The 57,671-nt window shown below is 39.4% G+C and carries 53 protein-coding genes, 1 rRNA gene and 2 pseudogenes (2 of these 56 running past the window's edge); 27 read left to right on the top strand and 29 right to left on the bottom strand.

All coding sequences use genetic code 11. The features are described from left to right. The 4 genes from xerD to thrC form a co-directional block, all read left to right on the top strand. Positions 1 to 174, top strand: the final stretch of a protein-coding gene (gene xerD / locus ACB088_RS14995) for a site-specific tyrosine recombinase XerD (protein ID WP_004640667.1). It extends 747 nt beyond the left edge of the window; the window shows 174 of its 921 coding nt (coding positions 748-921); the start codon falls outside the window, past its left edge; its stop codon occupies positions 172 to 174. 146 nt (positions 175 to 320) lie between these two features. Then, a complete protein-coding gene (locus tag ACB088_RS15000; RefSeq protein ID WP_375037336.1) occupies positions 321 to 1,133 on the top strand; it encodes a DsbC family protein in 813 nt (270 codons plus the stop codon). Between the two features lie 243 nt (positions 1,134 to 1,376). Continuing rightward, positions 1,377 to 2,678, top strand: a complete 1,302-nt coding sequence (locus ACB088_RS15005) for a homoserine dehydrogenase (protein WP_004640662.1) — start codon at positions 1,377 to 1,379, stop codon at positions 2,676 to 2,678. Positions 2,679 to 2,732: 54 nt separating this feature from the next. Beyond that, positions 2,733 to 3,872, top strand: coding sequence for a threonine synthase (gene thrC, locus ACB088_RS15010; RefSeq protein ID WP_375037337.1), 1,140 nt, complete (start codon positions 2,733 to 2,735; stop codon positions 3,870 to 3,872). A 106-nt stretch (positions 3,873 to 3,978) separates the two neighbouring features. Here thrC and pbpG read toward each other — a convergent pair whose 3' ends face one another. Beyond that, the gene (gene pbpG / locus ACB088_RS15015) at positions 3,979 to 5,025 is read right to left on the bottom strand and encodes a D-alanyl-D-alanine endopeptidase PBP7/8 (protein ID WP_003654437.1); all 1,047 of its coding nucleotides are present in this window, start codon (positions 5,023 to 5,025) and stop codon (positions 3,979 to 3,981) included. 212 nt (positions 5,026 to 5,237) lie between these two features. On the opposite strand from pbpG, the gene ACB088_RS15020 reads away from it, so the two are divergent. From ACB088_RS15020 to ACB088_RS15030, 3 genes are read left to right on the top strand one after another with little or no spacing between them, the layout of a single operon-like run. Further along, positions 5,238 to 5,873: a response regulator gene (locus ACB088_RS15020; protein WP_003654436.1), complete on the top strand. Its 636-nt coding sequence runs from the start codon at positions 5,238 to 5,240 to the stop codon at positions 5,871 to 5,873. A 9-nt stretch (positions 5,874 to 5,882) separates the two neighbouring features. Continuing rightward, positions 5,883 to 7,451 (top strand): ATP-binding protein, encoded by a 1,569-nt coding sequence (locus ACB088_RS15025; RefSeq protein WP_375037338.1) that lies wholly within the window; start codon positions 5,883 to 5,885, stop codon positions 7,449 to 7,451. Between the two features lie 23 nt (positions 7,452 to 7,474). After that, positions 7,475 to 8,893: a sigma-54-dependent transcriptional regulator gene (locus ACB088_RS15030; protein ID WP_375037339.1), complete on the top strand. Its 1,419-nt coding sequence runs from the start codon at positions 7,475 to 7,477 to the stop codon at positions 8,891 to 8,893. Between the two features lie 4 nt (positions 8,894 to 8,897). Here the strand turns inward: ACB088_RS15030 and ACB088_RS15035 are convergent, their stop codons facing one another. The 4 genes from ACB088_RS15035 to lptF form a co-directional block, all read right to left on the bottom strand. Continuing rightward, positions 8,898 to 10,082 carry a S41 family peptidase gene (locus tag ACB088_RS15035; protein WP_004640654.1) on the bottom strand — a complete coding sequence of 395 codons (1,185 nt, stop codon included), beginning with the start codon at positions 10,080 to 10,082 and terminating at the stop codon, positions 8,898 to 8,900. Positions 10,083 to 10,097: 15 nt separating this feature from the next. Beyond that, complete coding sequence (gene gpmI, locus ACB088_RS15040) at positions 10,098 to 11,645, bottom strand: 2,3-bisphosphoglycerate-independent phosphoglycerate mutase (RefSeq protein ID WP_375037340.1); 1,548 nt, start codon at positions 11,643 to 11,645, stop codon at positions 10,098 to 10,100. A 126-nt stretch (positions 11,646 to 11,771) separates the two neighbouring features. After that, positions 11,772 to 12,842: an LPS export ABC transporter permease LptG gene (lptG, locus tag ACB088_RS15045; RefSeq protein ID WP_092709631.1), complete on the bottom strand. Its 1,071-nt coding sequence runs from the start codon at positions 12,840 to 12,842 to the stop codon at positions 11,772 to 11,774. Next, positions 12,842 to 13,942, bottom strand: a complete 1,101-nt coding sequence (gene lptF / locus ACB088_RS15050) for an LPS export ABC transporter permease LptF (RefSeq protein WP_092709634.1) — start codon at positions 13,940 to 13,942, stop codon at positions 12,842 to 12,844. The genes lptG and lptF overlap by 1 nt, the downstream gene beginning before the upstream one ends. Positions 13,943 to 14,085: 143 nt before the next feature. Between lptF and ACB088_RS15055 the strand changes: the two genes are divergently transcribed. The 4 genes from ACB088_RS15055 (at position 14,086) to ACB088_RS15070 (ending at position 16,960) form a co-directional block, all read left to right on the top strand. After that, a complete protein-coding gene (locus ACB088_RS15055; RefSeq protein ID WP_375037341.1) occupies positions 14,086 to 15,534 on the top strand; it encodes a leucyl aminopeptidase in 1,449 nt (482 codons plus the stop codon). Beyond that, positions 15,527 to 15,934: a DNA polymerase III subunit chi gene (locus ACB088_RS15060; protein WP_133748034.1), complete on the top strand. Its 408-nt coding sequence runs from the start codon at positions 15,527 to 15,529 to the stop codon at positions 15,932 to 15,934. Before ACB088_RS15055 ends, ACB088_RS15060 begins: the two co-directional genes overlap by 8 nt. Before the next feature lie 37 nt (positions 15,935 to 15,971). Further along, the gene (locus ACB088_RS15065) at positions 15,972 to 16,610 is read left to right on the top strand and encodes a hypothetical protein (protein WP_017387765.1); all 639 of its coding nucleotides are present in this window, start codon (positions 15,972 to 15,974) and stop codon (positions 16,608 to 16,610) included. Positions 16,611 to 16,741: 131 nt separating this feature from the next. Further along, a complete protein-coding gene (locus ACB088_RS15070) occupies positions 16,742 to 16,960 on the top strand; it encodes a hypothetical protein (RefSeq protein ID WP_003654423.1) in 219 nt (72 codons plus the stop codon). A 60-nt stretch (positions 16,961 to 17,020) separates the two neighbouring features. Here the strand turns inward: ACB088_RS15070 and ACB088_RS15075 are convergent, their stop codons facing one another. From ACB088_RS15075 to glnK, 6 genes are all read right to left on the bottom strand, one after another. After that, complete coding sequence (locus tag ACB088_RS15075; protein ID WP_005037345.1) at positions 17,021 to 17,680, bottom strand: riboflavin synthase; 660 nt, start codon at positions 17,678 to 17,680, stop codon at positions 17,021 to 17,023. Positions 17,681 to 17,723: 43 nt separating this feature from the next. After that, the gene (locus tag ACB088_RS15080; protein WP_003654420.1) at positions 17,724 to 19,016 is read right to left on the bottom strand and encodes a DNA adenine methylase; all 1,293 of its coding nucleotides are present in this window, start codon (positions 19,014 to 19,016) and stop codon (positions 17,724 to 17,726) included. After that, positions 19,013 to 20,098: a bifunctional diaminohydroxyphosphoribosylaminopyrimidine deaminase/5-amino-6-(5-phosphoribosylamino)uracil reductase RibD gene (gene ribD / locus ACB088_RS15085; protein WP_375037342.1), complete on the bottom strand. Its 1,086-nt coding sequence runs from the start codon at positions 20,096 to 20,098 to the stop codon at positions 19,013 to 19,015. The genes ACB088_RS15080 and ribD overlap by 4 nt, the downstream gene beginning before the upstream one ends. A gap of 15 nt (positions 20,099 to 20,113) precedes the next feature. Further along, positions 20,114 to 20,572 (bottom strand): transcriptional regulator NrdR, encoded by a 459-nt coding sequence (nrdR, locus tag ACB088_RS15090; protein ID WP_003654416.1) that lies wholly within the window; start codon positions 20,570 to 20,572, stop codon positions 20,114 to 20,116. Positions 20,573 to 20,732: 160 nt separating this feature from the next. Continuing rightward, positions 20,733 to 22,127: an ammonium transporter gene (locus tag ACB088_RS15095; protein WP_092709649.1), complete on the bottom strand. Its 1,395-nt coding sequence runs from the start codon at positions 22,125 to 22,127 to the stop codon at positions 20,733 to 20,735. A 56-nt stretch (positions 22,128 to 22,183) separates the two neighbouring features. After that, positions 22,184 to 22,522, bottom strand: coding sequence for a P-II family nitrogen regulator (glnK, locus tag ACB088_RS15100; protein ID WP_000780326.1), 339 nt, complete (start codon positions 22,520 to 22,522; stop codon positions 22,184 to 22,186). A 278-nt stretch (positions 22,523 to 22,800) separates the two neighbouring features. Here glnK and ACB088_RS15105 point away from each other — a divergent pair, with 278 nt between their 5' ends. The 3 genes from ACB088_RS15105 (at position 22,801) to ACB088_RS15115 (ending at position 25,230) form a co-directional block, all read left to right on the top strand. After that, positions 22,801 to 23,028, top strand: coding sequence for an accessory factor UbiK family protein (locus tag ACB088_RS15105; RefSeq protein WP_003654412.1), 228 nt, complete (start codon positions 22,801 to 22,803; stop codon positions 23,026 to 23,028). A 65-nt stretch (positions 23,029 to 23,093) separates the two neighbouring features. Beyond that, positions 23,094 to 24,578 (top strand): YifB family Mg chelatase-like AAA ATPase, encoded by a 1,485-nt coding sequence (locus tag ACB088_RS15110; RefSeq protein ID WP_375037343.1) that lies wholly within the window; start codon positions 23,094 to 23,096, stop codon positions 24,576 to 24,578. A gap of 106 nt (positions 24,579 to 24,684) precedes the next feature. After that, positions 24,685 to 25,230, top strand: a complete 546-nt coding sequence (locus ACB088_RS15115) for an NADPH-dependent FMN reductase (protein WP_209734556.1) — start codon at positions 24,685 to 24,687, stop codon at positions 25,228 to 25,230. 129 nt (positions 25,231 to 25,359) lie between these two features. Here the strand turns inward: ACB088_RS15115 and ACB088_RS15120 are convergent, their stop codons facing one another. Beyond that, entirely contained in the window at positions 25,360 to 26,793 is a 1,434-nt protein-coding gene (locus ACB088_RS15120) for a PLP-dependent aminotransferase family protein (RefSeq protein WP_375037344.1), read from the bottom strand. A 111-nt stretch (positions 26,794 to 26,904) separates the two neighbouring features. Between ACB088_RS15120 and ACB088_RS15125 the strand changes: the two genes are divergently transcribed. Together ACB088_RS15125 and ACB088_RS15130 are read left to right on the top strand one after the other, a co-directional pair. Continuing rightward, positions 26,905 to 27,681 carry an aldolase gene (locus ACB088_RS15125; protein WP_270903179.1) on the top strand — a complete coding sequence of 259 codons (777 nt, stop codon included), beginning with the start codon at positions 26,905 to 26,907 and terminating at the stop codon, positions 27,679 to 27,681. A gap of 15 nt (positions 27,682 to 27,696) precedes the next feature. After that, on the top strand, positions 27,697 to 28,575 hold the full coding sequence (locus ACB088_RS15130; RefSeq protein WP_375037345.1) for a dihydrodipicolinate synthase family protein: 879 nt from the start codon (positions 27,697 to 27,699) through the stop codon (positions 28,573 to 28,575). A gap of 42 nt (positions 28,576 to 28,617) precedes the next feature. Here ACB088_RS15130 and ACB088_RS15135 read toward each other — a convergent pair whose 3' ends face one another. After that, the gene (locus ACB088_RS15135) at positions 28,618 to 29,430 is read right to left on the bottom strand and encodes a TorF family putative porin (protein ID WP_045437199.1); all 813 of its coding nucleotides are present in this window, start codon (positions 29,428 to 29,430) and stop codon (positions 28,618 to 28,620) included. A gap of 962 nt (positions 29,431 to 30,392) precedes the next feature. Between ACB088_RS15135 and ACB088_RS15140 the strand changes: the two genes are divergently transcribed. After that, positions 30,393 to 31,673 carry an OprD family outer membrane porin gene (locus ACB088_RS15140; protein WP_375037346.1) on the top strand — a complete coding sequence of 427 codons (1,281 nt, stop codon included), beginning with the start codon at positions 30,393 to 30,395 and terminating at the stop codon, positions 31,671 to 31,673. 106 nt (positions 31,674 to 31,779) lie between these two features. On the opposite strand, the gene ppa is transcribed toward ACB088_RS15140, so the two are convergent. After that, the gene (gene ppa / locus ACB088_RS15145) at positions 31,780 to 32,304 is read right to left on the bottom strand and encodes an inorganic diphosphatase (RefSeq protein WP_003654399.1); all 525 of its coding nucleotides are present in this window, start codon (positions 32,302 to 32,304) and stop codon (positions 31,780 to 31,782) included. Between the two features lie 127 nt (positions 32,305 to 32,431). Then, the gene (locus ACB088_RS15150) at positions 32,432 to 32,830 is read right to left on the bottom strand and encodes an MAPEG family protein (protein WP_003654397.1); all 399 of its coding nucleotides are present in this window, start codon (positions 32,828 to 32,830) and stop codon (positions 32,432 to 32,434) included. Between the two features lie 106 nt (positions 32,831 to 32,936). Between ACB088_RS15150 and ACB088_RS15155 the strand changes: the two genes are divergently transcribed. Further along, positions 32,937 to 33,326, top strand: coding sequence for a hypothetical protein (locus ACB088_RS15155; RefSeq protein WP_005037366.1), 390 nt, complete (start codon positions 32,937 to 32,939; stop codon positions 33,324 to 33,326). A gap of 39 nt (positions 33,327 to 33,365) precedes the next feature. On the opposite strand, the gene ACB088_RS15160 is transcribed toward ACB088_RS15155, so the two are convergent. The 6 genes from ACB088_RS15160 to ACB088_RS15185 form a co-directional block, all read right to left on the bottom strand. Next, positions 33,366 to 35,045, bottom strand: a complete 1,680-nt coding sequence (locus ACB088_RS15160) for a long-chain-fatty-acid--CoA ligase (RefSeq protein WP_375037347.1) — start codon at positions 35,043 to 35,045, stop codon at positions 33,366 to 33,368. 298 nt (positions 35,046 to 35,343) lie between these two features. Further along, positions 35,344 to 37,563 (bottom strand): DNA topoisomerase IV subunit A, encoded by a 2,220-nt coding sequence (gene parC / locus ACB088_RS15165; protein ID WP_375037348.1) that lies wholly within the window; start codon positions 37,561 to 37,563, stop codon positions 35,344 to 35,346. A 152-nt stretch (positions 37,564 to 37,715) separates the two neighbouring features. Continuing rightward, on the bottom strand, positions 37,716 to 39,035 hold the full coding sequence (locus tag ACB088_RS15170) for an MFS transporter (RefSeq protein ID WP_005037373.1): 1,320 nt from the start codon (positions 39,033 to 39,035) through the stop codon (positions 37,716 to 37,718). Positions 39,036 to 39,115: 80 nt separating this feature from the next. Continuing rightward, positions 39,116 to 39,760 (bottom strand): trimeric intracellular cation channel family protein, encoded by a 645-nt coding sequence (locus tag ACB088_RS15175; RefSeq protein ID WP_005045261.1) that lies wholly within the window; start codon positions 39,758 to 39,760, stop codon positions 39,116 to 39,118. Between the two features lie 45 nt (positions 39,761 to 39,805). Beyond that, positions 39,806 to 40,273 (bottom strand): YchJ family protein, encoded by a 468-nt coding sequence (locus ACB088_RS15180; RefSeq protein ID WP_375037349.1) that lies wholly within the window; start codon positions 40,271 to 40,273, stop codon positions 39,806 to 39,808. 72 nt (positions 40,274 to 40,345) lie between these two features. Beyond that, positions 40,346 to 41,938 (bottom strand): TerC family protein, encoded by a 1,593-nt coding sequence (locus ACB088_RS15185; protein ID WP_092709684.1) that lies wholly within the window; start codon positions 41,936 to 41,938, stop codon positions 40,346 to 40,348. A gap of 326 nt (positions 41,939 to 42,264) precedes the next feature. Between ACB088_RS15185 and ACB088_RS15190 the strand changes: the two genes are divergently transcribed. The 4 genes from ACB088_RS15190 to dinB all read left to right on the top strand — a co-directional run bounded on the left by ACB088_RS15190 (position 42,265) and on the right by dinB (position 46,346). Next, on the top strand, positions 42,265 to 42,888 hold the full coding sequence (locus tag ACB088_RS15190; RefSeq protein WP_005037381.1) for a TIGR00730 family Rossman fold protein: 624 nt from the start codon (positions 42,265 to 42,267) through the stop codon (positions 42,886 to 42,888). Between the two features lie 170 nt (positions 42,889 to 43,058). Next, positions 43,059 to 44,450: a multidrug transporter subunit MdtD gene (mdtD, locus tag ACB088_RS15195; RefSeq protein WP_375037350.1), complete on the top strand. Its 1,392-nt coding sequence runs from the start codon at positions 43,059 to 43,061 to the stop codon at positions 44,448 to 44,450. Between the two features lie 77 nt (positions 44,451 to 44,527). Next, positions 44,528 to 45,289, top strand: coding sequence for a GH25 family lysozyme (locus ACB088_RS15200; RefSeq protein ID WP_375037351.1), 762 nt, complete (start codon positions 44,528 to 44,530; stop codon positions 45,287 to 45,289). Between the two features lies 1 nt (position 45,290). Then, positions 45,291 to 46,346, top strand: a complete 1,056-nt coding sequence (dinB, locus tag ACB088_RS15205) for a DNA polymerase IV (protein ID WP_375037352.1) — start codon at positions 45,291 to 45,293, stop codon at positions 46,344 to 46,346. Positions 46,347 to 46,575: 229 nt separating this feature from the next. On the opposite strand, the gene ACB088_RS15210 is transcribed toward dinB, so the two are convergent. Then, positions 46,576 to 47,394, bottom strand: a complete 819-nt coding sequence (locus ACB088_RS15210; RefSeq protein ID WP_307013530.1) for a hypothetical protein — start codon at positions 47,392 to 47,394, stop codon at positions 46,576 to 46,578. Positions 47,395 to 47,543: 149 nt separating this feature from the next. Between ACB088_RS15210 and ACB088_RS15215 the strand changes: the two genes are divergently transcribed. Next, entirely contained in the window at positions 47,544 to 47,897 is a 354-nt protein-coding gene (locus ACB088_RS15215) for a RidA family protein (protein WP_004640595.1), read from the top strand. A gap of 206 nt (positions 47,898 to 48,103) precedes the next feature. On the opposite strand, the gene ACB088_RS15220 is transcribed toward ACB088_RS15215, so the two are convergent. The 4 genes from ACB088_RS15220 to ACB088_RS15235 all read right to left on the bottom strand — a co-directional run bounded on the left by ACB088_RS15220 (position 48,104) and on the right by ACB088_RS15235 (position 53,327). Then, complete coding sequence (locus tag ACB088_RS15220; protein ID WP_092709699.1) at positions 48,104 to 48,604, bottom strand: DUF2726 domain-containing protein; 501 nt, start codon at positions 48,602 to 48,604, stop codon at positions 48,104 to 48,106. 314 nt (positions 48,605 to 48,918) lie between these two features. Continuing rightward, positions 48,919 to 51,300 carry a YgiQ family radical SAM protein gene (locus tag ACB088_RS15225; RefSeq protein ID WP_375037353.1) on the bottom strand — a complete coding sequence of 794 codons (2,382 nt, stop codon included), beginning with the start codon at positions 51,298 to 51,300 and terminating at the stop codon, positions 48,919 to 48,921. Positions 51,301 to 51,514: 214 nt separating this feature from the next. Beyond that, complete coding sequence (locus ACB088_RS15230; protein WP_375037354.1) at positions 51,515 to 52,774, bottom strand: esterase-like activity of phytase family protein; 1,260 nt, start codon at positions 52,772 to 52,774, stop codon at positions 51,515 to 51,517. A gap of 148 nt (positions 52,775 to 52,922) precedes the next feature. Beyond that, the gene (locus ACB088_RS15235; protein WP_375037355.1) at positions 52,923 to 53,327 is read right to left on the bottom strand and encodes a helix-turn-helix domain-containing protein; all 405 of its coding nucleotides are present in this window, start codon (positions 53,325 to 53,327) and stop codon (positions 52,923 to 52,925) included. Between the two features lie 81 nt (positions 53,328 to 53,408). On the opposite strand from ACB088_RS15235, the gene ACB088_RS15240 reads away from it, so the two are divergent. The 4 genes and pseudogenes from ACB088_RS15240 to ACB088_RS15255 all read left to right on the top strand — a co-directional run bounded on the left by ACB088_RS15240 (position 53,409) and on the right by ACB088_RS15255 (position 55,603). Continuing rightward, a complete protein-coding gene (locus tag ACB088_RS15240; RefSeq protein ID WP_375037356.1) occupies positions 53,409 to 53,894 on the top strand; it encodes a DUF2938 domain-containing protein in 486 nt (161 codons plus the stop codon). 16 nt (positions 53,895 to 53,910) lie between these two features. Beyond that, positions 53,911 to 54,477, top strand: a complete 567-nt coding sequence (locus tag ACB088_RS15245; protein ID WP_375037357.1) for a flavodoxin family protein — start codon at positions 53,911 to 53,913, stop codon at positions 54,475 to 54,477. A gap of 4 nt (positions 54,478 to 54,481) precedes the next feature. Next, positions 54,482 to 54,715: pseudogene (locus ACB088_RS15250) on the top strand (DUF2798 domain-containing protein). 279 nt (positions 54,716 to 54,994) lie between these two features. Then, positions 54,995 to 55,603 (top strand): lytic transglycosylase domain-containing protein, encoded by a 609-nt coding sequence (locus tag ACB088_RS15255; RefSeq protein WP_375037358.1) that lies wholly within the window; start codon positions 54,995 to 54,997, stop codon positions 55,601 to 55,603. 53 nt (positions 55,604 to 55,656) lie between these two features. On the opposite strand, the gene cysK is transcribed toward ACB088_RS15255, so the two are convergent. The 3 genes and pseudogenes from cysK to rrf form a co-directional block, all read right to left on the bottom strand. After that, on the bottom strand, positions 55,657 to 56,655 hold the full coding sequence (cysK, locus tag ACB088_RS15260) for a cysteine synthase A (protein WP_375037359.1): 999 nt from the start codon (positions 56,653 to 56,655) through the stop codon (positions 55,657 to 55,659). Positions 56,656 to 56,958: 303 nt separating this feature from the next. After that, positions 56,959 to 57,503: pseudogene (locus tag ACB088_RS15265) on the bottom strand (GNAT family N-acetyltransferase). Positions 57,504 to 57,647: 144 nt separating this feature from the next. After that, positions 57,648 to 57,671: ribosomal RNA gene (rrf, locus tag ACB088_RS15270) — 5S ribosomal RNA — on the bottom strand; it runs 91 nt beyond the window's last position.

Below are 57,671 nucleotides of genomic sequence, written 5' to 3' on the forward strand. Positions count from 1 at the left end.
TCACCTCACACCTTACGCCATGCATTCGCAACGCATCTGCTCAATCACGGCGCAGACTTACGCGTTGTGCAAATGTTACTGGGTCATAGCGATTTATCTACGACTCAAATCTATACACATGTTGCGCAAGTCAGAATGCAACAACTACATGAAAAACATCACCCTAGAGGATGATAAAGCTTTCAAGCTCCACGCAAGTATTTCAGATCAATCGTTTGATTTCGTTCACAAAGGTTAAGAAAGTTTTAACAATACACGTTAGATTTTTTGGTATGCTTAGCAGCTTCTGACTATAAATACTGATGAAATAAGGGTTATCTATGTCTTTTACCCGCTCTCAAATTTTTCTTGCCTGTACTCTGGCATCTAGCCTTTTGTTCAGTGCTTGTTCTAAAGAAAACAAACCACAAAAAGAAGATGCGCTCACAGCGACTGCACCTGCTACAGGGGAAGCTTCAACCATTATCGAGCGTAATGCTAAGCAGCGTTTAATCGAGACTTTGCAAAAACAATTTAAAAATGCAAATATCAGCGCCAAAATTTTAGATATCAAGCCGACTGAAGTTCCTAATTTATATTGGGTAAATCTAGAAGGGATGACATCAGTTTATACAACAAGTGATGGTAAATATTTAATTCAAGGTGATGTTATCCGCTTAGGAGGCAAAGAGCTTCATAATATTGGTGACTCACTTCAAGCATCAGAAAATAAAAAGCATCTTGCCGCTTTAAAAAATGAAGATCTTATTGTCTACCCAGCAAAAGGCAAGGCTAAGCACGTGATCTATGTGTTTACCGATGCAAGCTGTCCTTATTGCCATAAGCTACATGAGCACATACCCGAAATTAATGAAAAGGGTATTGAGATACGCTATATCGCTTGGCCACGCGGCGAACAATTTATGCCAACCATGGAAGCTGTATGGTGTAACGCAGATCGTAAAGCTGCCTTTAATCAAGCAGTACAAGGTATTAACATTCCACCTGCTCAATGTAAAAACCCTGTTCGAGAGCAATATCAACTTGGCTTGAATATGGGTGTAAATGGTACACCTGCTATTTACAATGCTGATGGCGAGTACTTGGGTGGATATCTAACACCAGATGAATTAATTAAACGTCTGGATAAATAACATCCTTTGATGTGATGAATGATTAATCATCTGTCTCTTAAGAAAAGCGCTGCACTTATTGCAGCGCTTTGTTTTTTCACTAATTAATACTTTATCCACCTATGTTTAAAGACTGATCTACTCTTCTTTTCCAAACATCGCACTCTAATTCATTGAACAGGCACTAAAAGCGCTAGAGTCTGGCGTTTTTTTTAGCTATGATCTAGCTTCAACTAAATGATTAAATGATGAATGGAGTGTGACGTGAAACCAGTTCGCCTGGCAATACTCGGTCTAGGAACCGTAGGTGGAGGAGCCCTTAAACTACTACAAGAAAATGCCGCTGAAATTAAACGTCGCACCGGTCGCGAAATTCAAATTACCCACGTTGGAACACGCCGCCCTCGTCCAGATCTCGAATTAGAAGGGATTAAACAAAGCGCAGATTTACTTGATATCGTTCGTCAACCAGATGTTGATATGGTTGTTGAAGTGATGGGTGGTATACACCCTGCTTACGAAGTCATCATGGAAGCGATCAAACACGGCAAACAAGTCGTTACTGCAAATAAAGCCTTACTTGCAGAACATGGCAACGAACTATTTAAAGCAGCTGAAGATAATGCTGTACAAATCGCTTATGAAGCAGCAGTTGCTGGCGGTATTCCAATTATTAAAGTCATCCGTGAAGGTCTTGCTGCAAACCATATTCAATGGTTGGCAGGTATCATTAACGGCACAGGCAACTTTATTCTGACCGAAATGCGTGAGAAAGGTCGTGCATTTGATGATGTATTAAAAGAAGCTCAAGAACTTGGCTATGCAGAAGCAGATCCAACTTTTGACGTTGAAGGTATTGATGCTGCGCACAAACTTACCATTTTAGCGTCTTGTGCGTTTGGTATTCCGCTTCAGTTCGATAAAGTCTATACCGAAGGTATTAGCAAAATTACTGCACAAGATGTGAAATATGCCGAAGATCTCGGTTTCCGCATTAAACACCTAGGAATTGCGCGTCGCGCTGAAAAGGGTATTGAACTACGTGTTCACCCAACACTCATTCCAGATGAGCAGCTTATTGCGAATGTAAATGGTGTTAAAAATGCCGTTTTAGTTCAAGCACATGCCGTAGGTCCAACACTCTATTACGGCGCTGGTGCTGGTGCTGGTCCAACTGCTTCTGCTGTTGTTGCCGATGTAATTGATATTGTCCGTGATATTTCTTATACCGAAGATGGTGCTGGAACTATTCCTCAACTTGCTTTTGAAGCATTAACAAATGTGCCAATTTTAAGCCGTGAAGAAATGACCACAGGTTATTACATCCGCTTAAATGCAGAAGATCAAACTGGCGTACTTGCAGATGTCACTACAATCTTAAGCCGTGCTGGAATTAGTATTGATGCCATCATGCAACAATCCCGTTTAAAAGACCTTATTCCAATCGTGATTCTCACCGATCCAATCGTCGAATCTAAAATGGATGAGGCACTTGCACAAATTCAAGCCTTACCTGCAATTCGTGGCGAAATCGTAAGAATTCGTTTAGAATCGCTCGATAGTTAATCAGGTTGAGGGAAAGATTCCCTCTCCCGCTTCACCTCTAATTGGAACACCATCATGTCTAATGCCAATCGTTATACTGGTCTTGTAGATCGTTATCGTGACCGTTTGCCAGTTTCGGCAACTACTCGTGCTATCTCTTTGGGGGAAGGCAACACCCCACTCATTAAACTAGAGAATATTCCACGTATTATTGGCAAAGATGTTGAAATTTATGTGAAATATGAGGGTTTAAACCCAACTGGTTCATTTAAAGACCGTGGTATGACCATGGCTGTAACCAAAGCGGTTGAAGAAGGCTCTAAAGCGATTATCTGTGCATCTACTGGTAACACTTCTGCTGCTGCTGCCGCTTATGCTGCACGCGCAGGTATCAAAGCGTTTGTTTTGATTCCAGAAGGCAAAATTGCGATGGGTAAAATGGCGCAAGCGATGATGTATGGTGCGATCACTATGCAAATCCGTGGTAACTTCGATGATGGTATGCGTCTTGTAAAAGAAGTTGCTGATCAAGCGCCTGTAACGATTGTAAACTCAATCAACCCTTACCGTTTGCAAGGTCAAAAAACCATTGCTTATGAAATCGTTGAAGCTTTAGGCCGTGCACCTGATTATCACTGCTTACCTGTAGGTAACGCAGGTAACATCACAGCTCACTGGATGGGCTATACTGAAGCAGTAGCAAATCAACCTGCTGATCAGTTTGAACAAGTTATTTATGACGCAGCAACAGATCAGTTTAGTGGTCCAAAACCTGAAGGTTTACCAACAATGGTAGGTTATCAGGCTTCTGGCGCAGCTCCATTCTTACGCGGTGCTCCAGTTGAAAACCCAGAAACAGTTGCAACTGCAATCCGTATTGGTAACCCACAAAGCTGGAACCATGCTAAAGCAGTCGTACGCGACTCTAAAGGTTGGTTTGATGAACTTCAAGACAGCGAAATTTTAGAAGCTCAACGCTTACTTTCTATGTACGAAGGCGTATTTGTTGAGCCAGCATCTGCTGCTTCTATCGGTGGTGCGATTCGCGATATTAAAGCAGGTAAGATTGCTGAAGGTTCTGTCATTGTATGTACAGTAACTGGTAATGGCTTAAAAGACCCAGATACTGCAATCAAACAATGTGCTGATGCAGTCATGTTGTCAATTGATGCAACAATGAGCCAAGTAAAAGATTCGATTTTATCTAATATGTAAAATCTGAGTTTTCAAAAAACGGCTGTTCAACACAGCCGTTTTTTTATGTCTTTTTTATAGCCATAAAAAAACGCTTCTTGATAGAAGCGTTTTTAGAATAATTAAATTAAATACGTTTTGGTAAATTACTTAACCAACTCAATAGGTTAGTTGCATCATTATTACGTGCTTGCGAACTTGGCTCACCAAGCAATACAATCACGGCTGGACGCGAGTTTACAGTCGTATGCATGACAACACAGCGACCTGCTTCATTGATATAACCCGTTTTAGACAAGTTAATATTCCAACCACCATTACGTACTAGAGCATTGGTATTATTAGATTTCAATACGCGATAACCCAAGTTAAAGTCATAAGTTGGTGTGGTTGAGAATTGACGAATTAAGCCATATTGAGATGCCGTACTCGCCAAAATTCCTAAGTCGCGTGCAGAAGATACATTACGTGGATCTAAGCCTGTAGATTCATAATAATGAGTTGCGTTCATACCTAAAGCACGTGCTTTAGAGTTCATTGCAGCAACGAATGCAGGACGCCCCCCCGGATAAGTACGCGCTAAAGCCGCTGCTGCCGGATTTTCAGACTTCATTAAAGCAAACAATAAGACTTCTGCACGGTTCATCTTGTCACCAACACGGAGTGTTGAACTTGAATTTTTACCGTTTGCCCCCGCAAAATCAATTTGCTCAAGCATAATTTCTTCTGACATGTTTAAACGAGCATCTGCCGTTACCACTGCTGTCATTAACTTGGTAATAGATGCAATTGGCACAGAAGCATTCGTATTTTTACTAAACAGTACTTCACCAGTTTGTGCATCCATCACTAACGCAGCGCGAGCACTTACACTCGGCTGAGCATTGTAACCAGAGGTATCGCGGATTTGAGCAAATTTTGGTGCAGATGCCACAACTTTGGGTGCATTACCACCACGTAAAGTTGTAGTTACAGATGTTGACCCTTGTATAGTTGGCTCATCATCTTCATCATTCAAAAGTTGACTAGCGTCAGCTGAAGACCAATTTAAACTTGCACTCCCACCACTCCCTGAGGACGGGTTATTGACGAGTTCTGCAAAGCTTGTTGAACTCAAACTAAGCAAAATAGACATGCTTAGCACATGTATTAAAGACTTTTTAGAATTTTTCACGGCACAATACTCGACTCAGGGTGATACACATTTGCGCTTACTATAATTATGCCTTACATTTGAGGTATAAGGTATAACGCTTTTACCGACACAATTGTGCACAACTATTCGCTCACTATATAAGAATAGGATTGCTAATTTTGTCATTCCATTGCAAGCTAATTTTGCTTTATGTAACAAAAAACTTGTTTTTTGAAAGAAAGGAGGTCTTCTTGATTACAGTTTTAGTTGTGGATGACCATGAACTTGTACGTACAGGCATTTGCCGTATGTTAGAAGATCATGCCGATGTAGAGGTCATTGGACAAGCCGAATCGGGTGAAGAAGCAATTGCTATTGTTCGTCAGAAACATCCTCAAGTTGTGCTACTTGATGTCAACATGCCAGGCATCGGGGGCGTAGAAACCACACGTCGTTTACTACAAACCGCACCAGATACAAAAGTTATTGCTGTAAGTGGCTTATCAGAAGAACCTTACCCTTCTCTTTTGCTTAAAGCAGGAGCTAAAGGCTACATCACGAAAGGTGCTCCAATTACAGAAATGGTTCGAGCAATCAACAAAGTCATGCAAGGTGGTAAATACTTCAGTGCAGATATTGCTGAGCAGTTGGCGAGTTCCTATCTATCAGACACACAACAATCACCTTTTGACGCCCTATCCGAACGAGAAATGCAAGTTGCAATGATGGTTGTAAATTGTATTAGCGCTCAAGAAATTGCGGACAAACTTTTTGTAAGTGTCAAAACGGTAAATACTTACCGCTACCGTATTTTTGAAAAACTCGCCATCGATAGTGATGTTAAACTAACTCATCTTGCGATTCGGTATGGTCTGATCAAACCATAATCACACTATATGCAATTTCCCTTAAACTCATCGTTGTCCAATACGATTTTTCGTTTGGGCACGTGGTATGGTTTATATCGTCTTATTATTGCGGTTAGCCTCAATATTATTTTGGTTTTAACCGATTCTCAAATCGACAATAGTCTACAACAACCCGCTTTATATTCTTACACACTGCTTGGCTATTCCATATTAAGCCTTCTTCAGCTTTTGTGTTTTAAGTTTGTTGCAACTCAGGCAACACGGCAGCTTATTTTATTTTTTGTAGTTGATATTATCTCTCTGAGTTTACTTACATTTTCTGTAGGTGAACCAAACCTTCAACTTAGCTTGCTGTATGTTATTGCTATATTCACCTCGGCAATTTTACTCAGCGCAAGAATGTCTTTACTCATTACATTACTTGCAGTCATTGCGGTTATTTACCAACGTTTTGTCGGTAGTTTATTTGACTACAATAATCTTAATACGATTGGTAATAGTGCCCTTCTAGCCTTCTTATTTTTTGTGGTGCATGGGATCGGGCAAATTGCGGTTCAGCGCTTTAAATTACTTGAGGCGCTTACGTTTCACCAATCAATAGAGCTCTATCAACTACAAAATATTAACCGCTATATTCTGGAACAAATTGAAGAAGGTTATCTTGTTCTAGATGAAAACTATGACATTGTTTTAAGTAATCCGGCTGCCTGCTCTCTGTTAGGGATTCCGCCACAATTTGCCAGTGAAAAATATCCTTTAGCTAAATGGCACTCCGATTTATTTGAAATTCTTAAGTTTGATAACCTACAAGAAGGTGATCGATTTATTTTTGAGTCTCGTCTGTCGGCTTACTCTATTAACATTAAAGTGCAGCATCTTGTGGTGCCGCAACAAGCATTGACGCTACTCATCTTACAAGATGCACAACACATTAATCAGCAAGCTCAACAACTCAAACTGGCTGCTTTAGGGCAACTTTCAGCCAGTATTGCACATGAAATCCGTAATCCTCTGGCAGCAATTGTTCAGGCAAATGAATTACTTAAAGATAGTGATTTAGAGCAGCAAAATACTTTACGCCGTATGATTGGTAAGCAAACAAAACGTATTGATAGTATTGTTCAAGACACCTTAGGACTTGCCAGCAGCGAAAGAACTCATCCAATCCAGATTGAATTAAACGACTTCATAAAGACATTATTAGATGAAGATCTATCGGATGTTAAACATTCTATACAGCTTAAAATCTCTGATTCATCCTTAAAATTATTATTTGACGAGAAACAACTCAGACAAGTGCTGATTAACCTTGTCAGGAATGCCTTACGACATAATGCACCTGATTCACCCCATGTTCTGATCAACATTCACTCACAGACAAATAAAATCTATATTGATGTGATCGATTACGGCGAAGGTGTTTCAAAACGTGATATATCTCAATTATTTAAACCATTTTTTAGTACCGAAATTAATGGAACTGGTTTAGGATTATACTTGTCTCATAGTTTTTGTGAGGCAAACCATGCAAAGCTCACGTATGTAGAGCAAAAACAAGGGGCATGCTTCCGAATGGAATGCCCAATAATATATTGATTTTTTATTAGGTTTTTGGGGAAATGGCAGAACAGCAACCACTAGTTTTGCTTGTAGACGATGAAGAAGATTTGTGCCTTTTAATGCAAATGACTCTTGCGCGAATGGGGATTAAAACACATCTTGCTTATCGGGTTGAACAGGCCAAACAACTCTTTACTCAGTTTCATTATGATGCATGCTTAACCGATTTAAACCTACCCGATGGTAGCGGTTTAGAATTAGTTAAACATGTTTCTCAAACTTATTCTCACACACCAATTGCAGTTCTAACTGCGTACGGCAATATGGATATTGCAATTGCAGCATTAAAGGCGGGAGCTTTTGATTTTGTAAGCAAACCTATTAACCAAATTCATTTAGATCAGTTATTAAAAAAAGCGCTAAATCAGCCAAAACCAGAGCATGAGTTTGGTGAAATAACGTTGGAAAATGACCTATTAATTGGACGTTCTCCACCGATACAAAACCTACGTATTGCTATAAAAAAAATAGCTCGTTCCCAAGCTCCGGTGTTTGTGACAGGCGAGTCTGGTACAGGTAAAGAAGTTGTTGCTAATCTTATTCACCGTTTGAGTAACCGCAGCGAAGGTCCATTTATTGCGATTAACTGTGGAGCAATTCCAACTGAGCTCATGGAAAGTGAACTTTTTGGACATAAAAAAGGCAGTTTTACTGGAGCTACCCAAGACAAACAAGGCCTTATTTTGTCTGCTCATGGCGGCAGCTTATTTTTAGATGAAATTGCCGAATTGCCTTTAAGTATGCAAGTCAAATTACTTCGGGCAGTACAAGAGAAAAAAATTCGTCCAGTAGGTTCCGATCAGGAAATCGATGTTGATTTTCGGGTGATTAGCGCCAGCCACCAAGATTTAGATTTATTAGTTCGACAAGGTAAATTCCGTCAGGATTTATTTTTCCGTATTCATGTTATGGATATCCTGTTACCGCCACTGCGTGAGCGCGGTGGAGATATTTTGTTATTAGCCAATCATTTTATTCAAAAGGTTTGTATGGAATGGGAAATTCCAAGCAAACAATTAACCACTACTGCTGAAACTTATTTATTGCAGCAAGATTTTCCAGGTAATGTTCGTGAATTAAGAAATATGATTGAACGAGCTATTACCTTAAGTGATGATGAATGTATTGATTTAACACACTTAGCACCTCCTCTCAGAGGCAGTAGCGTTAACTCGCAAATCGCGACTAAACAAGTGAATCAAACATCAACAGCGATTACTCAGACTCGGCCAAAATTACCAATGGAAGGTTTAGAACGCTACTTAGAAAATATTGAAAAAGATATTCTACTGAACGCGTTGGACATGACACATTGGAACCGGACCTTAGCAGCTAAAAAGCTTGGAATGACCTTCCGTTCTTTACGCTATCGACTGAAAAAGTTTGGCTTAGATACTGAATTAGGAGAGGAAGTATAAAAGACTATTTTTTCTTTAGAAATAAGTCTGCAACACGATCTAAATATACGTCTTCTTTCATTTCTGGGGGCAAAGGATAGGTCTGATTAGGCTGAATACCTTGCCCTTCAATCATATTGCCATTTGGTGTGTAATAGTGTGAGACTGTCATTTGTAGTGCCGCACCACTTGGCAAAGGAAACAGTTTCTGCACTACTCCTTTCCCATAACTTTTTTCACCGATTACCCAAGCACGCTGGTGTTCTTTCATGGCCGCGGTAAAAACTTCTGCTGCCGATGCAGAACGATGATTAATTAATATACCTAATTTTATATTCTGAAATTCATTGCCGGGCAGAGCCTGAAATTGCTGATTACCTTCCGAACGGCTTTTAGTTGAAACGATAATCCCACTATTTAGAAATAAATCTGCCGACTCGACTGCTGCTGATAACAACCCACCCGGATTGTTTCGTAAATCGATTAAAACGGCTTTTAAACGTGGTGAACTATTTTCTTCAATTAACCGTTTAATTTCATTTGCGGTGTCTTGCTGGAATACTCTAATTTTTAGCACTAAAACCTGATTATGTAGCATTACAGGTTCTATATCGGTTTCTATTTTTTTATTACGAACTAGGTTGATGTTTCCATTTAAATCTTCTGCTTGTACTTGAAGCGTACTTCCGATAGAGCCATAAAGCAGCCCAAGCACCTGATCTTGGTTTAAATTTTTTAAATCTTGATTATCAATCTTGAGAATCGCTTGACCATTTCTCAAACCTAATTTGTATGAGTCTGAACCAGTTTTAAGATCACGAATCATCCATTTATGGACATGCAATTCAGGGCTTAAAGCAAAATCAACCGAGGCGAGATCACCTTCGGTATATTGAATCAATTGACGATATTCTTCTGCCGACAAATAGCGCGAGTAACGATCTAGTCCACTCACCAACCCTTTAATGGCTTGTTGGAATAAGGCATCGTCGGACTTCACGTCAACGTAATTATCTCGAACGATTCCATAGATTTGAACAAACTGCTGAATCGACTCAATCGGTACCTCTGCATAACTATGTTCCGGTTCTTCCGAATCCGAATGCAAAGGTGACAATTTCTCTTTTACAACTGGCGCCGCAAAAGCAAATTGGCTGCAACACAGCAACATACTTACAATAAGTTTTTTATATTTAATGTGTTGCAGCATCCAATCACCTTTGGCTTATGCAGATAATGTAATCAGATTACGCCCTTGCATTTCAGCAGGAACAGGAATCTGCATTAAATTGAGAATAGTCGGTGCTACATCGGCAAGCACACCACCTTCTGCAATTGTTGCTTGTGTTGGGCCAACATAGATAAACGGTACAAGTTCCGTTGTATGTTGAGTGTGAACTTGACCGCTTTCGTAGTCTTGCATTTGTTCCACGTTACCATGGTCGGCAGTAATCAGCATATGGCCTTTCTTTGCCATTACCGCTTCATAAACACGCCCAAGACAAAGATCGACTGCTTCAACTGCTTTAACTGCAGCATCAAAAATACCTGTATGACCTACCATATCACCATTGGCATAGTTCACAACCAATAAATCGTATTCGCCAGAATTAATGGCTTTAACCAATTCATCAGTTACTTCATAAGCACTCATTTCAGGCTTAAGGTCATACGTTGCAACGTTTGGAGATGGAATCAAAATACGCTTTTCACCCGGATATTCATCTTCACGTCCGCCACTAAAGAAGAACGTTACATGAGCATATTTTTCAGTTTCGGCAATACGTAACTGAGTCTTTCCAAGAGAAGATAAATATTCACCCAATGAATTTTTTAATGCTTCTGGCATGTATGCAACTGGTGCATCAATGCTAGCTTGATAACGGGTTAGCATGACAAATTTAGAAAGGTTTGGTACAACTTTGCGTTCGAAGCCAGCAAAGTCTTTTTCTACAAATGCACGAGTAATTTCACGAGCTCGGTCAGCACGGAAATTCATAAATACAACGCTATCGCCGTCTTGTACTTTAGCAACATCACCAATACGAGTCGCTTTTACAAACTCATCGTTTTCATTGGCTGCATAAGCTAACTCTAACCCTTCCATTGCTGTTTGCGCAGTGCGAAGTGCCTCACCTTCAGTCAACAAGCGATAAGCTTGCTCAACACGATCCCAACGGTTATCGCGGTCCATTGCAAAGTAGCGGCCAATCATGGTCGCGATACGGCCTTGACCTTGGTATTGCGCGAATAATGCATCTAATTTTTCTAAAGACGGCTGAGCACTGCGTGGAGGCGTATCACGACCATCAAGGAAAGCATGTAAATAAACTTTTGCACCACGCTTTAATGCAAGCTCACACATCGCCACAATATGGTCTTCATGTGAATGAACGCCACCGTCTGAGAGCAACCCCATAATATGGACAGCACCACCAGCGGCTTTGGCTTTTTCAACAGCATCAATCAACACTTCATGTTTAAAAAAGTCGCCCGTACGAATATCTTTAGTAATACGGGTAAAGTCTTGATACAAAACACGACCAGCACCAAGATTCATATGGCCGACTTCAGAGTTACCCATTTGTCCATCAGGTAAACCAACATCTTCACCAGAACCAGAAATTAGACTATTTGGATGCTTTGCTGTCATTGCCGCCAAATTCGGTGTTTTTGCTGCAAGAAAAGCATTATCTTCAATCGCTTCACGGTGACCAACACCATCCATAATGACCAGAACGTGAGGGATCTTGCCAGCAGTTGCATCCGTCATAATCTATTTCTCTTTTGTCTACAATTTCGTCACAATATCTTACCGAATTTTCGGTCAAGACTCTATTTATTCCTATGGCTTTCACCAATATCTACTATTGATGAAAACCATGAATATCAATTATTACTAGCGAGCGCGGTAAAGCAAATAACTTCCGGCACCAAACATTAATAATATAGGTACAAGTACAAACCAAGCTGGAGATGGGGCATAAACCAAGCTGGCATAACCCAAGAAATCTTGCAAATAATAGAAACTCAAACCAATAAACAATGCGATTACCAAACGGAAACCCATCGATTGTTGGCGTAATGGTCCAAAAATAAATGAACATGCCACGAGAACCAGAGCAATCAACGAAAATGGCGAGGCAACTTTTTGCCAGAAAGCCAATTGATAGGTCTTTGGAACCTGACTATATTCATCCATATAGCGCATAAAGCTAATAAGTTGGCTTGGTGATAAATCCTCAGGATCTAAAGTCACCATGTGCACATATTTAGGCTGTAATGCTAAAGAAAGCGATTGTTCGTCATGGTCAGTCTTGATGGCATTGCCTGTCGCCAAAATATCCATTTGTTGTGCTTTCTTCAAAGCCCATTGACCATCTTTTACAAACTGCCCTTGCTGAGCATTAATCAATGATTGTAAGTAATAGTTCTGGTCAAAATCGACCACTTGAATATCTTTTAAATTGCCCTGAGAGTTAGCATAGTCGATATAGATAAATCGCTGCCCTTCACGTGACCAATAACCTTTCACTTCGCCTAAAGCAGCTACAGAGCGGTGACTTTTAACACTTTCTGCTTTTTCATTGGTATATGGAATAACCCATTCACTTAAAGCAAACGACAAAATAATAAGCAGTAAAGCTGAGCGCATCACCCAACCAACAATACGCCATAAGCTAATACCAGCAGAGCGCATAACAATAAGTTCACTGCTGGTTGCTAGTGACCCTAAACCAATTACAGCACCAATCAAGGCAGAAATAGGCAAAATTTCATATAGATAACGAGGAGCACCCCACAACACATAGATGAGAGCTTGCCATGCGTTATAGTCTGGTTTGAGTTCACCCAACTCGCCCAAGTATGTAAATAAGATCTGTAAAATCGACAAAACAACTGTGGTGCCAAACATTGCAAGCGCAGTGGTTTTCGTCACATATTTGGCGACTATTCGACGTGCTAACATTATAATTTCACTCGCTTGATCTGTTTCTTGATTTTAGGTGCCAACTTCTGTTTACGTGAAAATAAGGCAGCTGCAACGCCATAAACTACCAACACGGCAGGATAAGCCCAAATATCGAGTTCTTCTTTACTAATACGAGTCTTGATTGCAATCATTAATACAATCAGACTGGAAAAAATAAAAACTGCCGGAATAAGACGATAATAACGACCTTGTCTTGGACTCACCTCAGACAATCCCACAGAAAGCATTAAAGCAATAAGAATGGTGAATGGTCCAAACAAACGCCATCCCAACTCACTTCTTATGACTGGATCATTCGTTTTTGAAAAGAGTTTAGTCGTTGATAATGCTTCTACATCCCCACTTTCAAATTTAACATCTTTGTCATTTTCTAAACGTAGACGATAAGACTGAAACTCTGCTTGTGTATATTTTGGTTGTCCCGGAAATATTTCATAACGACGGCCTTGCACCAGATCAACGACATTGGCTGTGTCATTTGCAACTTCTACACGAGTCGCTTCTTTTGCCAAGATCATGACATCTGGCTTATCTTCTTTAGTCGCACGTTGATAAAAGAAAATGTCTTTTAGATTTTTTCGATCTTCAGATAGTGAACCCGCATAAATCGTATAGGGTCCAGAAGAAATAAACTCTCTTGGGCGAACCAAATCGAAACCTGTACGAACAGCTTGGGTGGTGGTTAATTTTTCAAACTCACGCAGTCCCCACGGCGTCATCCAGAGCATAAGCACAGACTGACAAACCATATAAACAAGCGTCATTGGAATGAGTAATCGTGCTAATTGATGACGGCTCACCCCACTACCGTTTAGTACTGCCATTTCATGGTCAACATATAAACGACCAAACACCAACATTAAACCAATGAAAAAACCCAATGGTAAAATGAGTGTTAGAAATTCAGGTAAACGATATCCAATGATGCTAAACAAGATGCTGGCATCTAAACGTCCCTGTGCCGCCACACCAAAGTATTTGATCAGACGACCACCCATCATGATTAAGGTCAATAAGGAAATGACCACCAATGAGGTAGAGACAACTTGCTTGACGAGATAACGCCGAATAATCAAAGTAATACTTCCAAAAGGCTAATCGGGACGACTGCTAGTTTACCCGAATGTTAAAAATATAAAACCGCACATTGCAACGCTATGCTTGAAAGTGTTTCAATGTTTTAATTCATCATAACTTTCTATAGGCAATCACGACAGCCATGAAATTTACAACTTATACAACTTTTCCCGAACAGACATCTAATGAATCTTTGTGGGTTTTAGTTGATTCAGAACAGCTACAAAGCAACGTCAACACATATCAAATCAATAACCTAGAAAGCGTTCTTAGCGCTACCCAATTTAAAGGCAACTTCAACGAAACTCTGCCACTGTTTGGTCAGATTTCAAATCAGCCTCACAGCCAATTACTTGGCTTAGGAAAAACAGCTGAACTTCAGACAGTTAAGCTCGCTAAACTTGCTCAAACTATTATCAAATCGACACAAAATAAATTTAAGCATATCGCAATTGATATTGCTGCGTTACCTGTCGAGCACCATTATTTATTTGCTTTAAGCTTAACTCAAGCAGCTTATGGTTATGATGAGTTTAAATCGAAAAAAAATGAATTTGTGTTACAACAGGTTGATTTAATTAGTTCAACGACTAGCCTAGATGAAAAACAACTGGCTTTAGTACATGCGGTACAGTCTGGTCAGTCTTATGCACGCGACCTTGGCAACCGTCCGGGTAATATTTGTTTCCCTGAATATTTGGCAGAACAGGCTCTAGCTTTAGCGGCAGAATTCCCTGACTTACTTAAAGTCACTGTTTTAAATGAGCAGCAAATGGCTGATTTAGGCATGTATGCTTTTCTTGCAGTAAGCAAAGGATCTGAACGTCCGGGCCGTATCGTAACTCTCGAATATCAAGCACAGATTGATCAAGCTCCGGTTGTTCTCGTTGGTAAAGGCGTAACTTTTGATACAGGTGGTATTTCTCTAAAACCAGGCCTTGGCATGGATGAAATGAAATTCGATATGTGTGGTGCAGCCTCTGTACTGGGTACCATTCGTGCCCTATGCGAAGCAAAACTTCCTATTCATGTAGTAGGTGCAATTGCAGCAGCAGAAAACATGCCTTCTGGTAAAGCAACTCGTCCAGGTGACATTGTGAGCACCATGAGCGGACAAACTGTTGAAATTTTAAATACAGATGCTGAAGGCCGTCTTGTACTGTGTGACACATTGACCTATATCAAACGCTTCAACCCAGCAGTAGTGGTTGATATTGCGACTTTAACAGGTGCCTGTGTAGTCGCTTTAGGTAAAGTACTCAGTGGTTTGTTCTCACCAGATGATGCTTTGGCAGCCGAACTCCAACAAGCGGGCGAGCAATCATTTGACCGTGTATGGCGTATGCCAGTCATTGATGATTATCAAGAGTTACTTGACTCACCATTTGCTGATATTGCAAACATCGGTGGACCATATGGCGGCGCGATTACGGCTGCATGTTTCCTTGAACGCTTTACACGTGAGTATCGTTGGGCTCATTTAGATGTTGCAGGAACAGCGTGGCTTTCTGGTCCAGCTAAAGGCGCAACTGGTCGTCCAGTACCACTCCTCATGCAATTTTTAGCAAATCGTGTAAATACGAATGGCTAAAGTTAGTTTTTATCTGTTTGAAACCAGTGAAGAACGGCAAGTCGATAGTGCTTGCCGTTTATGCCGAAAAATTTTACAGAAGCATCCTAAAATCTGGTGGTATTGCCCAGATGTACAACTACAACAGATGCTTGATGAAAGATTATGGGAATTTGACCCAGTCAGTTTCATTGCGCATGGTGTTGACCAGACTGATGCTGCTGTATGTATTTCGGCTAAACAACCGCTCGAACAAGGCTTGTTAGTATTTAATTTTAACAATCATGCACTTGATCAAGTTGATCATTTTAGCCACATTATAGAAATTGTTGAAAATAATGAAACAGCCAAGCAAATTGGTCGAGAAAAATTTAAAATGTATCGCCGTTTGGGTATAGAACCGCGGACCTTTAAATTATAACGCGCTAAAATGTAAATACTGTTGATCAAGGAGAACCATGGTGGCATTAAATGTCGGGCAAGATTTTAAAAAAAGATGGTTAAATGCGCCTGAAGCTGTCCGTCATACCTATCAACAGGATCTGGCACGTATTTGCGATCTCCTCGAACCCCAAACCCCTATTCAGCTTTGGGTTTTAAATGATGAAAAAGCGCAGTTAGAATCACAGCAAAAAATTGAACAAGCCTACGCAGATCTTAAAGCAGAGCTCATTGAGCAAGCACGTATTCGTCGTCAACTTGCTTTAGAAAAAGCACTTGCTGACAAACGTGCATCAGAAGCTGCTTATGCTGCGGAGTTGCAAGCAGACGAAATTCGTAAGTTTAATGAACAGACTGAAACATTACACATATTACGTAGTCATTTAGAACAAGAGGTTGCGGAGCAAACCGCGCGTTATCAGAAAAATCCTGAAACACCAGCAGTCAATTACTCTGCTGGTGTAAAACTTAGTATTACCGATGATCAAATCTTATCTGAGCTTGAAAGTTTACGTATTCGTTTAGAACTTGAAGCTGAAAGCTTAATTGAACAGTCTGTAACGGCTTTCCGAGCTAAGCTACATTCGGCAGCTCAAGAAGAAATTGAATACATTTTAAAGAATTCTAAGTTTTCTGATGAAAAAATAGAAAAGTAAACCTTTAAATATTTCTTTTGTCATAAAAGTGACACGTATATGTCACAGAATAGACATATAGATTATTCTTATAGATCAATTAATTATAAGAATGAAAAGTAGCTATTCAAGATAATTAATGAGGATAAGAGATGGACATTCTGCATCAGATTTCAAAGCAAGTTGAACAGCTAAATCAGGGTGAGCAATGGACGTTTTCAGCACAAGAATTTTATATGAGTCATAACGACTTTAACTCTTTATCTATCTTACTTACACGTGAGTCTGAAACCCGTGATTTTACAATTACTCGCACTCAGCATAACAAGCCATGGGTCGGCACACACTCGGTTACTCTAACCAAGCATTAAGTTTTCAAAATAAAAAAACCGGAACATGTGTCCGGTTTTTTTATTTTAAGATCTAGCTTTTTATTTTAAAAAGCCATTCTCAGCTAAAAAAGCCATACTAATATTTGACTCTGTTTTTTGTTCAGCTGCTTTGTCACCTAGTAATAAACGCTCGATATAACGCGCTAGAACATCGACTTCAAGGTTTACCTTGCTGCCTACTTGCCATGTTCCAATGTTAGTACGTTCTGCTGTATGCGGAATTAAGTTCAAGCTTAAAATATTTCCGCGTAAGTGGTTAATCGTTAAACTAATACCATCTACGGTCACAGAACCTTTTTCCGCTAAATATTTAGCAAGTTCTGCGGGTGCCGTCACTTCATAATAGATTGAGCGAGCATCTTCACGTACTACAGTAATTTCGCCCACGCCATCAACGTGACCACTTACAATGTGTCCACCAAAGCGTGTTGTGGGTAACATTGCTTTTTCAACATTGACACGTTGCCCAACTTTCCAGTGGCCCAAAGTCGTTCGGTTTAAACTCTCACGAGAAACATCAGCTGCATACCAATTATCGCCCCATTCAATCACTGTGAGGCAAATTCCATTGGTCGCAATTGAGTCACCCAAATGCACATCTGACATATCCAGATCAGTCTGAATACGTAAACGCACATCACCGCCTACGCTTTGCAGGCTTTCAACTTTTCCTAAACTTTCAATAATGCCTGTAAACATGGCTCAATCTCCAAATCTTTTTACACTGCTTAAATTGCAGCGCTTACCAAAGTGCGAGCTGTGTACTATTACCTGAAGTATCTACACCACCTAGCTCGGCGAAGTGGTAAAGCTGGCCTAATAACTGACGTAATGGTGGCCCTGACTTGGCATGAGTATCAGTAATCACAATAAACTCAAGCACGCGTGCACGTTCAGACTGTCGCTGTTTACTTACTCGATAGCGCGGAACATCTTGTGTTAACAAGGTCACTTTGCCCCGCTCCAGATTGGCCATAAGCAAATCTTTCGGCTCGATATTACCATCAGTTGAATAACTGGTCAGAATATAGCGGGCATTGATGGTTGAAAGTAGTTTTTCATACGCATCTTTAGCATATTTAGAAGAGTTATATGGGCTTGGACGCTCTTTACGCCAAGCTCTATCAATTCCGCTCTTATAACCTTTGGTATCTGGTGAAGGTAAATCGACCTGATCCCATAAAGTTAATGCATTTAAAACATGGTAATTACTACTATATGCATGCTGGTTATACGGTGGATCGAGATAGGCAACATCTACTTCAAAACCACTCATTTGATTTGCTAGATGCTGTGAATCTACACACCACATTTCAGCAGCAGGACGTTTACGATCACCAATCTCGCAAAAACGACTCGGTGTTAACCAAAGTAATGACTCAATTCGTTCTAACGCAGTTTGTGTACGTCCGCCCCACCCTTGATGGAAGCTTTTAAATACACCACTGGTGTTACTGACAAAACTGGCTGAATAGAGCAAAGGCGCGAGTAATGCACTCATCTCTACATCATTAATTGCGCCTTGAGATTGCCATGTTGCAATCTGCTGGCGAATCGCATCAATACGCATACCATTACGGCGTTTAAAGAACAAACGGTCACGAGCTGGATCATAAATATCATCATTACGTGGGCAAAGGTTATGTGTTACCCAACCCTTAACTTCAGGTAAGCGATTTAAATAATCGATTGCCTTCTGATACCCGCCTAGCTCTTTAAAAGCAGGTGCATCAATACAAGCTAAAATCGCATGATTTAACGCATGGCTATAAGGTTCCCAGTCATTCGCAATCACTCGGTAACCATTTTGACGCGCCAAACGAGATACTACGCCACTGCCGGCAAAGAAATCGGCAAAAATCGGAGGATTCTTTTTCTTGCTATTCAGCGTCCCTGTAATTTCAAGGGCTTCTAAAATTAGATGGAGCAATCGGCGCTTATTACCCAAGTAAGGAACAAGCTGATGGAAAAGATATTCGTCTGTCGTACGGGCTGCATGACGACGTTTGTGATAAACCGAAGGCTCTGGATTCATACTTTCTCTTGCGTAGGGATTAACCTTAAGCGTATATCTTGATCAAGTTGTGTCACATCAAGAAGTGTAAAACGAAGTTGTTGTGCCATATATTCAAACTCTGCATTGAACATGGCTCTTGCACTTTTCCCCAATAATGTCGGGGCAATATAATTGATCAACTCATCTACCAAACCTTCTTGTAAAAAGGCAGTAGATAATGTTGCACCAGCTTCTACCAATACATCATAAATTTGATATTGCTTAGATAAGGTCTGTAACAGCACTTTTAAAGGCTGAATTTCTAATTGTATCACGCCTAAATCAGCAAGTTCTTGACGATATGGCCCCATCACCATCACAGTTTCAGGGTTTTCTAAAATTTTAGCAGCAAGCGGCAAACGACCTTGGCGGTCTAAAATAATCCGTTTTGGCTGTGCAATTGTCTCAATATCAACACTGCCCAGAGTTCGTACATTAAGCTGACAGTCATCTGCAATCACAGTATCAATCCCTGTAATCACTGCTCCTGATATGGCACGCCAATGCTGTACATCTTGACGCGCAACTGCACCGGTAATCCACTTCGATTCACCAGATGCCATTGCAGTACGTCCATCTAGGCTTGAAGCTACTTTTAAGCGTACATAAGGCATGCCCGTAGACATCGCCTTTAAGAAACCTTGGTTTAATTTTTCTGCCAAATCTTCACAAATGCCAACTTCTACTTCAATTCCGGCATTTTTCAGAATCTGAACACCCTTACCCGCAACAAGTGGGTTTGGATCAGGACATGCCACAACCACCTTTTTAACCTGTGCATTAACCAGTGCTTCAGCACAAGGAGGAGTTCTCCCATAATGTGCACATGGCTCAAGCGTCACATACGCTGTTGCACCTTGAGCCTGCTCAGCTGCCTGACGTAAGGCAAAAACCTCTGCGTGTGGTTGACCTGCTTTAGGATGGAAGCCCTCACCGATTAACTGATCATCTTTGACAATGACACAACCAACATTTGGATTAGGCTTAGTCGAATATAGACCCCGTTTGGCAAGTTCAATAGCTTGCTGCATCCAATATTGATCTTTTTTCAACTCAGACATAAAAATCTCAAATAATTATTGTTCACGTTGCTGCATTTGCTCAATTTGTCGGCGAAAAGCTTCAACATCCTGAAAATCTTGATAAACAGAAGCAAATCGAACATAAGCGACATGGTCGAGTGCAAATAGAGATTGCATGACGACTTCACCAATTGTTCTAGACTTCACGTCCCGCTCACCTAAACGGCGAATCTGTAATTGAATATCACTTAAAACAGTTTCTATCTGTTCTTGAGTGACCGGACGTTTTTGCAATGCATGCATTAACGAACGGCGTAGCTTGGCCTCATCGAAAGGTTCATTCTTTCCATTCGATTTGATCACACGGGGCATCACCACTTCATAGCTTTCAAAAGTGGTAAAACGTTCACCGCAACTTACACACTCACGACGTCGACGAATCTGACAGCCTTCGGCGGCTAAACGTGAATCGATGACTTTACTATCTGCGGCGTTGCAAAATGGACAATGCATAGCGGATTTATAGGGTCGATTACTTTGACCTAGTGTAGCAAAATTTCTACACTTACAGAACCAGCATTCTATAAGACAAAAAACAGTCCTGAGCAAGATCAAAGCATCGCTTTGATCACAGCGTAGGACTGTTCTTTTAAGACAGCAGATATATTACGAATTATTCAATACGTTCGCCATGTTGGCTTAAATCCAGACCCATGCGTTCATCATCAGCGTTAACACGGATACCAATCACAAGATCAATCACTTTAAGAATTACAAAAGTCGCTACACCACTGTAAATCATGGTTGCCAATACACCTTCAACTTGTACCCATAATTGACCAGCGAAGGTTGGAGCTAAGGTAACGTTGGCTGCTTTAATAATTTCATCACTGTAAAATACGCCAGTTAAAATCGCACCGACAATACCACCTACAGCATGTAAACCAAACGCATCCAAAGCATCATCGGCTTTAAGTAAGCGTTTAAGTGCGGTAATACCCCAGAAGCACACTACGCCACCGATAAGGCCCATGACTAAAGCACCGCCTACACCGACGAAACCTGCTGCTGGCGTAATCACAACCAAACCAGCGACAGCACCAGAAGCACCACCTAATACAGACGCTTTACCGCGAATCATACGTTCAACTACTAACCAAGAGAACGCAGCAGCAGCGGCAGCAACTTGAGTCACTAAAATTGCCATGCTTGCACGAGCACCAGCACCTAGAGCACTACCGCCGTTAAAGCCGAACCAACCTACCCAAAGTAAGCTTGCACCCACTACAGTTAAAGTCAGGTTATGCGGAGCCATAGATTCACGGCCAAGGCCAATACGTTTTCCAAGCATGTAAGCCGCAACTAGACCTGCAACACCTGAGTTGATATGTACAACTGTACCACCAGCAAAATCTAATGCGCCTGCTTTAAATAACCAACCATCTGCCGCCCAAACCCAGTGAGTAATTGGTGCATAGACTACGAGTACCCAAACTGCAATAAAAACCATGAAAGCTGAATACTTCATGCGGTCTGCAATAGAACCACTTAGAATTGCAACTGTAATAATGGCAAAGGTCATTTGGAAAATAACAAAGAGACTTTCAGGAATTGTCCCACTCAATGCATCAAACGCGACTCCGTTTAGCATTGCTTTAGACAAATCACCAAAAAATGCACCTGTGCCAGAGAACGCGATTGAATACCCAGCAATCACCCACACTAAACTGACTAAAATTGCAGCGGACAGGCTGAACATCATCGTACTGAGTACATTTTTTTTACGTACCATACCGCCGTAGAATAATGCCAACCCCGGAATGGTCATTAATAGAACCAATGCGGTTGAAACTAAAATCCAAGAGGTATCACCCGTATCAAGAGTAGGTGTTGGTGCTGGAGCTGCCGGAGTTTCAGCAACTGGTGCTTCTGCAGTGGTTGCAGTAGCTTGAGATGTTGATGTAGCCGCAACTTCCGATGTAGGCGTTGTTACAGCATCTTCTGCCCAAACGGCAGTACCACCCAAAAGAGCGCCTGATAGACTCAGCGCCATAAGCATTTTTTTCATTCGTGTCCCCCAACCTCATTTGCGAGTTATTTTCTACTCAGCAAGCTTTGTGCCAATTAGACAGCATCTGGTCCAGTTTCACCCGTACGGATACGGATTACTTGTTCCAGGTTAGTCACAAAAATCTTACCATCGCCAATTTTTCCTGTGCTTGCTACACGTGTAATTGATTCAATTACCGCGTCGACCATTTCATCACTAATCGCAATTTCGATTTTTACTTTAGGTAAGAAATCAACCACATACTCCGCGCCACGGTAGAGTTCTGTATGTCCTTTTTGACGACCAAAACCTTTAACTTCAGTTACGGTAATCCCTTGTACACCAATGTCAGAGAGCGCTTCACGCACATCATCCAATTTAAACGGTTTTACAATTGCAGTTACAAGCTTCATGTTTGTTTCCTTCGGCTTCTTTTCACCAGTAAGGTTTTATGTTCAATTTTCATGCCAATATTTCAAAGGTTGAGGGAAATGAATCTATTGCATGAACTTTCTTTATAACCTATTTAGTGATCAAGATGTAGATGAGCTATTAAAAATAAAATGAATTTTCAGTATGTTTACATGCTGATTTAATGTTCTATTTGTACTAAAAGAATTGAAACCTATATCCCACCTTCAAGCAGTGGTAAACTGTAAACCATAAGGTAATACAACACTTTGGATATTTCATGCTAGAAACTTTATTACAGGCCATTCTGGAACAAATTGATGAGCCTAAAAAAGATTTGGAAAAAAATTTACGTGCATTATTAAATGAAGCAGTCGAAAAGTTAGATCTTGTTTCCAGACAAGAAATTGACCGCCAAAAGACCGCACTGCAATCGGCTAACCAACGTTTAGCAGAGCTACAAAAACAAGTGGAACTATTAGAAGAAACTTTAAAGAATAAAAAATAAGCACCAATGTAGCGCACTTATACTTTACAACGATTAAAAATGAAGCACCATAATGGAACAACAAAATGTCTTTTTCTAAAATTTATACCCGGGGACTTTTGGGTTTACATGCACCTCTTATTGAAGTAGAAGTACATGTGAGTCAAGGCTTACCTTCTCTTACCATTGTAGGCCTAGCCGAAGCGGCAGTAAGAGAAAGTAAAGACCGAGTTCGCTCGGCGATTATTAACAGTGGATTTCAATTTCCGACTAAACGACTAACCATTAATCTTGCACCAGCAGATTTGCCCAAAGATGGTTCACGTCTAGATTTACCAATTGCTTTAGGTATTTTAATTGCCTCTGGTCAGCTCCCAGAAAACTGTGCCGAAGATTTTGAATTTATTGGAGAGTTAGCGCTTGATGGTCATGTAAGGCCAGTGTCAGGTACTTTAACTTTGGCAATGGCGTGTCAACAAGCCAAACATAAAATGCTTTTACCGCTTGATAACAGTCAGGATATTAGTCACTTACCTGACTTTAAATGTTATCCAGTGAGTCACTTAAAAGAAGTCTGTGAACATTTTTTGGGCACAAAGTCTCTATCTTCGGTTGAGCCTACAACCACTTCAAACCAAATGCCTTATAAATTTGACCTTGCAGATGTAAAAGGTCAGCTACGCCCACGTCGTGCACTCGAAATTGCTGCTGCTGGGGGGCACTCCTTACTTTTTAAAGGACCACCTGGCACAGGTAAAACTTTACTCGCCTCAAGGCTTCCTTCAATTTTACCGCCTCTGACTAATCAAGAAACGCTTGAAGTTGCTAGCATTTATTCTATTTCAAATACATCACATACTTTTGGTCAGCGACCATTTCGAGCGCCCCATCATACAGCATCAGCGATTGCACTCGTTGGGGGCGGTTCTCACCCTAAACCGGGCGAAATTACATTATCGCATTTAGGAGTACTTTTTTTAGATGAGCTCCCCGAGTTTGATAGAAAAGTACTCGAAGTCTTACGCCAGCCGCTTGAGTCAAAAGAAATCATTATTTCACGAGCAGCTCGGCAAATTACTTACCCGGCTAACTTCCAACTGATTGCGGCGATGAACCCATGTCCATGCGGCTATGCATTTAATCAAGATAGTCGTTGCCAGTGTTCACCTGAGAGTATTAAGCGCTATCAAAACCGTATATCGGGGCCATTACTTGACCGTATCGATTTACATATTGATGTACCACCGTTAAAGGCCCAAGAGCTACAAGATCCAACGCCTGTTGAAGATTCAAGTAGTGTTCGACAACGTGTGATTTATGCTTATGAACAACAGATTCAAAGACAAAATTGTTTAAATCAAGCGCTTTCGCCGAAACAGCTAGAACAACATGCTGTACTTGATAGTACTTCTCAACGAATGATTGAAATGGCTCAACAACGTTTAAATTTATCGGCCCGCGCTTATCATCGTGTTTTACGAGTAGCGCGGACCATTGCCGATTTAGCTCAAAGTGAAGTGATTCAAAGCTCTCACCTTACAGAAGCATTATCCTATCGAGGAAATAGTTAACAAATGAAAAAAACAGCGGATCGTGAGTCCGCTGTTTTTTAATATTTATATGAGTTGTTAATTAAAGAATTTATTACTGTCTATATAAAAAGGCAAAGAGGACGCTATGAAAATTTTGGCTATATCCGGCAGTGCAAGAGAGGCATCGACAAATACAGCGCTATTACGAGCAATGAAAGATATAGCACCGTCCAGTATTGAATTTTCAGTTTTCGATCAAATTAATACTTTGCCTATCTTTTCTCCGGATGATGAAGGAGAAAAAACGCCTGCTGTAGTAGAAGAATTTATCAAATCTGTTTCTGCCTCAGATGGCATTATCATCTCAAGTCCTGAATATATCCGTTGTATTCCAGGCGGTCTTAAAAATGCAATTGACTGGATGGTTTCCCGCACCGAAATCATAGACAAGCCTATCGTTCTAGTTCATGCATCTAGCCGCGGCGACGATATGCTAGTTTCTTTAAGAAGAGTACTTTCGACAGTGAGTAGCAATTTTTTTGAAGATTTATTTTTACGCTTCTCTCTTCTTAGCAAATCGCCTGAACAAATTGTTGAGATGCTACAAACTGAAGAATATAAGTCACAAATTACACCGTTCCTGCTTAGCTTTGTCTCAGAGATTCAAAAGTATCAAGATCAATTAGAGTAAGCTGATCACCGTGTTTACGAGTAGCACGGACCATTGTCGATTTGGTTCAAAGTGATGTAATTCAACGTCCTCTCCTTACCAAAGTGCTGTCTTATCAGAGATAATCAGCACTAAGATTAGAACAAAGGATTATGAGTCCGCTGTTCTTTTATTAAGAACCTCATTTAACTTCTCGATTAAAGAAGTAATTTCTTTCTCTGATAAAGCTGCAAAGCCAAAACGCATACAACGATTAGAAGAATCATCCTGTCTAAACTTATGCTCTGTATCCATGTTGAGTTCGTCTAATTTTAAGGCCTGCTCTTTAGTAAAAGATTCCTGGAATTTCACCCATAAAGCCATTCCGCCTGCTGGAGGTTGAATCTGAACATCACCTGAAAAAACTCTGCTAAATTCAGTTAAAGCATGGTCACGGCGTAACTGATATATTTTTTTCATTTTACGAATATGTCGTTTGATTTCACCGCGCTGCATTAAATCTGCTAAAGCAAGTTCGGTAATATTATTACCTTGTCGATCGATCAATAAAATATCTTCGGTAATGGATTGAATGACTGATGCAGATGCCACGATGTATCCCAAGCGAATACCGGGTGCAAAGACCTTAGATAATGAGCCAACATGAATGACCAGCTCAGAATGAGGCAAACTCGCTAAGGGTGGCATAGGCCGACTGTCATAGTGGAATTCATGATCATAATCATCTTCAATAATATAAAAACCCCATTTTTTTGAAAGTTCTAAGAGCTGAAGACGGCGACTCATTGGCATCGTGACAGTTGTGGGATATTGATGATGTGGAGTTGTATAAATGGCAGCAACTGAATGTTCTTGTAAAATCCTTTCAAAATCGTCAATGACAATACCTTGTTCATCTAATTTGACAGAAACGACCTGAAACCCATTCGACTGAAACGCTTTAAAAGCAGAGGGATAATACAGCTCTTCAACTACAATCACTCCCTGTCGATTAGGTAGTGCACGGGATGCAAGAAAAATTCCCATCTGGCTGCCACGTACAATACAAATCTCATCTTCCGCAACACTCATAAAACGTTCCATCGACAACATTTTTTGTAAGGCTTGTCTTAACTCAATCATACCTTGGGGGTTTCCATAACCCATGTACTGGTTTTGGGTAATTTTAATCAATGCATGCCGATAGGCTCTTGAAAATAACTCATACGGAATAAGCCTTGGGTCAGGCACGCCATCGTTGTGTGGATATAAAGTAACTTCTTGAATAGTTGGCCTATCATTAACTTTCCGCTCATTTACAGACTCTATTTTGAGCTGCTTTTCCGGCAAAATATCTGCCACAAATGTGCCTTTTCGAGGACGAGTCACAAGCCAGCCTTGAGCCTCTAATTCTTCATATACCGCTTGTACGGTTTTTCTATTAATTCCCAATTCTTTTGACAAGCTACGAGACCCAGGCAACATAGTCCCTTGCACCAAGCGACCACTTAAAATCTCCTGACTAATCAAGTTGGTCAGTTTTAAAAAAACTGTTTTTTCTTCTCTTTCATCGATACGAAAATGTATTTGCCAAGGTCTTAGCATACTTGCCCCATCTGGACCATATAACTTATAAAAACTGGATGTATTGATTCATCCAGTTGTTTTCTATTCTGCCTTCACCTACTTAATTTGGTCAACTGGACTGGAGAAGAGATGAAGACTGCTTCTGTAAACAAACAAGATCTGATGCAACATGCACAGCAAGACATGCAAAAGTGGATTAGCGATTCAGATTTAACTGACCGTCAAAAGCTCGCACTCACTTGTCGTATTTTATTTGATCATGGCCATGATGTTGGTTTAGCGGGCCAAATTACATGTCGTAGTGAAAATAAAGATTCCTTTATTACTCAACGTTTTGGTTTAGGCTTTGATGAAATTACTGCCTCAAACTTGCTTGAGGTTAATCAAGATTTAGAACCAATCAATCAAGAAGGAATGGCAAACCCAGCCAATCGTTTTCATACGTGGATTTATAAAGAACACCCAGAGGTGAACTGCATTATCCACACGCATCCTACCCATGTAGCAGCACTCTCCATGCTTCAGATTCCGCTCATGATTTCTCAAATGGATGTCTGTGCACTCTACGAAGATTGCTCATTTGTAGGCCATTGGCCGGGTGTTCCTGTAGGTAATGAAGAAGGTATTTTGATTTCTTCTGCTTTGGGTAAAAACCGTGCTGTTTTGTTGTCTCATCATGGTCAACTGGTCACAGGAAAAACCATTGAAGAAGCCTGCAACTTGGCTCTTTTAATTGAACGTGCAGCTCAATTGCAACTGCTAGCGATGTCTGCTGGACAAATTCAGCCTATCCCCCACGATTTGGCCACAGAAGCTCATGACTGGGTATCTACCGACAAACGTAACAAAGTGAACTTTGCTTATTACGCACGTAAAGCTTTGAAAAAACATTCCGACTGCATTTAAAAAGAGACTTCTACCATGAAACTAAACGGTATTATTGGCTACCCTGTCACCCCATTTTCTAATGACAACACCATTAACCTTCCTGTTCTAAAGCAAATGTTGGATTTGCTTATTGAAAATGGCTGTGATGCGATTGCACCTCTAGGCAGTACTGGCGAAAGCGCTTATCTTGAATGGGATGAGTGGTGCTTAGTTGCCAAAACTTCAATTGAAAGCATTAATAAACGCTTACCTGTCATTATTGGGATTTCAGAACTCACGACAGATCAAGCCATCAAAAAGGCCCAAATCGCGCAAAGCTATGGTGCAGATGCACTGATGATCATTCCTGTATCGTACTGGAAACTAACAGATCCAGAGATTTTTGAATATTATCAAGCGATTGCTCAAACGACGACTCTACCAATTATGGTGTATAACAACCCTGCAACCAGTGGTGTTGATATGTCTCCAGAGTTAATCGTGCGTATGTTTAATCAGATTCCAAACATTACGATGGTGAAAGAAAGTAGCGGTGATATTCAGCGTATGCATCAAATTTATGAGCTATCAAAAGGAGAACTCCCGTTTTATAACGGCTGTAATCCTCTAGCTTTAGAAGCCTTATGTGCAGGAGCTAGTGGTTGGTGTACAGCAGCGCCTAATCTATTAGGTCAGCTCCCCCAACAACTTATTCAGCATGTGAAAAATAGTAATTTAAATCAGGCTCAAAAAGCATTTTACCAGCAACTTCCTCTACTACGCTTTATCGTAAGCGGTGGTTTACCTAAAACGATTAAAGCAGGTTTGCAGCTAAAAGGTATTTCTGCGGGTACGCCACGTAAACCTCTGATCAAAGCAAATGATGTTGAGCTTAGTCACTTAAAACAGTTACTTGCTCAAATAGAGGACTAATAAAAAAGCGGGCAATAAACCCGCTTTTTTTACCGCATAAACTTAGAATGTTTTAGTTAAACTAAACACTAAGCCTGTGTCATAAGGTTTTTTACCAGCATCAGTCATACCAGAAGTGCTAATGTCTGTACCAACGACGTCTAGCTCAGCGACAATACCCAAAATGTTATAATTCACGCCCACTTTATAATCGATATAGCTATCGTCTTCACCTGGTCCACCCGCAACTACAAGTAAAGAGTCTTTATTTTTGAGTTTGTTATATCCAACTGAAGCAAGTCCAGTGAAGCCTGTGTCTGCAATTGGTGCTGAATAACCTAGGTTAAAGTACCAGAACTCATCAGAGTGACCCCAATAATCATCTGAATAGCTTACGCCCACACTAAGTGCATCACCTTTAAATAAAGAATCAGCAAAAGTTAATTTCCCGTAAAATTCATTAAAGTCAAAACCAGTATCCCCATTGTATGGGTTAGTAAATTTTGAGTCAGAACCAATATAGCCGTAATGAATTACACCTACGTCATAGGTCGGTGCCAGCTTATCTGACAGTTTTAATGTATTTGTATAACCTAAAGAGATATCGGTTTCAGTTGAAACGCCAGGTGTATTAAAGTCAACGCTTGAACCCCACAGCGCGACATAGGCACCTGACTTATGAGAAAAAGTAAAACCACCTTGAATGGCTGGGTTATTTGACGATTGTGTAACACCGCGGAAGCGGTAGTCTGTAGTTGCCGCTACACTACCTGTTGCAGTGATACCATAAAAAGATGGTGCTTCTTCAGCCATAGCCATGGTTGAACCAGCTGCGAAAATACCAAGACCTAAGGTCTTAAGTGCAAATTTCATCATTTTGATCTCCCCCATAATGAATGCACGATTTATGTATATAAAACACATTGTGTTACTTAAGCTTTAGCAATTGCTGTGCCAAGTCCATATTCCCCTTCGCTGCATATCATTAATATTGAAATAAAAATATCTCTACAATAAAAATTCCATTTTATTTTTATAAAAATATATTGATAAAAAACAATATTATAAAATAATACATCTATCCGATTAGAAAAGAGCAACATGAGAAAACACCTTGTCGGAAATAAATTAGCGACGTCAGCAGTATCCATTTACTCAATGTAAAATTTCTATTTAAACTTAAATAAGAAATATAAAAATTACGTAAATTTCTTAAAGCCGAGCTTGTAATGGTCTGTGAATGGGCATTTCTTTTAATTAGATTTCTTCATTTTTTTCTGTTTTGAAACTTATGAACTATTTTGGGTCTTTTTTAAGCAATAATATGAGCAAAAAGAGTAATGCACAAAATTTACGCAGAATATCGCACTAAATTTGATCAAATCAACTAAATTCCATTAGCTTATTATAGTGATCTCTTTTTGCACATCATGCATTAAAAATAATGTTATATAGTAACATTTTAGAGAGCATTGAAAATAAACCGTTAAAAAAATCAACTTAAGAGGAGATTAAAAAGTAAACATATCCACCAAAAAAGAGTAAAAAATGAACACAAGAATCAACTATTTTTTGAGCTTAGAATATAAAATAAATGGTAAAAATCCACTAAAAAATAAATTACTTTTTTTATTTTAAACAATACATTAAGTATAAAAGCTTAATAGTAAATTTAGTAAACAACCAGTAACACATTAATCAATTTCTGCATAGCATATATAAAATAAAATCAACAAAAATATATCTTTTTTATAGATTACTTATACAATTGATTCAAATCCTAGGCCCTGAACAATAACAAGGCACAGGATTTATCGTTTTTATGAGGTTCTTTAAATATGCTAAATGCACAAAAACTTACATTAGCAGTTCTCATTTCTGCGGCAATAATTTCCTCAGCTCAGGCAAGTGAGCAAAGTGAGGCAAAAGGATTTGTTGAAGATGCGAACGGTTCTATTCTCTTCCGTACAGGTTATATTCAACGTGACAAGAAAAATAACGTTGAAGATGACAGTTCATTTGCTCAATCAGCAATCGTTACGCTAGATTCCGGCTTTACCAAAGGTATTGTTGGTTTTGGTGTTGGCGCAGTTGGTGATTTTTCATTCAAAATCGGTGCAAATAACAATAACGGCAATCAAATGATTCCTCGTTACAATGGCGTACGTGAAAATCCGTACGATCAATGGACACGTGGTGGCGGTAGCGTAAAAGCTCGTTTCTCGAATACGACTGTACGTTATGGTACTCAAGTACTTGATTTGCCTGTTCTTGCAAGTAACACTGCACGTATGGTTCCTGAATATTTCACAGGTACATTGTTAACCAGCCATGAAATTAAAGATTTAGAAGTAATTGCTGGTAAATTCACTAAAAACCAATATTCTGACCAAATTGCGACAGACCAAAATGGTTTAGATAGTGCCATTGTTTGGGGTGCAAAATATAAGTTTGATGATCAACTCAACGGTTCTTACTACGGCGTTGATGTAAAAGACAAACTTGATCGCCATTATGTCAATGTGAACTACAAGCAACCTCTTGCTAATGACAGCTCACTTACTTATGACTTCAGTGGTTATCATACTAAATTTGATAAAAATGCTGCACTTTGGTACACAACTGGCCCGGCTGGTGAAGACAAAATCAATAATATTTGGGCGCTTTCGGGAACATATGCGACTGGCCCACATAGTGTGATGTTAGCTTACCAACAAAACAGCGGTAATATTGGCTATAACTATGGTGCGAACCAAGATGGCGGCCAAAGTGTGTATTTGCCAAACTCTTACCTGTCTGACTTCATCGGTAATGATGAAAAATCTGCACAAATCCAATATAGTCTCGACTTTGGTAAGTTAGGTGTATTACCAGGCTTAAACTGGACTACAGCTTATGTATATGGTTGGGATATCAAAACATCTAACGGTGCAGATGACTCAAACGAAAGCGAATTCTTCAACCAAGTGAAATACACGGTTCAAAGTGGTTTTGCTAAAGGTTCAAGCCTACGTTTACGTAATTCGATCTACCGTGCAGACAGCGCTTATAATACAGACTATATGCCTGACACTAATGAATGGCGTATTTTCCTTGATATTCCTGTGAAATTATTCTAATTCATAGATCTATCAAGCATAAAAAAACCTACGTCTGGCAACAGATGTAGGTTTTTTATTAAGCTCAAAATATCAATTGAGAAACTCTGAGCTTATAAATCAAAGCTTATTTAGCAGCTTCAATTGCTTTTAGTACTTCAGCTTTAGCAACATCAGCACCTTCCCAACCACTGATTTTTACCCACTTACCTGGTTCTAAATCTTTATAGTGACTGAAGAAATGCTCAACTTGGCTAATCAACAATGGAGGAAGATCTGTATATTCCTTCACATCTTTGTAAAGTGGAGACAATTTTTCGTGTGGAACAGCGATTAATTTCGCATCGATACCACCGTCATCTTCCATTTTTAATTTGCCCACCGGACGGCAACGAATTACAGAACCAGCAGCAACAGGATGTGGAGTTACAACAAGTACGTCTAACGGGTCGCCATCTTCAGACAAAGTATTTGGAACATAACCATAGTTCGCTGGATAGAACATTGCTGTGCCCATGAAACGGTCTACAAACAATGCATCAGAATCTTTGTCGATTTCATATTTAATTGGTGCTGCATTTGCAGGAATTTCAATGATGACATAGATGTCATTTGGGGCATCTTTACCTGCTGGGATATCGCTGTAACTCATATCAATACTCTTTCGTTATGAAGTCAGATGTAAAATCCACTCGATTATAGCGTGGATATCATCAAAATGATGCCGATTATACAATGCGCACACGCGAAAGTTGATATGAATGATGACAGAATGACACTCAAGTCAGTTTAATCGTGACCACTAATAAGAAGATTGGACACAATATAGATAAGAACCAGACAATCGAGCGTAAAGTTGCCCAATTACTTAAATAGCAGATCCCATAAATAACTCTTAAAATAATATATGCCCAACCTAATCTCAGAATAAAATATTCTGGAACAACCATATATTCGGCCATTAAAATAGCCGTTAAGAATAAAGGTAAGCTTTCAAAACTATTTTGTTGTACGGCATTAGCGCGAGCAGCCAGACCAGTTGTTTTGGCAAAAAAAGCTCTCGGGTTTTGATTATCGGCAGGCTGAAAACCACCTGTAATTTTTGCAATTGCGGTAAATGCATATGGCAGTAAACATGCCACTAAAATAATATAGATAATGCCGCTGATGCCCTGCATAGTGCCATCCATCACTGAAAATACTGTTGATCATGCTATCATAACATTGCGTTTTTACCTGAAATTTTATGCAATCACTTGTCAACACTGATGAATAGGGCCATGTATGCAACAACCTGATCAAAAAGAATTGTTTGAAGTCTTGGATAAGCAAAAACAGAATCAACTTCAGATAGATCGCATATTAAAGATCGTACTCCCTATTGTCGCTTTTTTACTGAGTGTGATTTGTGCAAATTTAAATTGGCAATCTACACTTGGCACCTTTGTTATTTTAACAATTACCTTTATTGCTGTTGGTATTAAACGACTTCCTTTGTGGCACTGGCTCATTGTGATTACGATATATTGCTTAGCAGATAATTATTTAAGTTATGGTCAGCTTGATTTAACTCACCTACGCCTGCAACTCGGCACAATGCTTGTTTTTGTGGGGATGGTTGGAATTGGACGCCCTTATATAGACCGCTGGTTTATAAAAAGTCATAAAATATAAAATAAAAAAAGCGCCCTAAGGCGCTTTTTTATTAACCGATTAAGCTGGTTTACGTAAGTCTTTACGTAAAATTTTGCCTACATTTGATTTTGGTAATTCATCCATAAACTCAACATAACGAGGGCGCTTATAGCCTGTTAAGTTCTCTTTAGCAAAGCTCAAAACTTCTTCAGTCGTTAGGCTTTGATCTTTTTTCACAATAAAGAGTTTTGGCACTTCACCTGATTTTTCATCTGGAACACCAATCGCTGCAACTTCCAATACTTTTGGATGTTTAGCAATAACTTCTTCGATTTCACTTGGGTAAACGTTAAAGCCAGAAACCAAAATCATATCTTTTTTACGATCTACAATTTTTGTATATCCACGGCTATCCATAACACCGATATCGCCCGTACGGAAGAAACCATCTGCTGTCATGACTTTAGCTGTCTCATCAGGACGTTTCCAGTAGCCTTTCATGACTTGTGGTCCACGAATCGAGATTTCGCCTTGCTCACCTAAAGCAACTTCTTTACCGTCATCATCTAAAATGGCAACTTCAGTTAAAGGTAACGGAATACCAATTGTGCCACTAAATTCAGTAGAAGCAGGTGGATTTGCAGTTGCTACTGGTGAGGTTTCTGACAAGCCATAACCTTCAATAATGGTTGTGCCAGTAATTTTCTTCCAAGCTTCTGCTGTAGAAGATAAAACAGCCATACCACCGCCCATCGCCATTTTTAACTTGCTATGGTCAAGTTGTCTGAATTCTTCATTATTGACTAAAGCATTAAACAATGTATTTACTGCTGGGAAGAATGATGGTTGATATTTACGCAGCTCGTTAATAACAGCTGGTAAATCACGAGGGTTCGGAATCAAGATATTTGCCTGACCTTTATACATACCGTACATCGCGCAAACCATGAACGCAAAAATATGATAAAGCGGCAATGCACAAACAATACGATCGCCTTTAGCGCCATCGTTTGCTCCAAATTTACTTTGGAAAATGCCATCACACTGAAGTAAGTTTGCTACAAGATTACGATGAGTAAGCTCTGCACCTTTTGAAACACCTGTCGTACCACCAGTATATTGAAGTACAGCCGTATCACTTAAAGTTAAACTCGGGCGCTTATAATTACTTGAGTTTTCTTTATTTAATGCTGAATTAAACTTAACGTACCCAGGAATATTCCAAGCTGGAATTTGCTTACGTACTTTACGTAATACAAAGTTCACTAGAGTACCTTTAAGTGTACCCAGCATATCTCCTACAGTAGCAATTACAACATGCTTCACTGGAGTTTTACCTAAAATGCTTTGATACACACTAGCGAAGTTTTCAATAATTACGAGTACTTCTGCACCTGAGTCATTTAATTGATGCTCAAGCTCACGTGCCGTATAAAGCGGATTAACATTCACTAATACCAAGCCTGCACGTAACACAGCTAATGCAACTACAGGATACTGCAACACATTCGGCATCATTACTGCAACACGAGTTCCTTTTGCTAACCCCAAATTTTGCAAATAGGTCGCGAACTTACGGCTTGCAAGTTCTAACTCATTAAATGACATCGCCTTATCCATGAAGATAAAGGCATCACGAGAACCAAATTTTTGGAAATTACTCTCAAAAATATCAACAAGTGAGGTATTTTCTGCAGGCAATTCTACTGTTTCTGGAATCCCTGTCTTTTGGTATTCTGCAAACCAAATTTTTTCCATAATGCCATTATCTCCGATTCGTAATCCTTAGTAATAACTGTTATTCAATGCCCCAGCTATTCTTTAGCTTCTTGGTGCCAGAACATATTTAAAACTTATTGGCACATTCATGACACTTTCGAACAAGATTATGAGACAGAAATTTTGACAATTTGACCCTGTCAATTTTTTTTGCATGGAGTACAAATTACGTACTCCAAATTGCTGTCCTTTTAATCATTATTCAATACCAACAAGTTCAGTTCATTGCTTGAACATGTTGCCATATATAGCGTATTTATGTTGCCAGACGCTAGCTTTATCTCTGAATCAACAGTTTATTTGCTTTTTGATATCCACGTGGTAAGAGCTGACCTTTTGAAGCTCGTTTACCTATGTATTTTTGTAGATCATCACCTTTTAATTTTAAATGTTGTTGACCTGCAACCACCTGAATTATTTCATCTAAGTTCAGGGTTGTCATGGATAAAATTTGCTCTTTCGCTTCAAGTTGTATCAACTTATTACCTTTACCCTTATTTAAGTTCGGCAGTTCAGCCAAATCAATAATTAAGAGTCGCCCTGCTGAGCTGAGCACAGCCAAATGTGTCATATTTTGAGCAGATATTAATGGTAAAGCTTTTGATTTTTCAGGCACCGACAAGAATGTTTTACCTGCCTTGGCATTGGTATCTAGCTGTTTGGCTTGAGTTTTAAATCCATAACCTGATGTACTAGCAGCGATAAGTTCAGACGCTTCCTCTTCTAGATAAACCTGAATAAACGACACGCCACTTGCAGGAGCAAGTTTGGAACTTAATGGTTCACCTAAACCTCTTGCTGATGGCAAACTGCTGATAGGTAAAGCATAACTACGCCCTGTCTCATCAAGGAAATAAATCCGTTGATTGGTTTTGCCCACAGCGTGACTTAAATATTGGTCGCCAGCACGGTAGTTTAAATTTTCTGCATCAACATCTGCACCTTTTGCAGCACGAATCCAACCTGCTTCAGATAAAACCACTGTTACTGTTTCTGCTGGTACAAGGTCTTGTTCTTTAATCTGGACAGCTTCAGCACGCGCTACAATTGGAGAACGGCGCTCGTCACCAAACTTTTTCGCGTCTTCTTTTAATTCACCGATAATCAGGTTCTTTAAAGATTCTGGATTTCCTAATTGCTCACGGATAATTGCTGCTTTTGCTGCAAGTTCATCCTGCTCTTGACGGATTTCCATCTCTTCGAGTTTTGCTAAATGACGTAACTTGAGTTCTAAAATTGCTTCTGCCTGTATCTCATCAATCTTAAAGTGTTCCATCAATACAGGTTTAGGCTGATCTTCTTCACGAATAATACGAATAACCGTATCAATATCAAGATAGGCAATTAAAAGACCTGCCAAAATATGCAGGCGCTTTTCAATTCGGTTTAAATGATATTCTAAACGGCGGGTTACCGTTTTTTTACGGATCTCAATCCATTCCAGCAAAATACGACGAATCGATTTAACCTGAGGACGCCCATCTTCACCAATCATGTTTAAATTAACACGATAGCTTGACTCTAAGTCCGTCGTTGCAAATAAGTGGCTCATCACCGCTTCAGCATCAATACGATTTGAACGAAGTACAATCACTAATCGTGTTGGATTTGCATGATCCGATTCATCACGTATATCCACCACCAATGGTAGCTTCTTAGCCTGCATTTGATCGGCAATTTGAGTAATGACCTTAGAACCCGATACCTGATAAGGCAATTCAGTAATCACGATTTCATTTTTTTCGATGGTGTACACCGCTCGCATGCGGTAACTACCACGACCAGTAGTCTGGATTTTGAGTAATTCTTCTGGTGGAGTAATAATTTCAGCTTTTGTTGGTAAATCTGGCGCTGGAATATATTCAGCCAATTTTTCATCTGAAGTTTGCGGATTACGAATTAAGGCAATCGTTCCTTTAATCACTTCACGTAAATTATGTGGCGGAATATCTGTCGCCATACCAACAGCAATCCCCGTTGTGCCGTTGAGGAGAATATTAGGAATACGTGCTGGCAACGTAATGGGTTCTTTTAATGAACCATCAAAGTTATCTTGCCAGTCAGTTGTGCCCTGCCCTAACTCATTTAACAATAACTCACTGTAGGCAGAAAGTTTTGCTTCGGTATAACGCATCGCAGCAAATGACTTAGGATCATCTGGCGCCCCCCAGTTACCTTGTCCTTCAATTAAAGGATAGCGATAACTAAAAGGCTGTGCCATCAATACCATGGCTTCATAACATGCCGAGTCGCCATGAGGATGGTATTTACCGAGTACATCACCGACTGTACGAGCTGATTTTTTTGGCTTACCACTATTTTTCAGCCCTAATTCGCTCATGGCAAATACAATACGGCGCTGTACAGGCTTTAAACCATCACTGATATGTGGCAATGCACGGTCCATGATGACGTACATGGCATAATTCAGGTAAGCCTGTTCAGTAAATTCGGCTACAGAGCGGTTTTCTGTCGCTTGATGCGCAAGGCTGGTCATAGTCAGCTTATCTTCCAAATCAGTCGTTATTTTAAATGAGTCTTATGCTAAGTGGGCTATGTTACAGACACAAGAGGGAGTCTGTCACCTGAGCGTCAAATTATGTCTCATCTCTCTATATTTTTAGTTACTTGCTATAAAGTTAGGCAAAACTAGAGGCCTATCGACTCTAATCTTTTTCCTTGGGTTTCTTCACCCAATATCAAAATTACAGCAGCAACCAAAAGCAAAACAACTGTAAACATCATAAAAACGTGGCTAAATCCGTTCTTAGCCACCATCATATGTGTGACAACGATCGGTGCTAAAATTCCGCCTAAACGCCCCATTGCGGAAGCCCAGCCAGAACCAAAAGCTCGAATATTGGCTGGATATTGCTCTGGCGTATAGGTATATAACACTCCCCATGCTCCTAAATTAAAGAATGACATGAGGCAGCCCCAAAACATAATGCTGTTCACACTGTCGGCTTGTCCAAAGAAATATGCAGACAATGCACAAAAGCCAATAAAAGAAGCCAGTGTAATCTTTCTTCCCAAGCGCTCTACAAACCATGCAGCTGCCAAGTAACCTGGTAGCTGTGCCAAAATCATAAGAAGAACATATTCAAAAGATTTAACAATGTCATAGCCTTGTTTCACCAATAAACTCGGTAACCAAGTAAAAATACCGTAGTAGGAATACACAATCCCAAACCAAATGAGCCAGAGCATTAAACTACGGCGTGCAAAAGGACCACTCCAAAGTTGTTTAAAAGAAACCTTTTGTCGTATAGCTACAGGCATGACTTCAATATGATGAACAATTTGAACACCAGCTTGAGCTTCTAATTTTTGAACTAATGCATGCGCTTCTTCAATACGACCACGATTAATGAGATACGGTATCGACTCAGGGAGTTTTTTCCAAATCACTAAAATATAAATCAGTGGGAGGCCACCCATGAGAAATGCAATATGCCAACCAAACTTAGGAATAATAAAATAAGAAATTAATGCGGCAACTAACCAACCTAAACCCCAAAAACTTTCAAGCAATACAATAAAACGACCACGTACATGTGCGGGTATATATTCACTAACCAGTGTTACCGCAACAGGCAACTGTCCACCCAGACCAACACCAACAATAAAACGAAAAATTAATAACCACTTTAAATCTGGCGCAAAAGCACATAAGGCTGTGGCAATACTATAAATTGCCATGGTAGTGGCAAATATTGTCTTACGGCCAAATCGATCTGCTAAAGCTCCCGAACAAACTGCTCCAATCGCCATTCCCACAAAGCCAATACTCACAATCCAGCCACTTTCGGCTGGAGTTAGCGCCCAGTCTTTGACTAAGGTTGTCATGATAAAAGCAATGATTCCTGTGTCCATCGCATCAAACATCCAACCTAGCCCAACCACCCACAATAATGTGTAGTGAAATTTGCCGATTGGAAGATTTTGTATACGTGAAATCAGGTCCATAGGAAAACTCTACTGGAAAAAGTAAGTGAACAAGACAATCATTTAATTGTTATAGCATGCTCACATAGCATTCTGCATGATTAATGTTCGTCGGTTGAAGAAGCCGACTCTGCATCATCATCTTTATAAATAAATTTAGGCATTTCTAAGCCAAAATAGATGGCAATCAAACGAAGGGTAAAACCGAAAATTAAGGTTGAAATGACGGTTAACTCTAAACTTAACCCTAAATCCTGACATACCCAGTAACAGATGACCGCCACCAAAGAAATACTCGCATAAAGTTCGCGACGGAAAACGAACGGGACATCGTTACATAAAATGTCACGTAAAATACCGCCAGAAACTCCGGTCAATACACCAGCTACAGCTGACACGACAAAACCGTGCCCCATCTGCAAGGCAATCTGGCAACCAATGATGGTAAACCCGATTAAACCTAAAGCATCGAGCACCAAAAAGATGTTATGTAAGTGACGCATCCATTTGGCAATAATGATTGTGACAAATGCAGCGCAACAAGTCAGAACCAAATATTCAGGATGTTTTACCCAAGTTAAAGGATAGTGGCCGAGTAGTACATCACGTACAGAGCCACCACCCAAGGCCGTCACACAGGCAATCAGTACGACACCGAACCAGTCCATACTCCGTCGCCCAGCAGACAATGCACCTGTCATGGCTTCAGCAGTAATCGCAATAATATAAATAACGGTGAGTAACATCGCCCTTTCCCTCAGGCCAAACGGTGGCCGTATTTTAAGGTAAAGTTATATGAATTGTGCACAGCATTGCTTAAATTTTTTTCCAGAGCCACATACACAGGGTTGTTTCATCGTGACATGCATATCTACAGTGGGGTCAAGAAAAAACCATTGTTGTTGCTGATATACAAAATGTGAAACCTCATGGTGAACCTGAGCTTTTTGCCCATCATGATAATGCGCCTTGAACTCAACCTGCGCATGCGTTTTGTCTAATTTTTCTTTGGCATTGACCACCTCCAAACCCAACCATTGATTTTGTTTACTCCAGTCTGCAATAGCCTCTTTATCAAGCGCAGCTTGCTGACCTAAAGCAGTTGTTTGAACAATGTAGTCAATTTGTTGTAATGCAAAAGCACTATAACGCGAACGCATAAGCTGCTCTGCTGTTAGGGCTTTTGCTGTGCCTAAATGTAAAGGCTCACAACATTCGACATAGTTGCCTTTTCCACATGGACAAGTGTGTTGAGTCATTCTGTGTTTCTCAAATAAAAAAATAGCTCAGATTTGAGCTATTTTATGATGTTTCTAGACTTGAAATGTCATTTAATCTTTTGATTCATCTTGTTCGATAGAAACAATATGAACTTTCTCGATTTTATGGCCTTCCATCGTCACCACTTCAAAGCGATAACCATCTGCTTCAACAGTTTCACCATTTTCAGGCAAGCGACCTAAATGAAATAATAAATAACCCGATAAAGTTGAATATTGCTCACTTTCATCAACCAAATCACGACCTAATAACAAAGATACATGGCGAATGTCGGTTGAACCTTCAAGTATTAATGAACCATCTTCCAAGCTCTCAGCAGCCGCATCTAGTTCATCTTCATCTGGGAATTCACCCGCAATTGCTTCTAAGATATCGATTGGTGTTGCAATACCTTCAATTGAACCGTATTCATTTAAAACGATTGCCATTTGTAAAGGCGCTTGACGTAATTGCTCCATCACCATAAGTACTTGAGCATTTTCATGCACAATGACGGGTTCACGTAAATGCTTTTGGAAATCGACTACACCAGTTTCAATAAAGCCATTCAAAACTTTATGAGTGAGTGCAATACCCTCAATATTATCAAGCTCACCACGTGCAACAATCAAACGAGAGTGTGTCATTGACATTAAACGTTCTTTTAAAACTTCCGGTTCGTCGTCTAAATCAATCCATTCAAGTTCAGGTCGTGGAGTCATAACAGACTTTACAGGACGTTCTGATAAACTAAGAACACCTTGCACAAGTACACTATGATAAGCACCATTTTCTTCGTCAAAAACTTCATCTGCAAAAGCTTGTGTAGCCAATACATCTTCTTTATCAGAAGATTGCGTATCTGAGCTAGAACCACTGCTTTTACTTCCTAGCATACGTAAAACCGCAGAGGCAGTGCGATAACGCAAGTCTGTGGTTGTCACTAGCTTTTCCTGATTGCGGCGCATGCTCTGATTGATAATTTCTACCAAAACAGAGAAACCAATTGCAGCATATAAGTAACCCTTTGGAATATGGAAACCAAAACCTTCCACGACTAAAGAGAAACCAATCATCATCAAGAAACCAAGACACAGAATAACGACCGTTGGATGCTTATTGACAAAGTCCATGAGTGGTCTTGATGCCCACAACATGATTCCGACAGCTATTACAACCGCAACCATCATGATTGACAGTTCTTTCACCATACCTACAGCTGTAATCACACTGTCTAATGAGAACACAGCATCAAGCACAACAATCTGGACAATGACCATCCAGAACGCAGCATGAACAGGATTATCTTCTTTATGAAGTTGGTTACCTTCCATGCGTTCATGCAATTCCATGGTGCCTTTAAAGAGCAAGAACACACCACCGAACAACAAAATCAAATCACGGCCAGAAAATGGATGATTAAGAATATGGAAGAGTGGTTCAGTCAGTGTCACGACCCAAGCAATCGAAGCCAAAAGTACTAAACGCATTCCCAAAGCGAGCACAAGACCCACTATACGCGCTTTAGCCCGCTGTTCTGGCGGCAGTTTTTCGGCCAAAATAGCAATGAAAACGAGGTTATCGATCCCCAATACAATTTCAAGAACGATTAAAGTTGCTAAGCCCACCCAAGCAGCGGGATCAGACATCCATTCAAAGATCATCGATCCTGCTCCTGCGCTGACTGGATTTTATCTTTATTTGGCAACACAGCAGGCATGCCCATACAAAGGAGGGAAAATGTTTTTTTAGGACAAGAAATTAAAACGGAGCGACTACAACCACTACCCATATTTGTTCATATGTTGTTAAACGAATTTTTAGTATAGGCAAGATTTAATAGAAATTCATCATTTTTATTTGTTCATGACGGGCATTCACCAAACCCATACAAAACATGAATCTTTCTTATTAATCTGCTTATAAAGTTGTCATATCTTTGGCTTAGTGTAGACAAGAAATATGAACGTGATAAGGTGAAAATAAAGCAATGAATAGCGTATTAACAATGGCAGTAAATGATTCATCGATAACAGCTGTAAAAACAAAACAACCTCTTATTGCATTATATTGTGGTTCACGTGTAGGAAATAATCCAATCTATCGAGAAAAAGCAATTGAGCTCGCTCGCGGAATTGCTGAGCAAGGCTTTGGTTTGGTCTACGGCGGTGCAAGCATTGGCTTAATGGGACAAGTAGCCGACAGCGTACTCGAAAATGGCGGTGAAGCTGTGGGAGTAATCCCTGATTTTATGCTTAACTATGAAGAAGCACACTCAAGATTAACCGAATTACACGTGGTAGAAACCATGCATGAGCGCAAAGCCATGATGGCTGAACGTGCAAGTGCATTTGTTGCATTACCTGGTGGTTTAGGAACATTCGAAGAGATATTAGAAATAGCCACTTGGGGTCAACTCAACCAACATCAAAAACCCATGATTTTATATAACGTAAATGGTTTTTATAATGCATTGATTGCTCAGTTAGATCATGCGGTTCAAGAGGGTTTTCTCCCACTTCAACACCGCGCTAAATTGATTATCTGCGAAGACGTTGATCAAATTTATAACGTGATTAAAAACTTAAAAATGCCAAAAAGATTTGTTGTCTAATTGCCCACCTACTCTCCATAAAAAAGCGGTTCTGCCGCTTTTTTTGTTTTAACTATTTTCACCGTGCCTTCAAAAGCACTTAGATTTAGTAAAGGGTTACTCAACATTGTCTTACTTTTTTTACTTTCAATTTGTTTTACACTAGACCAAAACGTTAACTTTCAAATGTTATGAATGCCACGCCGACTCACCAAGCCCTGCAACCTGAATATCGCTTACTCGTACTTTTGGTTTCCATTGGCTTTTTTATGCAGGCTTTGGACACAACGATTGTAAATACCGCTATTCCTGCAATGGCTCACCATTTAAATGAAGACCCTCTACGCATGCACAGCGTAGTAGTGGCCTATGTTTTATCAGTAGCTGCCTGTATTCCTTTAAGTGGCTGGTTAGCAGACCGCTTTGGTGTTAGAAATATTTTCTTATCGGCAATCGTTATTTTTACTCTGGCTTCTTTAGGTTGTGGTCTTTCTCAAAGTCTCAATGAGCTGTTAGTTTTCCGAGTTATCCAAGGCGTGGGTGGAGCATTATTACTCCCTGTTGGTCGACTATCTCTTTTAAAAATTATTCCCCGAACTCAGTTCTTAGCTGCAATGAGCTTAATGAGTCTTGCAGGTTTACTCGGACCTTTGGCTGGCCCAACTTTAGGCGGCTGGTTAGTTGAAGTTGCAACTTGGCACTGGATTTTTCTCATCAATATTCCTATGGGTATCTTAGGCCTCTTAATGACATTAAAAGTCATGCCTAATTTAAAAGAACCTTCAGTCAAAACATTTGATTTAGGCGGCTTCATCTTATTAGTGGTGGCCATGATTGGATGGTCTTTGGGTATCGAACATCTAGCCTCACCTGAATATTCAAAATGGTTCAGCATTTCGCTATTGGTGGTCGGCATAATCGCAACGCTTTGGTATGCCTATCACTCACATACGCATCAAAATGCGTTGTTCCGTAGCCGACTTTTTAGAAACAAAATTTATGCGATTGGTATTTTAGGTAATTTCTTTGCCCGCTTTGGTGGTAATGCCTTACCTTTTGTTTTACCGCTCATGTTACAGGTCGCTTTTGGCTTTGAACCTTTTATTGCGGGTTTAATGATGATTCCTCTGGTCTTAGGTTCATTATTTTCAAAGCCAATCGTCAGACCGATTATTCAGAAAATTGGCTACCGACGTTTTTTACTCATCAATACAACGCTGGTCGGGCTATGTATCGCGTCTTTTGCCATCATGACAGTCGACACTCCAACTTGGTTTAGAGCCTTACACTTTTTCTTATTTGGTACATTAAATTCATTACAATTTGTTGGAATGAATACTTTAACCTTAAAAGATTTGCCTCAACAAGATGCGAGTAGCGGTAATAGTTTTTTATCGATGATCATGATGCTATCAATGAGTATTGGCGTGGCGCTGGCAGGTACACTCATTAATGTATTTACCAGTTATTATGGTGCCGATCACGTGACAACAGCATTCCATCTCACCTTAATTTGCCTCGGTTGTATCAATGTCATTGCTGCACTTATCTTCTGGCAAATTCCCAAAAATACCCCCGTATAAGCCGTTGCATTTTTAGCGTGGTTTATCACTCTTGAATCACGTTATGATGGCGGCCTAACATCTTTAATGAGTTTTGCATGACCAAACTGGCTAAAACCTTTTTCACAGCACGGCACCACAATACCCTAATGGGAATTGGCTTGGCATGTGTTATGGGAATATTGGCTTATTTTGGTCTGTTCTATCAACAAAAAGCCGTGGCACAAGATTATCCAGTTCAAGGTTTCGATGTCTCTCACCATCAAGGGGACATTGACTGGAAAAAAATATCACCAGAAAAGTTTCAATTCGTTTATTTAAAAGCGACTGAAGGTGGTGATTATAAAGATTCAAAATTTCAAGAAAATTGGCTTAAGGCTCGTGAACATGGGTTTCATGTAGGGGCTTATCACTTTTACCGTCTATGTCGAGATGGTAAGACACAAGCAGATAACTTTATTGCGACTGTGCCTAAAAAATCAGATGCGCTTCCGCCAGTTATTGATCTGGAATACGACAGTAACTGTATTAATACATACACCAAAGAACAATTAATTAAAGAAATTGGCATCATGCATGATCGCTTAAAACAGCATTATGGCAAACAGCCCATCTTTTATATTTCCAGAACTTTTTATAACATTGTCTTAGTTGGAAATTTTTCTGCTACTCCGCTTTGGGTTCGTGATTATGAAGCTAAACCTGAACTCAAAGATAAAAGAAAATGGCTCTTTTGGCAGCATAGTAATCAAGGTAAAATTGAAGGGGTGATAAAGCCAGTAGACTTAAATGTTTATGAGGGGTCAGTCAAAGAATGGCACCAATTTTTACAGCAGCAAGGCATCGTGAAAGCACAATAATATGCGCAAAATCATTCATATCGATATGGATGCCTTTTATGCATCAGTCGAGCTACGGGAACAACCTGAATTAAGGCATTTACCCGTTGTTATTTCATCTCATCATCCGCGAGCTGTGATTGCTGCTGCATCTTACCCTGCCCGTGAGTTTGGTTTACGTTCAGCCATGTCGATGAGTCAGGCAAGAAAACTATGCCCTCAAGTCGTTATTATTGAACCAAATTTTGAAAAATATCGCACAGTTTCAGCTCAAATTCATTCTATCTTTCAGCAATATACCCTACTTATTGAGCCATTATCTTTAGATGAAGCTTATTTGGATGTCACTGAGAATTTAAAACAGATTGCGAGTGCAACTGAAGTTGCCATGCATATTCGAGAAGATATTTTCAGATTAACTGGACTGACTGCATCGGCAGGTGTAGCACCCAATAAGTTTTTAGCAAAAATCGCCTCTGACTGGAATAAACCGAATGGTTTATGCGTAATAAAACCTTCGCAGGTTGCTAATTTCATTCAAGATCTTCCACTTAAAAAAATTCCCGGAGTCGGCAAAGTTACTCAGGAAAAATTACAGCAGCTTCAGTTACATACGCTAGGTGACTTACAGAAAATTGAAGAGGCTATTTTAATTCACCACTTTGGTAAATATGGTCAACAGCTCTATCTATATGCGCAAGGGATTGATCATAGACCTGTTCAAGCTGAAAGAGCTCGCCAACAGATTTCAAAAGAGACTACCTTTGATAGTGATTTTACTTTAGCTCAATGTCAGCCCTATTGGCAGGGATTAGCCGAAAAAGTCTGGCAAAGCTTAGAGAAAAAACAACTCAATGCGCGTGGTGTTAATGTCAAACTTAAACTCAAGAATTTCCAGACTTTACAACATAGTAAAAGCTTTAAAAGACCTATTCAGTCGCTACAAGATTTAATCCAAGTTTTATTTTTATTATTAAATGAAATGCAGATTCCCGAACATTTCCAGTTCCGCTTAATTGGTATAGGGGTTTATCAGTTACAAACTCAATCAGATGACTTTCAACTTAACCTTTGGTGATTGACTACTTTTCACTCAAAAAGAGTGGATTTTGAACAAAATCTATTCCCTTTTGCTCCAAGTTTAGAGTAACCTAATCAGCGCATATTCATTACCCATGTATTTGCAACATGCTTAAAGCAACCTTTACTTTTGGCATACCGTCCTGTGATTGGCGTGACGACCAAATCCGAATATTACAGGGCACAAATGTGCCCTTTTATTATAATTTATTCTTTAATAAAAACATTTATATATTACAGTCCTGTTTGGTCATTTTAATTTTAGTTAATGGCACATTATCTTTATATAAATACTTTAAATTAAGTTGCGCTCCTTTATTTAATAATTCTTTCATTTTTATATTATCGCAAACACCTTTAACAATTTCAGGAACACCATTAACTTCCATTGCTTGTACCCATTCAGCAGGCATATCCGCAGACGTTATATGAATCAGACGATAATTCAACGTTAATTCTTTCCCTTGGGCCTCAACATGTTCTAAATTTGTTTCTCGATCTACTTGCATAGGCAAGTTTTTATTGATCATCTTGGCCCCAAAAGTTAACTGTAGCGGCAAATCATCCTTAATACTTTCTTTACACAAATTCTGAGGGACACTTGTAGAATATTCCTCTGTAATATATAACTGTTTATCCACCCCACGAGAAACCACCATATAGTAATCACGATCTGTAAAACAGTTCTTATTGCTATATCTCGTCGCTGAAATCTTTGCAGAGTTTTGACTCCTCGTCACTTTCACATCACTATAGTTAGATGTATATCCCAGCTTTTGAAGCATTTCTTGATTTTCTAAAAATAGTTCTTTTAGTTTTTTCCCAGACATACTTATGCTTTGTTCAATACCATCCGGTGTGATTTGTTTTTGATTAAGTTTGGCATTGTCTGCATAGAGTTCCATTCCTTTTGGATCACTCTCATTTGACAACTGTTTATATTTTTCAAAGAACAATATATATTCTTGATCAGGATTTATAGCATGCGTTATTGTTGTCATTCCCAATAATCCTCCCAATATAATAATCTCTATTTTTTTTCGCATGATCATGTCCAATATATTATTTTATTCAATGCAGATATTAGCAATTTATAATAAATCTTGTCATTAATTATTCTATTTAAATATAAAATTTACAATTTAATATAGTTCGATCAAGTACAATTCATTTTATTTTTTACTCGGTAATAAATATGACGGTAAAGCGTTTACACGTTACTTCACGCTACTGCGAAGTTGCGATTTCAGGTAATTTAGTACACTTAGCTGGGCAACTCGCAGATGATACAAGCGTAGATGTTACATCACAGACTCAGCAAACTTTAGATAATATTGATCGCTTATTGGCAGAAGCTGGAACCGATAAAACCCACATTCTTTCTGTCATGATTTTTCTAAAAGATATCGAAAAAGATTATGCAGCGATGAATGCTGTTTGGGATGCATGGATTAGTGAAGGACATCCACCAGCGCGTACTTGTGTTGAGTCCAAACTGTATGCGCCAGACGTGCTTGTAGAAATGACGGTTGTTGCCGTACTTCCATAATTTTTATAAATATAAATCGAGATTAAATTGAGCAATATCTCTAGTTATATTGCTCAATTTTTTACTGCTTAAATAATTAATATCAGTATCTTATTAGGGCTTATCAAATTGCTAAGCTTGCTCATACGTGTTATTCAAGATGAGGCACAATTATTTTTAATCTTTATTGCACCGAACTTTTATCCAAATCCAACGTTATCTACTTTTTAAGACTTCACAAAAGCATTTGACATTCTTTCCAGCTGTGGCGTTGCATGTAAAGTTGCCATCTCTGTTTCTGGAGTCAATAAGTCTCTTCTTAGATCATGATAGTCAGGTACCTCACTATAATGCAGCACGCGATAACCAGCGAGTTGCAACAGACGACGTTCATATTGTTGATGCGCTCGGCGTAAACCATTTTCGCCAAGAACAACAACGACTACAACCTGATAATTTTGATCAAGTACAACAAAATCAGCTGCCATATTTTGATATTTTCGACGTGTATGTGCATATTTTGTAGTTAATAGTGCATCAAAGGATACATGTGCCAATACTGTAAATTTAGGCAAAACTGTTTGTAGTCTGGTTAATGTTATTTGCTCATGACTCGTTAATACTGCACGGCGCTTCAAGGCACTATCATGTTGATGCCTTCGTGAAAGACTTTTCACTGCCATCACAACAGCCAAAAATAATAATAAGATCGTAATTAAGTAATACATGGGCCTAATCCTTTAAGTTTTTTATAATGATTTTGCTAGATCACACTTTGTTTTAATTGATAACGACACAGCCGTTCTTTAAAAGGTTCACTTAGTAATTTCACTTGTAGTTATCAAGCTTGGCTTAAATTTAGCCACCCTCACATTATTTATAATCATAGAGTCAACAACAATCAAGTGCAGCTCGTCTGATTTATTAGAATTATCATTTTTCGTTACGCTTTTTGTACTTTAAATCTGCAAAAATCTCACTATACGATTTAAACAGCCACACTAAAAACAAAAAAGGCTCTGTTTAAGAGCCTTTTTTATCATTATCCACGAGCTTTTGATTTTGGTTTACTTTTACCACCAAACGGTCTTTTCTCACCTGTTTCACGAGGAGGCAAACCAGTGTGTTGGGTTAGAACCTGTCCTTTTTGTGGACGTTTTTGCCCTGCTGCTGAGCGAGTCTGCCCCTGACCACGTTTTGCTGAATCTCCCGCCACAGACGAGTTCTTCTTACGCGCAGATTTATATTCACCTTCAGCAGTACCTTGTGGCTGATAGGTCGGAATCAAATGCTGCTTCGAATTACCAATTAAATCGGCACGGCCCATTTCTTTTAAGGCCTCACGAAGTAATGGCCAGTTGTTTGGATCATGGTAACGTAAGAATGCTTTATGCAAACGACGACGTTTCTCACCTTTTACAATATCAACTTTTTCGGTATAGCGAGCTACTTTAGCAAGCGGGTTTTTACCCGAATAGTACATGGTGGTTGCAGTTGCCATTGGCGATGGATAGAACGTTTGTACCTGATCGGCACGGAAACCATTTTTCTTAAGCCAAATTGCAAGGTGCATCATGTCATAATCTGAAGTACCTGGATGCGCAGCAATAAAGTAAGGAATTAAGTATTGCTCTTTTCCTGCTTCTTTACTGAAACGGTCAAACATTTGCTTGAAACGATCATACGTACCAATACCCGGTTTCATCATCTTAGATAAAGGGCCATTTTCGGTATGCTCTGGAGCAATTTTTAAATAACCACCAACATGATGTTGTACCAGTTCTTTTACATATTCCGGATTCAGTACGGCAAGGTCATAACGTAAACCAGAACCAATTAAAATCTTCTTCACACCTTTAATCGCACGCGCTTTACGATAAAGCTGTACTAAAGGTGCATGATCGGTATGCAAGTTTTGACAAACGCCCGGATATACACAAGAAGGTTTACGGCAGTTCTTTTCAATTTCAGGGTCTTTACAGTGCAAACGGTACATGTTTGCTGTTGGACCGCCTAAGTCAGAAATAATGCCTGTGAAGTTTGGTGCCGTGTCACGAATTTTCTCAATCTCACGTAAAATTGAGTCTTCAGAACGGTTTTGAATAATACGTCCTTCATGTTCTGTAATCGAACAGAAAGTACAGCCACCAAAACAGCCACGCATAATGTTGACCGAGAATTTGATCATATCAAATGCAGGAAAACGAGCATCGCCATAAGTTGGATGAGGCAAACGTGCATATGGAAGATCAAACACATAGTCCATTTCCTCAGTGGTTAGAGGAATTGGTGGAGGATTGATCCAGACATCACGTTCACCATGGCGTTGAACCAAAGCACGGGCATTACCCGGATTAGTTTCAAGATGCAAAATACGGTTTGCATGCGCGTAAAGCACGTGATCATTTGACACTTCTTCAAAAGAAGGTAAACGAATGACCGCCAACTCGCGTGGAGGTAACTTATGTTTAATTGCTTTTGACGGTGCCGGCTTTAATTGAACGATTTGAGTGTCGTCATCTAGTTTGTCGCCTTCACGCACAATCGGATTTGCAACAATCTCTTTCTGGAAATCTTGATACTGAGCTAATGAGTTACCTTTTTCTTTTTCAACCTCACAGCCATCAATATCTTCAGTCATGACATATGGGTTAATAATTGGATCAACACGTCCAATCGTATCTACATCATTACTCGCAACTTCAACAAACTTTGCTTTTGATGCTTTGTTATGTTTATTAATAATAAATGCTGTACCACGAACATCTGTAATCTCGTGGATTTTTTCACCTTTAGCCAAACGGTGCATCACATCAATAATGGCACGCTCACCATTACCATACATAAGCAAATCGGCTTTTGAATCCATCAAAATTGAACGACGAACTTTATCTGACCAATAATCGTAGTGTGCAATACGACGTAAACTGCCTTCAATTCCACCTAATAACACAGGTACATCAGGGAATGCTTCACGACAACGCTGGCAATATACCGTTGCTGCACGGTCAGGACGTTTGTTCGGCTCATTGTTTGGAGAGTAAGCATCATCTGAACGAATTTTACGATCTGCCGTATAACGGTTGATCATCGAATCCATATTACCTGCCGTCACACCCCAAGCAATGGTAGGCTTACCTAAAATGCGGAAGCTTTCAACATTGGTCCAGTCTGGCTGTGCAATAATTCCGACACGAAAACCTTGTGCCTCAAGTACACGCCCAATCACACCTGATACAAAAGATGGATGGTCAATATAGGCATCACCACAAACTAAAATGAAGTCACACGCATCCCAGCCAAGTTGATCCATTTCTTCTCGTGACATCGGCAAAAATGGTGCTGGTTCAAAACACGACGCCCAATATTTGTCGTAATCAAACAACGCTTTTGGCGCAGTTTGCATGGTGTAAGCAGTAGACATGGCTTGCGAATCTCGGCTAGCAGATGGAGGAGAGACATCTAAAGATGAAAGCCGATCATTTTAACATGAATTCCATTCATTTTCCCTGTTTATAAAACAAACGAAAACAAGGATATAAAAATTAATTTGATTAAAGTTTATTCAATATTTTATTCTTCTAATAAATGCGGCGGAATAAACTCCACCGCAGTTTTAACGCACTTATTTATAAGACTTAGAACAAAGCTTTGGGTAAGCGGATTTGAATAATCTCATTATCGTCAGCCAATTTTGCATTACGTCCTATAGAGCCTGGGAAGTTATTATCATTTAGAACAGTGAGGGTTGTACCATTTTCAATGATGACATCTTCAATGGTTTCAAATGGGAAGGCAAAAACTTGCTGTGTCCCCACGTCCCCTGCTCTTACTGTGCCATAAAGTAAATTTGGATTGGCAATTTTAATTAAATCGACTAAATCTTCACGACTTACGGGTTGGCCTGACTCATTTAATTTAATACGAATTAATTTTTTATATCCGCCTAAATTATTCTGAGTTGCATCACGCTCAATAATGATACCTTCATTATTATTAAAGAGTTGGAAGTCACCAATATTGGTTGCCTTACTGTTCAATTGGAACCAATAATATTTTCCTGTATAAGCTTTTTTCTTCAGGTCAAATTGAGAAATCAATAGCTGTCTTTCCGTTTCTCGTATTGATTTAAGCGGTTTCTCTACAAGAGGATAGAGATATTGGCCATCTGGTGAAATTGCCATTCCTTCAAAACCACCACTTTGCTGAACTAGAGGCTCTACAAAATTAATTTGCGCTTTATTGAATTGATTTTGAGGAGAGCGAAGTTCTTGCGTCGGATTCAGTGGATTTGGCAGAGCAATTGGAGCATCCAACAACACACCATCTGCAGAGAAATGAAGTAAATAAGGACCAAACTCATCCCCAATCCAATAAGTCCCATCACTAGTACGTTGCATTGACTCTGGGTCAAAATCGGCACCCGTTAATAAACGCTCAGCTGTATCACCATTGACGATACTAAATGGAATTAATTTGTTCGGATCACGCAGTTGGATAAAGCTTTGCACAGTCACTTGACCCGTGCCTTTAGCTTTAGTTTTGAAATCAGGCTTTAGTTTATAAATACGAAGTAAAAAATCTGCTGAATTATCTTGAGTTCCAAAGCCGTTATCGGCCATTGCCATATAACTGCCATCTTCATTTTTTAATGCAGCAGAAAAGCCCTGTACAGGTTGACCTTTAAATGGAGGATAAATTCCATTTGCACCTTTCACATATGCGCCAGAGTCTGGACCAGCAGCGTAGGTTTCTACGGGTAACTTAGCAAAAGAAATTAGGGTCGGTTCGGTAACTTTTTCAGTGGGTGAGGTTTGTTCTTGATCGTTATCATCGTTACATGCCGTCAATCCTAAACTGGCACAGCATAATAATGCGACTAAAGTTTTTTTGCTCATGGTTTTATACAGTCGGTAAAAAATTAAGCAAATTTAATCAAGCTTATATGAAGTTTTTACTTCAAAAAGATGAAATCTTTATGGCGAAAATATGACAAGCTAACTATTCAATACACAGCAAAAATTGAATTTCATTGATAAAAACTGATTAAAGTTTTGTTAGCTGATATTCTCCAGCAATTGCAGCTTTCAAAAAATTCTGGAACGTCGGGCACTCCATATGGTTTTCAGCAGGACACACTGCCGCATGTTGTAATCCCTGACTAATAAAATGTAATCGCTTTGCCATTTGCTCTAATTGTTCAGCTTTATCTTTTAGTTTTTGACGATCAAGATCAGGTTTACCATCTTGTCCAAACATTGTGGCAATTTCATTTAAAGAAAAACCCGCAGCACGCCCTAAAGCAATTAATGCCAGTTGATCAAGCACCTGTTTACCATATTGCCGACGCAAACCTTGACGCCCTATCGACTTAATTAATCCTTTCTCTTCATAAAAACGTAGCGTTGCTGTTGTTACTTTTGCTCTCTTAGCGACTTCACCAATATCCATAATACCCTCTTGACTTCAAGTGAACTTCAACTTGCACAATAAATTTATCACGTTTCATACGTATAAAAGCAAGGTGTAAAAATGAATATCTCCACATTGTTCTTTCAAGCTTTATGCCTCGGTATCGGGGCAACAGTAATTATGGATATCTGGCTGTTAATATTAAATATATTCAAAATTCCAACCTTAAATTTTGCCTTTCTCGGACGCTGGGTTAGTTGGATATTTCAAGGCAAATTCATACATCAATCCATTGCCCAAAGCTCTCAAATTAAGGGTGAATATTTATTGGGTTGGATTGCTCACTATAGTGTTGGGCTGATTTTTGCATTCAGTTTTCTTTTCATTGTCGGCTCCGATTGGCTCATTCATCCTCAGTTTTACTCAGCGCTCCTGTTTGGAGTGGTAACTGTTCTCATCCCTTTTTTTATTATGCAACCTGCGATGGGTAGTGGTTTCGCTTCTTCAAAAACCCCTCATCCATTTTTGAATTGTCTAAAAAGTTTGCTTAACCATAGTGTTTTTGGCTGTGGTTTATATCTCACTGCAAAAATCTTTCAAATTTAAAATAAAGGACAATCTCATGAAAACAGTCGCTATTATTTACTATAGCCGCCAAGGTCATACGCAATTTATTGCACAGCAGATTCAAGTTGGGATATTAAGCCAAAGAAATATTAAAGCAGATCTACTGAGTGTGGAACATCTCATTGGAAACCCTGAAAGACTTATCCAATACGATGGCTTGATTTGGGGATCTCCGACTTACTTAGGCGGAGTGTCCTCGAAATTAAAACAACTCATGGATGCAACTGGTCCACTATGGAAAAAACAGAGCTTTAAAGGAAAACTAGCGGCTGGGTTTACCGTATCATCCCTTCCCTCAGGTGATAAACAATCGACATTAATTTCACTTTTTACCTTCTGTATGCAACATGGCATGTTATGGATCGGTAATCCAATTCTGCCCGAGCAACATCAAGGTGTACCTTATGCTGAAGCAGCTAACCGTCTCGGTTCATGGTCAGGCTTAATGGCTCAGGCTGAACACGGCAGTAGTCCCGATCGGTTTGATGAAGGAGACATTAAAACTGCTCGATTATTTGGAAATAATTTTGCAATGACCTTGAATGCTTATCTTGGAGTGTAAAATTATGACAGCACAAAGGATTTTATTTCCGCTCATTTTGTCTGCAATGATGTCATTTATAATTTCAGGCATTTCAACTTTCAAAGCACTAGGCCCAGTCCAGAATTTCTTTTGATTATGGATGTCCGCATGGGGCATTGCTTGGATATTTGCTTTCCCAAGTGTGCTGATTTGTGCTCCTGTAGCACAGAAACTAGTCGACATCGTATTTAAGAAAGTTGGAAAAGTATATCTGTAAGTTAAAACGTACAAAACTTGCGGTGATTTGCGGATATCCAGCTTTAGTATTTTTTTATAATATATGAAACATAGAGAGACAGGATGTCTCATTGAAGAAGAATAAGAACGCAGGAAGCGGTAGTTGACAGGAGTTAGCTACATAAGCTGAATACGAAGGAACCCCGACAGGATGTCGGGGTTTTTTCATTTTAATCATACAAAATTATCACTATTTTCTTATGCTGAGCAACAGAACTTATATTGATCCATTAGTTACAGCTGAATACCATGATTTCATTTGAAACTTGATTATCGGTTTTATATTTTGCTTACCTCATCTTTATCTAACAATTATTTTAAACCAACTCAAATACACATTTTGAGTCTCAAATTTTTTGCGATTGTTTTAATGACAATAATGACGGGGTGTACGAGCTTAGGCACGAATAGTGGTTCATTTTCATGGCGTTCAAATAAACTCTCGTCTGGTTTACAAAAAGCTTATTCTGTTCCACAAAGCACAGCTAATCGGTTAGCTCCAATTATTATTCAAAGTGCTGATCAATATAATGTGCCGCCTCTTTTACTTGCCGCGGTCATAAGACAAGAATCGAGTTATAATACTAATGCTCTATCACCTACGGGTGCAGTAGGTCTAACTCAAATTATTCCCAGCTATTGGCAACAAACTTGTGCTGGTAATTTGTATGATGAATCTACAAATATTCAATGTGGTGCATATATTTTAAATCATTACTATCAATCAGCAGATAGCTGGTTTAAAGCCACTGCTTATTACAACGTTGGACCTACAGGATATGAGCGAAGTTTCTGGACACGTCACAAAGCTAAGAAATATGCCCGATCTGTTAAACGTCATCAAAAAGCTCTAAAAAGTGCCTTATAAATTAAGGTCAAATAAAAAGCCCATCTGTTGATGGGCTTTTTATACAAGTAATTTTATTCGTCAAATAAACCTTCAAATAGAACAGAAGATAAATAACGCTCTCCACTGTCTGGAAGAATAACAACAATCGTTTTGCCAGCATTTTCAGGACGTTCTGCAATTTTAGCAGCCGCAGCCAAAGCTGCTCCACTTGAAATACCTACTAAAATGCCTTCCTGCATTGCACAATTTCTTGCCCACTGAATTGCTTCTTCACTAGTTATTGGTAAGACTTCATCAACAAGATCTAAATCAAGATTCTTTGGAATAAAGTTCGCACCAATTCCCTGAATTTTATGCGGTGCAGGTGTAACATTCTCACCATTTCTAGTTTGAGTAATAATTGGAGACTCGGCAGGTTCAACGGCTACAGAGTACAAAGTTTTATTTTGAACTTGTTCGAAATAACGAGAAATACCGGTAATTGTGCCACCAGTACCTACACCAGCAACCAAAATATCGACTTGCCCGCCTGTTGCTTGCCAAATTTCAGGGCCAGTTGTATCTACATGAATTTGTGGATTCGCTGGATTTTCAAATTGTTGAGGTAGGAAATAAACATCTGGTTGTTCAGCTGCTAATCGCACAGCTTCATCAACTGCACCTTTCATCCCTTTCGCTGGTTCAGTTAAAACTAAATTGGCACCGAGTGCTTTTAACACTTTTCTACGCTCAAGACTCATGCTTGCAGGCATAGTTAAAGTAATTGGGTAACCCTTAGCCGCTGCAACAAAAGCCAACGCAATCCCCGTGTTACCACTGGTTGGCTCAATAATATGCATGCCTTCTTTTAACACACCACGCTTTTCTGCATCTGCAATAAGTGCCGCCCCAATACGACATTTCACAGAAAATGCAGGATTCCGACTTTCTACTTTTGCTAATACAGTTGCACCAGTTTTAATCAAACGATTGATACGAACTAAAGGTGTATTACCAATTGCTTCTGCATTATTTGAATAAACTGCGATCCCTAAATTATTGGGTGTTGGAAATTGCTGGTCGGTAGACATGTTATATCCTTATTAGATTTGGAATGATTCTGAATCATTATAAACTTCTCTAATAAACAGGAAAGTAGAAAAGCTAAGTAATGCCTAAATTATCAAATTAACAACGTGTCTTGTCATAAATTTATTTTTAACAAAAAATAATTTAAAAATACCTTAAAAATCAAATTATTAGATTAGATAAATTTATTTTCCTATCCACATACCACATTAGAAATAATAGGAAAGCTGGCTAATATTTCACATTATTAAGACTACGCTAATCTTCTGGTCGAACATTAAAGCTAATATTTTATGTAATTAAAACTACCAAAGTTCACCCTCTCTCCAATCGGCACAAATAGTATCATCTTCTAAATTATGGGTTAGTCGCGCCTTCAGCTTAGCGCTCAACGGAAATAACATAATTTGATAATCATCTGTTAGATAAGTGGAAGCATCTTGTTTGATGTATAAATCCCCCCACCATGAAATCCAACCTAATTTTTTATAGAATGCCTCATCTTCAGGCTGTAATGCCGCGAGTTCATAACCTAAAGTAGTTAAAACATCAGTTAAATATTTTAATAATTTAGATGCGAGTCCTTTTCCACGCATTTTGAAATCAGTAGTCACATATTCTATATAAGCAGTTTTTACAGTAATACCATCTTTTAAGGTGAAAATTCGATCTGTCCATAAAGCATGTGACACAATATACTATCATCTAATATGCCTACTATATGAACAGCGCTTTGCATGAAGGTATATTGACTCCAAGGATCTTCATCAAAAGCAGCAAAACACAGCTCAGCAATCTGTTGTCGTTGTTGCTTATTTAGATCTTGGGCCGCGATAATTTTAAACTGCATAAGCAGAAGCTCAATTTTAATTGCTCATATCATAAGCAAAGATCGAAATAATATGCAGTATTTTTAATGAAAACTACTCTAATGGTTATTTCCAGGCATAAAAAAACACCCCTGGCCTATTGGACAGGGGTGTTTAGAATAATGAGCTGGCGATGACTTACTCTCACA

It is taken from the genome of Acinetobacter sp. RW6, assembly GCF_041956835.1.
Taxonomy (GTDB): Bacteria; Pseudomonadota; Gammaproteobacteria; order Pseudomonadales; family Moraxellaceae; genus Acinetobacter; species Acinetobacter calcoaceticus.

Coding starts and splice junctions, on each gene's coding strand:
- ACB088_RS15000 (WP_375037336.1), top strand. CDS start 321: ATGTCTTTTACCCGCTCTCAAATTTTTCTTGCCTGTACTCTGGCATCT.
- thrC (WP_375037337.1), top strand. CDS start 2,733: ATGTCTAATGCCAATCGTTATACTGGTCTTGTAGATCGTTATCGTGAC.
- ACB088_RS15025 (WP_375037338.1), top strand. CDS start 5,883: ATGCAATTTCCCTTAAACTCATCGTTGTCCAATACGATTTTTCGTTTG.
- ACB088_RS15030 (WP_375037339.1), top strand. CDS start 7,475: ATGGCAGAACAGCAACCACTAGTTTTGCTTGTAGACGATGAAGAAGAT.
- ACB088_RS15035 (WP_004640654.1), bottom strand. CDS start 10,082: ATGCTGCAACACATTAAATATAAAAAACTTATTGTAAGTATGTTGCTG.
- gpmI (WP_375037340.1), bottom strand. CDS start 11,645: ATGACGGATGCAACTGCTGGCAAGATCCCTCACGTTCTGGTCATTATG.
- lptG (WP_092709631.1), bottom strand. CDS start 12,842: ATGTTAGCACGTCGAATAGTCGCCAAATATGTGACGAAAACCACTGCG.
- ACB088_RS15055 (WP_375037341.1), top strand. CDS start 14,086: ATGAAATTTACAACTTATACAACTTTTCCCGAACAGACATCTAATGAA.
- ACB088_RS15060 (WP_133748034.1), top strand. CDS start 15,527: ATGGCTAAAGTTAGTTTTTATCTGTTTGAAACCAGTGAAGAACGGCAA.
- ACB088_RS15065 (WP_017387765.1), top strand. CDS start 15,972: ATGGTGGCATTAAATGTCGGGCAAGATTTTAAAAAAAGATGGTTAAAT.
- ACB088_RS15070 (WP_003654423.1), top strand. CDS start 16,742: ATGGACATTCTGCATCAGATTTCAAAGCAAGTTGAACAGCTAAATCAG.
- ACB088_RS15075 (WP_005037345.1), bottom strand. CDS start 17,680: ATGTTTACAGGCATTATTGAAAGTTTAGGAAAAGTTGAAAGCCTGCAA.
- ACB088_RS15080 (WP_003654420.1), bottom strand. CDS start 19,016: ATGAATCCAGAGCCTTCGGTTTATCACAAACGTCGTCATGCAGCCCGT.
- ribD (WP_375037342.1), bottom strand. CDS start 20,098: ATGTCTGAGTTGAAAAAAGATCAATATTGGATGCAGCAAGCTATTGAA.
- nrdR (WP_003654416.1), bottom strand. CDS start 20,572: ATGCATTGTCCATTTTGCAACGCCGCAGATAGTAAAGTCATCGATTCA.
- ACB088_RS15095 (WP_092709649.1), bottom strand. CDS start 22,127: ATGAAAAAAATGCTTATGGCGCTGAGTCTATCAGGCGCTCTTTTGGGT.
- glnK (WP_000780326.1), bottom strand. CDS start 22,522: ATGAAGCTTGTAACTGCAATTGTAAAACCGTTTAAATTGGATGATGTG.
- ACB088_RS15105 (WP_003654412.1), top strand. CDS start 22,801: ATGCTAGAAACTTTATTACAGGCCATTCTGGAACAAATTGATGAGCCT.
- ACB088_RS15110 (WP_375037343.1), top strand. CDS start 23,094: ATGTCTTTTTCTAAAATTTATACCCGGGGACTTTTGGGTTTACATGCA.
- ACB088_RS15115 (WP_209734556.1), top strand. CDS start 24,685: ATGAAAATTTTGGCTATATCCGGCAGTGCAAGAGAGGCATCGACAAAT.
- ACB088_RS15120 (WP_375037344.1), bottom strand. CDS start 26,793: ATGCTAAGACCTTGGCAAATACATTTTCGTATCGATGAAAGAGAAGAA.
- ACB088_RS15125 (WP_270903179.1), top strand. CDS start 26,905: ATGAAGACTGCTTCTGTAAACAAACAAGATCTGATGCAACATGCACAG.
- ACB088_RS15130 (WP_375037345.1), top strand. CDS start 27,697: ATGAAACTAAACGGTATTATTGGCTACCCTGTCACCCCATTTTCTAAT.
- ACB088_RS15135 (WP_045437199.1), bottom strand. CDS start 29,430: ATGATGAAATTTGCACTTAAGACCTTAGGTCTTGGTATTTTCGCAGCT.
- ACB088_RS15140 (WP_375037346.1), top strand. CDS start 30,393: ATGCTAAATGCACAAAAACTTACATTAGCAGTTCTCATTTCTGCGGCA.
- ppa (WP_003654399.1), bottom strand. CDS start 32,304: ATGAGTTACAGCGATATCCCAGCAGGTAAAGATGCCCCAAATGACATC.
- ACB088_RS15150 (WP_003654397.1), bottom strand. CDS start 32,830: ATGCAGGGCATCAGCGGCATTATCTATATTATTTTAGTGGCATGTTTA.
- ACB088_RS15155 (WP_005037366.1), top strand. CDS start 32,937: ATGCAACAACCTGATCAAAAAGAATTGTTTGAAGTCTTGGATAAGCAA.
- ACB088_RS15160 (WP_375037347.1), bottom strand. CDS start 35,045: ATGGAAAAAATTTGGTTTGCAGAATACCAAAAGACAGGGATTCCAGAA.
- parC (WP_375037348.1), bottom strand. CDS start 37,563: ATGACCAGCCTTGCGCATCAAGCGACAGAAAACCGCTCTGTAGCCGAA.
- ACB088_RS15170 (WP_005037373.1), bottom strand. CDS start 39,035: ATGGACCTGATTTCACGTATACAAAATCTTCCAATCGGCAAATTTCAC.
- ACB088_RS15175 (WP_005045261.1), bottom strand. CDS start 39,760: ATGTTACTCACCGTTATTTATATTATTGCGATTACTGCTGAAGCCATG.
- ACB088_RS15180 (WP_375037349.1), bottom strand. CDS start 40,273: ATGACTCAACACACTTGTCCATGTGGAAAAGGCAACTATGTCGAATGT.
- ACB088_RS15185 (WP_092709684.1), bottom strand. CDS start 41,938: ATGATCTTTGAATGGATGTCTGATCCCGCTGCTTGGGTGGGCTTAGCA.
- ACB088_RS15190 (WP_005037381.1), top strand. CDS start 42,265: ATGAATAGCGTATTAACAATGGCAGTAAATGATTCATCGATAACAGCT.
- mdtD (WP_375037350.1), top strand. CDS start 43,059: ATGAATGCCACGCCGACTCACCAAGCCCTGCAACCTGAATATCGCTTA.
- ACB088_RS15200 (WP_375037351.1), top strand. CDS start 44,528: ATGACCAAACTGGCTAAAACCTTTTTCACAGCACGGCACCACAATACC.
- dinB (WP_375037352.1), top strand. CDS start 45,291: ATGCGCAAAATCATTCATATCGATATGGATGCCTTTTATGCATCAGTC.
- ACB088_RS15210 (WP_307013530.1), bottom strand. CDS start 47,394: ATGCGAAAAAAAATAGAGATTATTATATTGGGAGGATTATTGGGAATG.
- ACB088_RS15215 (WP_004640595.1), top strand. CDS start 47,544: ATGACGGTAAAGCGTTTACACGTTACTTCACGCTACTGCGAAGTTGCG.
- ACB088_RS15220 (WP_092709699.1), bottom strand. CDS start 48,604: ATGTATTACTTAATTACGATCTTATTATTATTTTTGGCTGTTGTGATG.
- ACB088_RS15225 (WP_375037353.1), bottom strand. CDS start 51,300: ATGTCTACTGCTTACACCATGCAAACTGCGCCAAAAGCGTTGTTTGAT.
- ACB088_RS15230 (WP_375037354.1), bottom strand. CDS start 52,774: ATGAGCAAAAAAACTTTAGTCGCATTATTATGCTGTGCCAGTTTAGGA.
- ACB088_RS15235 (WP_375037355.1), bottom strand. CDS start 53,327: ATGGATATTGGTGAAGTCGCTAAGAGAGCAAAAGTAACAACAGCAACG.
- ACB088_RS15240 (WP_375037356.1), top strand. CDS start 53,409: ATGAATATCTCCACATTGTTCTTTCAAGCTTTATGCCTCGGTATCGGG.
- ACB088_RS15245 (WP_375037357.1), top strand. CDS start 53,911: ATGAAAACAGTCGCTATTATTTACTATAGCCGCCAAGGTCATACGCAA.
- cysK (WP_375037359.1), bottom strand. CDS start 56,655: ATGTCTACCGACCAGCAATTTCCAACACCCAATAATTTAGGGATCGCA.